The organism is Pelistega ratti (assembly GCF_009833965.1).
GTDB classification, from domain to species: Bacteria; Pseudomonadota; Gammaproteobacteria; order Burkholderiales; family Burkholderiaceae_B; genus Taylorella; species Taylorella ratti.
Genome location: NZ_CP047165.1, coordinates 2,249,192 through 2,306,862 on the forward strand (window position 1 = coordinate 2,249,192; position 57,671 = coordinate 2,306,862).

The following is a 57,671-nucleotide window of genomic DNA, read 5'->3' on the forward strand; positions in this document are numbered from 1 at the left end:
ATTTTGAAGGGAAGGCGTAAGTGCTGTGCCACCATTGCCCGGCGCTACAAAAACTGTTGATATACGGGGTGATTGTGATAAACGCCATGCAATGGCATGTTCACGACCACCGCTACCAACTACTAATACTTTCATAAAAATTCCTTTTGCTGATATTTGATTAAAGATGTACTTCTAGTGTTATGCCTCATTAGATTCATCAAATACAGCAGTGGTATGTACCTCTTGTACGTCATCTAATTCTTCTAGCATATCAAGGATTTTACGCATTTTAATCGCATCATCACCCTCAAGAAGTGTTTCATTTAGTGGTTTCATAATAATCGCTTCAGCCTCAGGAACAAGCCCTGCTGCGTGTAAAGCATCTTTTACCTGTGTGTAATCACTAGGGGCAGAGATGACCTCAATAACACCTTCTTCATCGGTAATAATATCTTCCGCCCCTGCTTCTAGTGCCACTTCCATGATTTTTTCTTCATCACTACCGGGCGCAAAAATAAATTGACCGCAATGCTTAAACATAAAGGTAACTGAACCATCTTGTCCGAGATTGCCACCAAATTTGCTGAGTGCATGACGTACATCAGAAACGGTTCGTGTGCGATTATCTGTCATACAATCAATGATGACAGCGGCACCTGCTGGACCGTAGCCCTCGTAGCGGATACTTTCATAATTTTCACCATCCGCACCACCAGAACCACGTTGAATAGCCCGCATAATATTGTCTTTGGGCATATTGGCAGCCATTGCCTTATCCCAAGCAAGGCGTAATGCTGGATTGGCATTAGGGTCAGGGCCTCCAGCACGAGCAGCAACTTGAATTTCACGAATGATTTTTGTCCAAATTTTTCCACGTTTAGCATCTTGGCGACCTTTGCGGTGCTGAATATTTGCCCATTTACTATGACCAGCCATAATTATCCTTACTGTAAGGTTACTGAAAAACCTCAATTGAAATGTTGAATAAAATAAATATTTAAGCCATAATTTTACCAATTCTTTAGTTTTTTTATTAGTATTGTGGTGTTATCGCTCGAATGAAGTGGTAAAAGCAGGCAAAAAAATTATTTTTAGGACGATAATCTATGGCAAATCCCATTCTTTTAGCAAAAAATGCTGAACATGATGTATTTTTACTACCAAAATACGCTAACCGTCATGGGTGTATTACAGGGGCAACAGGCACAGGTAAAACGGTTACATTACAGGTGATGGCACAGGCTTTTTCTCAATTAGGTGTCCCTGTCTTTATGGCAGATATTAAAGGAGACTTAACAGGGATTTCCCAAGCAGGGCAGAGTAGTCCTAAATTTGAAGAGCGTCTTCAAAAATATAATTTACCGATGCCTCAGTTTTCTGGCTGTCCAACGGTATTGTGGGATGTTTTTGGTGAGCAAGGTCATCCTGTGCGTGCAACCATTAGTGATATGGGGCCTTTATTACTCTCTCGTGTATTAGGGCTAAATGATACACAGACAGGTGTTTTAAATTTAGTCTTTAAAGTGGCTGATGATGAAGGTCAACTTATTTTAGATTTAAAAGATTTGCGTGCAATGTTAACGCATATTAGTGAAAGAGCTACAGAGTTACGTCAAACATACGGAAATGTATCACCCGCTTCTGTTGGGGCGATTCAACGGGCTTTATTAGAGATTGAAGCACAAGGGGCAAATTTATTTTTTGGTGAACCAATGTTAGATATTTTTGACCTTATCCGTACCAATAGTGATGGACAGGGGTATATCAATATTCTAGCAGCCGATAAGTTAATGCAATCCCCAAAACTTTATTCTGTTTTCTTATTATGGTTATTAGCAGAGCTGTATGAGGCACTTCCTGAAGTAGGTGATTTAGAAAAACCAAAATTTGTGTTCTTCTTTGATGAAGCACATTTACTCTTTAATGATGCACCCGCGGTATTAGTAGAACGTATTGAACAAATTGTCCGCCTAATTCGTTCAAAAGGAGTGGGAGTTTATTTTGTCACACAAAATCCACTTGATATTCCAGATACTGTATTAGGACAATTAGGTAATCGTGTACAACATGCCTTGCGTGCCTTCACACCACGTGATTTAAAAGCCGTCAAAATAGCGGCTGAAACAATGCGACAAAACCCGTCCTTAAATCTAACCACTGCAATTACAGAGCTAGGAGTTGGTGAGGCATTGATTTCTTGTTTAGATGAAAAGGGAACCCCCTCTGTTACACAACGAGCATGGGTTGTTCCACCTGCCAGTCGTATTGGCCCAGCCAGTGAAAGTGAACGTATGGCACTTCGCCAGCAATCGCCTTTTGGAGGGAAATATGATCGAGCATTTGATCGAGAATCTGCCTTTGAAGTATTGCAACGCCGTGCGGAACAAAAGGGTGCAGAGCAAGCAAAAAATAGTCAAACCGATAATGAGGGTATTTTAGGTGCTGTTAAAGATTTGATGTTAGGCAGTACAGGCCCTCGAGGTGGTAAAAAAGACGGCATTGTGCAACAAGTGATCAAAAGTCAAGCTCGGAGTATGACACGTCAATTAATTCGAGGGGTGCTAGGGTCATTAATTGGTGGTAAAAAATAATCGATTAATTAAGGTATGTCCTCAATTTACTTTTTCATCAATTCTTAGCTAAGAATTGATAGTATTTATTTAAAAATAAGTGATAATTTCTTATAAATACACCCTCCAACAAGCCTATTTTTAGTTGATGATAAGGAGTTCTATAAATTGAGGACATACTCTAGATTATCCTAATATAATGTATTATCAATGCCTTTTACTTTCTGGTGAGTAAAAGGCATTTTTATATTTTTCCAACTTAGGTGGTAGCGTTTTCTTGTTGTAAGCCCTCACAAAAAAATAATTATTTTTACAGGAAAATTATCTCTATTTTGTTAGACTGTAAAGTAATAAAGTGCTTTCTTGCTCACTCAAAAGTGATTCTTTTGGATGTGATGTTAACGACTAAGCCAATGAAGTTTTTTGTATGTAAAAGGAGTAAATACATGAAACAGAACGTTGTAGTGTCATTATTTAGTGTACCTAGTGAAGCCTATCAAGCATTTGCAGAGGCGAGTGTTTATACGCAAACAGAAAAAACACAGATTGCACAAATTGCACTTGTTAAGCGTGAAAATGGCTTGATTATCCCTGTACAGATAAGTGATTTAACGGCAAATGTTGCCAATGGTGCATTAACAGGTGGTTTAATTGGTGCGTTAATTGGTATTTGGGGTGGGCCTTTAGGCATGATTCTTGGTATGACAACGGGTTCTTTAATTGGTGGTGCTGATGGTTCAATAGAAACATTGGGTGAATCGGATTTATTAAGTAATGTTGCGCAAAAACTATCGGATGGGGATACGGCTATTGTCTTATTAGCACAAGAAACAGATGAAAGTGAGTTAGATCAGTTCTTTGCGCGTTTTAAAACAACAGTAGCCCGTTGGGATGCAGCGGTTGTTCAAAAAGATGTCGCTGCGGCGGTATTAGTACAGCAAGAGCAAGCGCGTCAGGTTAGAGAAGCACTACATAAACGCCGTAAAGAGGAAATCAAAGATAAAGTAGAAGAATTAAAAGCGAGTGTGAGTGCCAAAATTGATGCTTTTAAGGAAGATAGTAAAGCAAAATTTGAACGCTTAGCTGCAAAAATTAAAAAATAGATAAATAAACTATTGGCTACTCTTATAAAGATACGGTAAAAAAGCCGTATCTTTTTTCTTAGATGATTGGCATATAGGGTAGTTGATGTTTTTACCTAGACTCTTTTTGAGTATGATATTTCTCACTTATAGCATAGGCGAAAATATCCCAAAAACTTTATATAAAAATATTATATATTTCCATAATATTTTTTTAAAATATCGGTTAATTGATCAAAAATAAATAAGACATGAGGTGATGTAATCGTTTGATAGGGGCGGTATAAGTAAAGTTGCCACTTGTCAATTTTTATTTTTGGGAATATTTTGATTAATTCACCACTGTCAAGATAAGGTTTGCAAAGAAGTTCGCTGACAAAGGCAACAGAGTGTCCTTGTAAAGCAGCTTTAAGCTCACTTTCGGGATTGGTACTGTAAAAATTAATGTTTCTTGGTAAGAGTTTTTGGGTTTCATTGAGTTGGAGTTCCCATGCTCGCCCTGTTTCAATATTAATAGGAATAGAAAAAGGAAAGTTTTGCTGTAAATCATCAAGATTTTTAGGCTTCCCTAGGCGTTCTATGAGGTGAGGCGAGGCAACAATCCAATCTTGTACCTCTGCTATGTGTCGGATAATAAAATGAGGTCTTGGTACTTTACCAATACGTAAACCAATGTCAATACGATGCTTTACGGTATCTAGTTTTTCCATATCTTCTCGCCAGTCAATAATAAGCTGAGGATAGGGTTGAACTGCTTTCAGTAACTCAGTAAGAATAATATCGTTATGTTGCCAGTGAGGTAATGTGATTCTTACAATACCTGCCATTTCGTTATTTTTATATTTACCTGATTGAAAAAGACTATCGGTATCGGCAATGATTTGCTTGGCTTTAATCAGAAATTGTTCACCAAAGCTTGTTAGTTGAATGTGTCGTGTATTTCGTTTAAATAATTGTTCACCTAAGGTTTGTTCTAGTTCAGTAATCACACGCGTCATCACAGAGGGTGAAATAGAAAGCTGTATAGCAGCTTCTCGAAAATTTAATGTTTCACTGGCGATACAAAAATAATGAAGTGCGTTTAGTTTATTCATTTAATTATTCTCTTTTTAGCAATAGATAATTCCATTTTTATTGATTGTAATGTAATAGTTATCTGATTACAATAACCTCATTAGTACAGGAGATAAAAAATGAAAGTTAATATGTCATTCAAAACACTTACGTCCGCCTTATTTCTTGGTATGACCTTATTTTCAGGAGTTTCTATGGCAAATACAATATCAGCTACCGTTATTGACGTCCCTGCACAACGCATTCAATTAACACAAGAATGGGATAAAGTTTTTCTACAAAGTAATAAAGTAGAGCATCGTAAAGTTACTTTTCAAAATCGCTATGGATTAGTATTAGCAGGTGATTTATATATTCCTAAAAATATAAAAGGTCAATTACCTGCTATTGCCGTGAGTGGTCCATTTGGTGCTGTTAAGGAACAAGTATCAGGTTTATACGCACAAACATTAGCAGAGCGTGGTTTTATAACACTTGCCTTTGATGGTTCTTTTACAGGTGAAAGTTCAGGTTTACCGCGGAATATGCCATCACCTGAAATTAATACGGAAGATTTCTCAGCTGCGGTGGATTTTTTAGGTTCGTTAGAGAATGTTAATGCAGAAGAAATCGGTATTCTTGGTATTTGTGGTTGGGGTGGTTTTGCTTTAAATGCAGCTATTAGTGATACGAGGATTAAAGCGGTTGCTGCAAGTACTATGTATGATATGACACGTGTTTCAGCAAAAGGTTATAACGATAGTATTGATGCTAAAGCGCGTTATGAAATGAAGCAAAATATCAATAATGCACGTTGGCAAGCCGCTAAAAATGGTTATGCCGATTTATTACCAGCAAATAATTTACGCAGTGAGCAATTTACCTCTGATACACCACTGTTTGTAAAAGAATACTCAGATTATTACACCACTAAAAGAGGATTTCATCCTCGTTCAGTCAATTCTAATCCCGAGGGTTCTTGGGCGACAACAGGGGCATTAGCACTTATCAATATGCCAATTTTACAATATACAGCAGAAATGAAAACCCCAGCACTTGTTGTGCATGGTGAAAAAGCGCATTCTCGTTATTTTTCAGAAGATGCTTTTAAAGCGCTGGGTAGTCAAGATAAAGAGTTATATATTGTACCGAATGCAACACACGTGGATTTATATGATAATTTAGATAAAATCCCCTTTGATAAGTTTGAGCAGTTTTTTAAGGCAAATTTAAAATAATATAAGATAAGGAGTAGGGTTTTATGAAAAAGATAAAACCCTATTCTATTGGTTTATGTTACCTTTAAAATATCCACAAATGCCTTAAATAAAGGAGAATGTTGACGGCGACTGGGGTAGTAGAGATGATAACCATCATAATGAATAGCCTGATTGGCTAACAGTTCTACCACTTTTCCAGTTGCTAATTCATTTATCATTCTATCTTTTGGCATCAGTGCTAAACCTAGATGAGAGAGACAAGCCTGCTTTGCTAAAAAGTTATTGTTCACAGTTAGTCTGCCTGATGGCATAAATTTAATGACTTCTTTTGTTTCGGTATTCAGAAATTCCCATAAAAAAATACCCTCAGAGGTCGGCATTCTGACACAAATACATTCATGTTGGGTTAATTCATTAATAGATTGAGGAATACCATGCTGTTCCAGATAATGGGGAGTTGCCATTAATGCCATTTGCATATCATCGGAAATCCGCACAGCAATCATATCCTGATCCACTTCTTTACCTAAGCGAATACCCGCATCAAACCGTCCTGCCACAATATCAGTAAACTTCATATCGCTTGTGAGTTCTAGTTTCACTTCAGGATATTTTTGCATAAAGACGAGTAATTTATCCCAAATAGCATACATAAACGCATGGTCTGCCCCATTAATGCGTAATGTACCGTTCAAGGTATTCCGAAAAGTGCTTAAAGCATTGATATTATCTTCGATACTTTCAAATAAAGGAAAGAGCTGTTTAAAAAGTTGTTCACCTGCTTCTGTAGTGGAAACACTTCTGGTGGTGCGATTAAAGAGTTTGATTTTAAGCTGCTCTTCTAGCTTTCGCATGGAGTGGCTAAGTGCCGATGTTGAAACCCCTAATCTGGCGGCAGCTTTGGTAAAACTATTGGTTTGTGCCACGATAATAAAACTACGTAATTCATTCATATTATCAATCATTACTAACCTCATTAGACCGTGATATGGTGTTGAAATTAAATAGTTAATTATTGAATCCTACTCAAAAGTTTATCAAAAAAATACCTACTACGTAAAATAAAGTTTGTGTTCTATTAAAAAGTAGGATTAAAGTGGAAATAAGTGAAGGGTAAATAGAGATTTTGGGAGTGGAAAAAATCTTGTATATGATGGGGATAATAGTGGAAATGGGTAAGAGTGTAAGTTTGAGAAAACGTTAAATTGGAAGTTGGTTTCCAATTTATCAAGTTTTCTCATAAACAGGAAATTAACTTCTAATTTTATATATTATCAATTCATTGAATATAAATTAATTAGAAGTTGAGGGAATACCAATCATTACTAACCTCATTAGACTGTGATATGGTGTTGAAATTAAATAGTTAATTATTGAATCCTACTCAAAAGCTTATCAAAAAAATACCTACTAATCAAAATAAGATTTGTTTCTTATAATAAAAATATTCAAACGAAATAGGAGTACAAAATGCAATTAACACAGTTAAATAACGGCATTGAAATGCCAATGGTTGGTTTTGGAGTATTTCAAGTCAGTGATGAAGAAACGGAAAAAGCCGTACTGAGTGCATTAAAAATAGGCTATCGTTTGTTAGATACGGCAGCGGTGTATGGCAATGAGGCAGGTGTCGGCCGTGCGATTAAGGCGAGCGGTATTCCTCGTGAAGAAATTTTTGTAACGACAAAACTTTGGATTCAACGTGAACACGGCTATGAAAATACCAAAAAATCTTTAGCCGATTCCCTTGAACGTTTAGGCTTGGATTATGTGGATTTATACCTAATGCACCAACCTTTTGGTGATGTGCATGAACAATGGCGTGCGATGGAAGATTTATACAAAGCCGGTAAAACCCGTGCTATTGGGGTGAGTAATTTCCATATGGATCGATTAATGGATTTAATCACTTGCCATAATATCGTGCCTGCCGTGAATCAGATTGAAACCCACCCATTCTATCAACGTGAAGCGGAGATTGCTTTTCATAAAGAATTAGGGGTAGTACAACAGGCGTGGGGGCCTTTGGCAGAAGGGAAGTTTGGTATTTTTGATAATCCGATCTTAACGGCGATTGCGCAAAAACATGGTAAATCAGTCGCACAAGTTGTATTACGTTGGTTAAATCAACATGGTGTGGCGATTATTCCAAAATCTGTGAAAGAATCGCGAATGATCGAAAATCGAGATATTTTTAGTTTTACCCTTGATGAGCAAGATTTAGCCCAAATTGCCACACTGAATTGTGATGAGATTATCTTTAATCATCGTGATCCTAATATGGTGAAATGGTTAGCGGAACACCGCGGTTAATCTGTAATCGGTCGGTTTTTGTAAAACATGGCGAAAACCGACCGCACTTTGATGATCAAGGAGAAAATAATGAAATCCATTAAATCTCAATTTTTCCCTCTTTTATTGCTTTCTGCTTCAATCTCAATGGCAACCCTATCTTATGCCGCAGACAGTGGTGTTCAAGCCGGTAATCATATTGCAGTGGTACAAACCCAAGCAGGTAAGGTACAGGGGTATATACAAAACGGTATCGTTACTTATAAAGGTATTCCCTATGCGACTGCCGAGCGTTTTATGCCTCCGCAAAAAGTCGCTAATTGGCAAGACGAAAAATTAGCACTGACTTACGGTGATGCGTGCCCACAAGTACCGATGGGCGGACGTTCATTCTTTTTTACCGGCCCTGAAATGACGGAAAGCGAACAATGCCAGAGCTTGAATGTTTGGTCGCCTTCCATTTCAGATGGAAAAAAACGTGCCGTGATGGTGTGGATTCATGGCGGAGGGTTTCAATCCGGCGCTTCTAATGATTTAGACAGTTATGATGGGACAAACTTGGCTCGCACGGGGGATGTGGTGGTTGTTTCCGTCAATCATCGTTTAAATGCTATGGGCTTTTTAGACTTATCCGCTTATGGCGAACCCTATGAACAGTCGGCGAATGTCGGTATGCAGGATTTAGTTGCGGCATTAGAATGGGTGAAAGAGAATATTGCTCAATTTGGAGGCGATCCCGATAATGTAACGATTTTTGGTGAAAGCGGTGGTGGAGCAAAAGTCCTTACGCTAATGGCAATGCCGAGTGCTAAAGGCTTATTCCATAAAGCGGTGGTACAAAGCGGTGCATTGGAAAAAATGGGCATGACCTTAACCTCTCAAGAGGCAAGTCGCCGAGTGGCAGAGCTAACCCTTGCCAATTTAGGGGTAAAACCGACCGCACTTGATACCCTAAAAAATTTCACCCCGGCGCAAATTAACGAAGCGGCAATCAATGCCAATTTACAAACGGCAAAAGAACTTGGTTTGACCGATTTATACAATCGGGATACCGCTTTATCATGGGCGCCAACATTAGACGGTCAAGTGATTCCACAACAGCCTGTGGGCGAAAAATACCCTGAGATAGCTAAAGATATTCCATTGTTGATTGGTTCAAATTTAACGGAATGGGACAGTTTTCCGCTACAAATGGACTTACAAAATTCACAAAAAAGCAATCGCTTTACGTGGACAGAAGCAGAAACCATGGAACGCTTAAAAGCGAAATATGGCGATAAAACCGATGCGATTGTTGCTGCGTTCCGTGAGGCGTATCCTCAACGTTTAATTGCCGATGCCTTGTATGTGGATAGTTTCTTGCGTACACCGGCATTGAAAACCGCGCGATTAAAAGCTGATCAAAATGGTGCGCCTGTTTATCAATACCTGTTCACATGGGATACGCCTGTCTTTAACGGTGTGCCAATGAGCTATCATACTTCCGAAATTGCCTTTGTTTTTAATAATACGGAACGAATGGCACAAGCCACCGGTGGCGGTAAAGAAGCAAAAGCCTTAGCCGAGAAAATGAGCCGTGCATGGACGAATTTTGCCAAAACCGGTAATCCAAATGCAGAGGGTTTACCACAATGGGATGCCTATACCCGTGAAAATGGCAAAGTAATGATTTTTGATAATCAACCTGAAGTGAAATCCCATCACGATGAGAAATTACAACATTTGTTAGCACCGAATTATCAGTTTTAAGGAATAATACCATGCTAAAAAAATCAATAAAATTATCACTATGGCTTACAGCCTGCGCATTTGCCGTGCAAAGTATCGCCGCACCGCTTTCTATTGAAGAACAGGGCAGTTTTGCCGTTGGCGGTTCGGTAAAAACATCAGAGGGTGTGTATGCTCCATTGCCTGATATGGTGAAAGGGAAGGAAAGTAATAACTTTGTCGATGTGTTTAATGCTTCTATCCAAGCAGGCGGACAAACCTTACACGGTGATCACGCAACCGTGTTTTATCAAATCCCGACAAATCCACGTCCTTATCCCTTGGTATTTTTACACGGTGCAGGGCAATCAATGCGGACTTGGCAAACCACGGCAGACGGTCGGGAGGGTTTCCAAAATATCTTTTTACGCTATAACTTCCCCGTTTATTTGATTGACCAACCACGTCGTGGACAATCAGGACGCAGTACCGTTGATGCAGAGGTAAAAGCGACACCGGACGATCAATTCTGGTTCGCCCAATTCCGTATCGGCACTTATCCAAATTTCAATCAAGACGTTGCGTTTCCGCAAGATAAGGCTTCATTAGACCAATTTTTCCGTCAGATGACCCCTAATGTTGGCGCATTTGATGCTGTGGTTATCAGCGACAGTATCGTGAAATTATTTGAGCGTACAGGTAACGGTGTTTTAGTTACCCATTCGCAAGGTGGTATTGTGGGCTGGCTGGTCGGCATGCAAAGCGATAAGGTGAAAGCCATTGCCTCTTTTGAACCGGGCAATTTCCCATTCCCTGAGGGAGAAGTACCACCAACCATTACCAGTAAATTCGGCGATATTAAACCGGCGGTAGCCAGTAAAGCGGACTTTGAAAAACTCACTAAAATGCCGATTGTGATTTATTTTGGTGATTTTATCGGTGATAAACCCTCTGATAACCAAGGTGAAGACCAATGGCGTATCCGCCTAAGCCTCGCCAAACAATGGGCGGATGTGGTGAACAAACACGGCGGTAACGTAAAAGTGGTGGAATTACCAAAAGTGGGGATTAAAGGCAATACGCATTTTATGATGTCTGATACTAATAATGTGGAAGTGGCAAAGCATTTGAGGGAGTGGTTGAAGGAGAATAAGCTGGATTAGAAATAAAATAGGAAAAGTCGCCAAAAATTTAGTGATGATTTTTGGCGACTTTTTTATTTACCCTTTAAAAGTTTCAACTATACTTAAAACTTTTTAAAATAATAACTAAAGTTTCAATTACACTTAAAACTTATCAAATTTATAAGCAAAATTCTAATTATAAAATAAACTCTATTAAAAATTTTACTATTCAATTTTCAAAATTTAGTGATTCTCAACCCCTAAATTTACTTTTAAAATCTATCAAAATAATTGCCCAATATCATTAATATCTTCCTTATGCTCCAAATATTCCCCCAAATTTTTACTATTTAGAAAGCATAAATTACATAAAAAGTCCCTACTATTTGAAATTGTAATTTAAAAAAATTACAAAAAATAATACTTGTATTTATAAAAAACTCATGTATAATAAAATTTATGTAATTTTTAAAAGACACATTTTATTATGTTATTGAGTGATATTGTAGAACTTCATAGTGGTCAGGCTCAGTTCCGTATAATGGAAATAAGTGATGTCAATGCACCTGTTTATACTTATTATTCTCAAGCTCATCTTGAACAAGATTTATGCTTATCGGATCATTCTATTTCATCTAAAGAAATAAGAACATTGGATAAGATTACTAGCTTGCTCTCAACGGGAGATATTGTTTTTAGTTTAATTTCAGGAAAAGCAGCCCAAGTGAGTGAACAACATCATCAGTTTTTATATACACAAAATTATGTCAAATTAATTCCCCTCCCTCAGATTGAACCCCGCTATTTGGTGTATTTATTGAATGAAAATCCAACTATTCACAAACAATTATCTTGTGGTTTACAAGGTTCTCAAGTACTGAAATATACAACCAAACAGCTTAAATCACTTCAATTACCTAAACTACCACCTTTATCAAGACAACGCCTTATAGGTGATATTTACCTTAAACAGCAAAGATTGACTTATTTAAAACAGCGTGTTGCTTATTTAGAGAAACAACTTGTATGGCAGCAATTACAAACAGTGAGTGTAAAATGACAAATACCCTATCTGAATTAAAATTTGAAAAAGCCCTTATTGAATATCTTTGTACAGGTACAGTGACAATACCTGAAAATACAATGTCTGAGCCTAATAGTACAGGCTATCATGTAGATGGTATTATTCGCACTCAGCTATGGCGTTATGAACCCCATATCAAAACAACTGAAGATTTATGGGCAAATTTTAAACAAATCTTGGAAAAACTGAATCAAAAAACCTTAGACCGTCCCTTAAGTACAACAGAATTTGCTCAGGTTAAGCGAACAATTTCTAACCTATCTACCCCTTATATGGCAGGACAATTTCTTTATGGTACGAATGGTATCTCACAGATTGAAATTGATTTAGATGATGACCGTCATGTTTTTTTAACTGTTTTTGATCAAAAACAAATTGGTGCAGGTGATACTGTCTATCAAATTGTTAATCAAATCAAACGTCCTGCTGTGATTGCAGGTAAAGAAAATCGCTGTTTTGATACTACCTTACTCATTAATGGTTTACCCATTATCCAAATTGAAGAAAAAAAAGAAACACGAGATATTAATGAAGCATTAAATCAAATGCATCAATATATCGTTGAAAATCAATATAGTGATATTTTTTCTACGTTACAAATCCTTGTAGCCATTACACCCAATAATGTGAAATATATGGCAAACACCACAGCAGATCGCTTTAATAAGGATTTTGCTTTTAGTTGGCAACGTCTATCAGATAATAAACCCGTATATAAATGGAAAGAATTTGCAGATGCTATGTTGAGTATTCCAATGGCTCATCAAATGGCAACCAATTATATGATTTTAGATGGTACGCCAAATAAACAGACTCTAAAAGTTATGCGTCCTTATCAAGTCTATGCTACACGTCGTGTAATGGATAAACTCAAGCAGGCTGATTTTGATCAGGCAATTAATAAGCTAGGTTATATTTGGCATACGACAGGTTCAGGTAAAACAATTACAAGTTTTAAAACAGCTTGGTTAGCCAGTCGTTCACCAAAGGTAGATAAAGTGGTGTTTTTAGTCGATCGTATTGCCTTAACCAACCAAACAAATGAAAATTATCGTGCTTATGACCCTGATGCGACAGAGGATAGTCTAGGGAGCGTATTGGATACTCATACGACTACGGATTTAAATCGCAAATTACATAGTAAAGGTAGTCAAATTATTATTACATCGGTACAAAAGCTAGATACCTTAGTAAAACGAGCCTCTTTCAAAGCCCCTGAGAAGAATATTGTATTTATTGTAGATGAGGCACATCGTTCTACGGGGAGTGATAATTTTAGCGATATTCAAAAGGCATTTAAACATTCTGCATGGATTGGTTATACCGGAACCCCTATGTTTGATAGTACAACAAAAGGATCTCGTACTGAAGATATTTTTGGGGAATTATTGCATGCCTATACCATTCGAGAAGCAATTGCAGATCGTAATGTGTTGGGTTTTAAAGTGGATTTTGAAACCACCATTAGTGAAGAAAGTATGAAAAAAGATTATCTTCCTAAATTCTATCGTCATAAATATCCTGATTGGACAGAAGAACAAATTGCTGAAAAAATTGCCAACTTAACTCAAGAGGATATGGATGATAGTATTGAATCTAGTTTTTATGATGAAAATGAGGATCATATCAAATTGGTGGTAGAGGATATTTTTAAACACTGGAAAAACCGTTCAAATTGGGATAATAAACGTAATGGTGGACGATACAATGCTTTATTGACGACCCATGTAGGGGGTGGTAAAGCGAGTACACCAATGGCAATGATGTATTTCCGTGAGTTCCAAAGAGTGAATAAAGAGCGGTTAGAAAAGGGGGAGTTTACACTTAAAGTTGCCGTTACCTTTAGCCAAAATACAAGTAATAATGATACGATGGTTGAAACGAATAAAGGCTTATCTGAAGCAATTGAGCATTATAACAATGAGTTTGGTACGAATTTTACGATGGCTGATGTCTCCGCTTATACCCAAGATGTCACGAGTCGTTTGAATCGTACGGCAGTAGATAAACAATTCTTAGATCTAGTGATTGTAGTGGATCAGTTACTGACAGGATTTGATGCACCAGAATTAAATACCCTTTATGTTGATCGTACCTTAAAAGGGGCTGGATTAATTCAAGCCTATTCAAGAACAAACCGTGTCGCAGATATGCGAGAAAAACCATGGGGACGTGTTATTAATTATCGCTGGCCTACCCATAATGAAAAATTAATGAATGAAGCACTCTCTATTTACGCAAATAAAGATTCAGCCAAATTATCGGATGAAGAGCGTAAAGTGAATAATATTAAAGATAATATTACTGCCCCTCAATTTGAGGAATTGCTCTCTGAAACAAAAGAGATAGTGAAACATCTTCGTAACATAACAGATGATTTTAGCCAGTTGCCACCATCCGAAGCAAAAAAATGGGAAATGTTCGAGCAATTACGTATCTATACGGCTAATATTGCCAAAATAAAGCAATATTCTGCTGAAGATGAAAATGGTGAGATCATTGGTTTTGACTATGAAAATCCCGATAAACTAATCCATGAACTTGGGATGACCAGTGAGGAAGAAAGTATGCTGACTAATACGCTGACGAATGAACTTAAGATTCATTTGGCAAAAAGTCGTAATGTGCCAGTCATGCAAATTGAGCTTAAAATGACCCATGTTAAAGATGTAGAGGTCAATTACGATTACTTGACTGAATTAATTTCTACATTATTAGAACAAGTTCGTGCAGGGGAGACTGAGCAAGCCAAAGAAACAGAAAAAGAATTGGAAAAATTTGCTAATGGCTTAGAAGACCGTAGTTTTGCACAACGTATTAACCGTGCGACTAAGGCTATTATAAAAGGGCTTTTTACCTTGGAAGATGTCGAGAAAAAAGACGGTGTGGCTATTGTTGAACAGGCGAATACAGCTAACCAAGAACAACAATTTTTGGATTTTCGTTTGCAATGGGGTTTAACAGAAGTTATTACAAATGCACAACTTCGTCAGCTCTTTATCAAACATCAGTATCAACAAAAAGATTTAGATGATGCGGATCAATTAACAGATTTGATTAAAGAAGCGGGTATTACTTATCCTTCACTTGCTCAAAATGATGAGATAAGAAAACTGACTAAAATGAAATATCGTAATCAGTTGCGTAGTGCGATTTATGAATTGGCTGATGAGTTTGTGGGGGAGTGATATGCTAAGACAAGATTTTAGTGATTTTATTGTGTATGTTGATGAAAGTGGGGATCATAGCTTGACCTCTATTGATGAATACTATCCTGTTTTTGTTCTTGCATTTTGTATTTTCTACAAAGAACATTATAGAACTAAAATTGTACCCGAAATCCAAAAACTAAAATTTGATTATTTTGGTCATGATTTGGCAATTTTACATGAGAGAGAAATCAGAAAAGAGTTAGGTGACTTTACTATATTTACGTCAAAAGAAGAAAAAGATGATTTTCTTCAGAGATTATCCGATATTATTGAGCAAAATAATTTTGTTCTTGCAGCTTGTGTTATTGAAAAACAAAAATTACATAATAAGCAAAAAGAAATTCATCCTTATCACTTTTCACTAACTCATTGTTTAGAAACCTTATATGAGTTTGTAAGTGAAAAAGAGCAAGAAGATAAACTGACATTTGTCGCTGTGGAAAGCTGTGGTGAAAAAGAAGATAAAGAGTTGGAAATTGAGTTTCGCCGTATTTGTGATGGAGAAAATAAATTTAAGAAGAATTTACCCTTTCTAATTAAGATTATAGCTAAAAGTACAAACTCAACAGGGTTACAATTAGCTGATTTGGTGGCAAGACCTATTGGGCAACATATTTTATTTCCAAAACAACTAAATCAAGCATTTGATTTGCTAAGAGAGAAATTTTATTGTGAAGGAGGGCGTGAGAATGTGGGAAATGGATTTGATCAGAAAGGGTTAAAACATTTTCCAGAAGCCGAAAAAGCGAAAAGCCTCGGTGCAACTCACCAAGGCTATGACGCCGACCGGGAACCCCCAGTCCACTTATGCAAACAAGTATAACATAGATTTTAAAAAAATTGGAATAGAGAGTTTCTTAGAAATTAATTATATTTTTAACCTTATTAAGGAAAAATAAATGAATAAAGTAAAAAAACTTGTACCGAAGTTACGTTTTCCTGAATTTACTGACGCTTGGGAACAGCGGAAGTTGGGGGATGTGGCTAATTCAATAAAATCATATCCATTATCAAGAAATGTAGAAACAGAAGAAAGAACAAATACTAAGTATATACATTATGGGGATATTCATCGTGGGATTGCTAATATTTTAGATGATATAAATATTTTGCCTAATATTATTGGTGAATATACAGAATTCTTAAACTTTGGGGATATTGTTGTTGCTGATGCTTCAGAAGATTATTATGGAGTTGCTTCTCCTTGTGTAGTTAATTGTTTTTCAAGGGAAAATATTGTAGCTGGTTTACATACTATTGCAATTCGTCCATATAAATCACATCATTTATTTCTATATTATTTGCTATATTCTTCAAGTTTCAAAGAATATTGTAAAAAAGTAGGAACAGGAACAAAAGTTTTTTCTATTACATCAAAAAACTTGTTAAGTTTTGAAAGTTTTTTTCCTCCTTATAAAGAACAACAAAAAATCGGCAACTTCTTCACCTTACTAGATCGCTACATCACCATTCATCAGCGTAAGTTAGAAAACGTGAAAAAATTGAAAAAATCGCTATTGCAAAAAATGTTTCCAAAAAGTAATCAAACATTTCCAGAGCTTCGTTTTCCTGAATTTACTGACGCTTGGGAACAGCGGAAGTTGGGAGAAATAGGTACTACCTTTACAGGATTATCAGGTAAAACAAAAGATGATTTTGGTCATGGAAATGCAAAATTTATTACTTATTTAAACGTATTCAATAATCCTATTTCAGATTTAAACGGTGTAGATAGTATAGAAATTGACACTAAACAAAATTCTGTAAAGTATGGGGATATATTATTTACAACTTCATCAGAAACACCAAATGAGGTAGGGATGTCTTCTGTATGGCTTGATAATGCTGAAAACATATACTTAAACAGTTTTTGCTTTGGCTATAGGCTGAAAGAAAAATTAGATCTATATTTCTTAGCTTTTTTACTTCGTAGTCCGATGATCCGCCAAAAATTCACATTATTGGCTCAGGGGATTTCTCGTTACAACATTTCAAAAACAAGAGTAATGGAAATGGATATTTCTTACCCCGAGTTAAAAGAACAACAAAAAATCGGCAACTTCTTCACCTTACTAGATCGCTACATCACCATTCATCAGCGTAAGGTGGAAAATTTACAAAATTTGAAAAAATCTCTCTTACAACAGATGTTTGTTTAGAGATAAATAGTTATAGTTTTTAAAGTTTTTAGATAAAAGGAATCAAAAATGAGCAATGTACAAACAATCACCAATAAACTTTGGGCAATGGCAAATGAGCTTCGTGGCACAATGGATGCGTCAGAATATAAAAATTATATTCTTGCCTTCATGTTTTATCGTTATTTATCAAAACATCAAGAACAATATTTACTTGATAATCATATTGTAGAGATTGAAGATGGACAAAGTATTAATGATGCTTATTTAGCGCAAGCGACAGGAGATGAGCTACAAGATTATTTAGAAGATATCTCAGCTAGCCTTGGCTATGCCATTAACCCTAAAGATACTTGGAATTCATTAATGCAGAAAATTCACAATGCTGAAGTGATGCCAAGTGATTATCAAGCCTTGTTTGACAATTTCAACCAAAATGCTAATTTAAATGAAGATGCAGTGGCGGATTTTCGCGGTGTTTTCAATGATGTCAATTTAGGAGATTCTCGCTTAGGCAATTCAACCAATGAAAGAGCAAAATCTTTAGGAAATATTGTCAAATTAGTGGATGATATTGAATATAAAGATGATGATGGACGGGATATTTTAGGTGAAATTTATGAATATTTGATCGGACAATTTGCAGCTAATGCCGGTAAAAAAGGCGGTGAGTTTTATACGCCTCACCAAGTTTCAAAGATTCTGGCAAAATTAGTTACTCTTGATGTGGCGGATAATCAAGATAACTTCCTTGTTTATGACCCTACAATGGGATCAGGCTCATTATTATTAACGGTTGGAAATGAATTACCCAAATCAAAACCGATTAAATACTACGGACAAGAACTTAATACTACTACTTATAACCTTGCACGTATGAATTTAATGATGCATGGTATCTCTTATAAAAATATGACCTTATCCAATGCTGATACCTTGGAAAGCGATTGGCCCGATGGTGTGGATGCAAAAGGGATTGATCAACCTTTGTGTAGTTTTGATGCGGTGGTAGCAAACCCTCCTTATTCTGCTAATTGGGATAACCATGAGCGTAAATTAAAAGATGCTCGTTTTCAACCGTTTGGTGCATTGGCCCCTGCTTCAAAAGCGGATTTCGCTTTTATCCTGCATAGTCTTTACCACTTAGGTGAACATGGCACAATGGCAATTGTTTTACCGCATGGGGTGTTATTCCGTGGTGCGGCAGAAGGAAAAATCCGTAAAGCATTAATTGGTGATAATACAAGCAATGCACAAGGTAATTATTTAGATGCGGTGATTGGTTTACCAGCGAATTTATTCTATGGTACAAGTATCCCTACAACTATTTTAGTCTTTAAAAAGAATCGTAAAAATAAGGATATTTTGTTTATTGATGCTAGTCAGAATTTTGAAAAGGGTAAAAATCAAAATCGTTTAACTGATGAGCAAGTTCAAAAAATTATTGATACCTATAAAGCCCGTCAAAATATTGAAAAATATGCTTATGTTGCTTCTATTGAAGAGATAATTGAAAATGACTATAACCTTAATATTCCTCGCTATGTCGATACCTTCGAGGAAGAAGAGGAAATTGATGTTAATGAAGTGCTAAAACAACTCAATCAAGATGAGCAAGAGATAAAACAATTGGAAAAAGAAATCAATGAACAGCTAAAACTGTTAGGAATTAAACTTCCATAATAAAACATAATCAAAAAGAGGCGAAAAGCCTCTTTTTTTATAGCAAAAACGGTGAAATTTTATTGTAATTTTGAAAAAAAGACTAATGCTTGGGAACAGCGGAAGTTGGGGGATGTTAAAGATGTTCGGGATGGAACTCATAGCTCCCCAAGTTATTATTCCCAAGGTTATCCATTAATAACATCCAAAAATCTATCTGAAAATGAATTGAATTTTGATAATGTTTCGTATATTTCGGAGAAAGATTATATAGAAATAAATAAGCGCTCACGAGTTGATATTGGAGATATTTTACTTGGTTTAATAGGAACAATAGGAAACCCTGTTTTAGTAAGACAAGATGGGTTTGCTATTAAAAATGTTGGATTAATTAAAAATAGTGGTAGTGTACAAAATAAGTTTTTATTACAACTCTTAAAAAATCCTCTATTTATGCAATATATTCAACAAAAAAATACGGGAAATACTCAAAAATTTTTAGGTTTAGCTGTATTAAGAAATTACTCCTTTTTTTGTCCGACTATTGAAGAACAACAAAAAATCGGCGACTTTTTCACTGCACTGGATCGCTACATCACCATTCATCAGCATAAGTGAAATATATTTTTATAGGAAATTCATTATGAATGAGATAACATCAAAGCAAGAACTATTCCATCAGTACTACTCAAATTGGATTCATATTTATAAAGAGGGAGCAATTAGAAAAGTCACGATGTCAAAATACTTACTCACATTAGCATGGCTTAAACGATTAATTCCTAAATTATTATTAAAAGATCTTAACCGTATTACTTATCAGAAGTTACTTAATGATTATGCGCGTTACCATGAACGACAAACTACAATGGATTTTCATCATCAGCTAAAAGGAGCAATTCTTGATGCTGTTGATGAAGGGCTTCTAAGTAGAGACCCTACTAGAAAAGCAATTATAAAAGGGAGACCGGCAAGGGTTAAAAAACCTAAATATTTAAACCAATTTGAATTACATACACTCATTAAGCAGTTAAATTTAACAAAAGAACTTAATTGGGATTGGTTTATTTTATTGATTGCAAAAACAGGAATGCGATTCTCTGAAGCATTAGCAATTACACCTAATGATTTTGATTTTTCACATCAAACCTTATCAATTAATAAAACATGGAATTATAAAGAGGGAGGGGGGTTTATGCCCACAAAGAATCGCTCTTCAGTCCGTAAAATTCCATTAGATTGGAAAACAATTATTCAATTTTCAGATTTGATTAAGGATAGCCCTGAAGATCAACCTATCTTTGTTAAACAAAAAATTTTTAACTCTACTGTTAATGATATTCTAACGCGTAGATGTAAGAAAGCAAATATTCCGATTATTTCATTGCATGGTTTACGCCATACTCATGCATCATTACTCTTATTTGCAGGTGTTTCTATTGCTAGTGTTGCCAGACGGTTAGGACATTCAAATATGACAACAACACAAAAAACATATTTGCATATTATTCAAGAGCTAGAAAATCGAGATATTGATCTTGTAATGCGATCATTATCGAATTTAATCTAATTTTACTTTATATCACTTATGCTGATGAATGGTGATGTAGCGATCTAGTGTAGTGAGAAATACCCCGATTTTTTGTTGTTCTTGGATTTGAGGGATACCAATTGGCATTTCAATAAAAAGAGAATCCTTGATAGCAAAACGATCTGCTCTTGCACCACTATCCCCATTTTCTTTCATAAATTTATGCCAAATTGAAGTTTCAAAGAAAATTTCTAAGAAATTCTGATCTACATTTATTACTCGGAAAACATAGTAAAGTGGCGACATTACTCCTGTTCTCCCCAATTTATTACGTTTTATTGGTCCTACAGGTGCTAAATTTGAAATACGCGGGTTGTATACAAAATCATCATTTTTAACAATGTAATAACTAGCTAAATTGGCTGAGTTTGAAATATCTTTATCAAAAAAATCTCGTTGATTAATAATGCCGAACTCAGCTGAGTTTGTTAAAGTTTCAGAATATTGATTATTACTATTTTTTTCAGTTACTTTTTTAGATATTTCTTTTAACTTCCGCTGTTCCCAAGCATTAGTCTTTTATAACAACATTTCAATCAAATCTATCGCGAACTGTTTATCAAAAGGCTCACAGCGTAAAATTCTGAGCCATAACGTACCATGAATACAGTTAATTAACAGTTTGATATTTAAGTGACTTTCTAATTCCCCCGAATTAATCCCATACCTAATAATTTGTGTCAAGATTTCAGAGCGAGGGACAATAAAACGCTCATTAAACCGTTGGTGTAGTGTTAAGTTTCGCTGTAAATCACAGACTAAATGGCGAAATGCCAATGGATTGGGTTCAACAACACTTATTGCATAATTTACATAATCAATAAGTTGTTGCTTTGCTGGAGTATCGGTTCTAGGTGTAATCTTGGGTGGACTGAATAGATGCAAACTATCAATCAATAAACTTTGCTTATTTTCCCAACGGCGATAGATAGCTTGACGTGATGTATGGCTTAATTCGGCTATTTTGACCATGGTAACAGCTTCATAACCTTGTTGAAAAAAGAGATCAGAGGCTGTTTTCAGAATAGTATTTGTTAAAGTTTCATCAAGTGGACGACCTAGAGTAATTGTGTTCATCATTATCCTTTTATATTTTCGCTACATCTGTTGCGTAATTAAATTTTTAGGTTAAAATAATATGTACTAGTTTGAATTTAAAGGAATTATACAAATGTTAAAGCATACTTTAAAAATGACTTTAATAGCACTTGGTCTAGTAAGTTCGGTTTCAGCATTTGCTCAATCGTCTGATCAGATGGTTTGGGTTATCAATACCTTTACGATGAATGAGGGTGAAAATCCAGAAACTGTTGCTAATTTACAGTTAGAGTTAGTGCAAAATGTCAAAATGAAATGGAATGGTTTTATTAGTCAGCAAACTTTAATCTCACAGGATAAAAAAACAGTGAGCACTATTGAAGTATATAACAATTTTGATACCTTAAAAGCTATTGCCTCTAATGAGAAACTAGTAGAGTATCGTCATAAAATTCAACAATATGCACAAATGAATCCTGTTGTGTATCAATTGGTAGGATCATCAATAAAGGAGCAAAAATAAAATGAAACTTGTTTTAATGACTTCTGCTTTATTGTTTTGTATGACCCAGATAGCTAGGGCAGATGATAGTATCGTAACTCATCGTAGTTTAGATGAAACAAAGAAAGAGGTTATATACCGAGCTGAAAAAAGTATTTATCCCTTATTAGCGATGAATAGTGAAGATGTAAAACAAGCCTTATCGAATATTCACTCGCTTAATCGGGATGAGTGGGCAACAGCCTTTATTAAAGAGGGTGATAAATATTTTCAGCAAGCAGAACAAAAGAAAGATGCACAACAGGCTGCTAAGGATTATAGTACCGCACAAAAATTGTATTATTTTGCACGCTGGCCAGCTCCATTAGATTCGACACAGCGTGCTATTGCTTATGAGAAGGAACGTAATGCAGCAATTCAAGCTAGTGAAACACGTGGTTACCATATTCAACAAATTAATGGTAACTATCAAGGTCAATCAGTTCCTGCTTTACTCGGTTTACCTAAAAATGTTAAAAATGTACCATTATTACTAATTGTTGGTGGTCTAGATGGTTGGAAAGAAGTACGATTTAGCCAGTTTTCAAGCTTAATCGATCAAGGGGTTGCCATACTGACAATGGATATGCCGGGAACAGGACAATCACCAGCAAAATTAGAAAAAGGTGCTGAGACATCCATTATTTCTGTATTGGAAAAAGCCTTAGAAAACCCACAAATTGATAAATCCCGTGTAGTGATGTATGGAGGTAGTTTTGGTGGTTATTGGGCGAATGTATTGGCAGCTAATTACCCTGATTATTTTACCGCTGTGGTTTCGCATTCAGGCCCATTTGATGTAACCTTTGAAAAAGAGCAATTTTCTGCTGTAATGGCAGGTGATGAGTATCTTTATGATGCTTATCCTGCTATGTTTGAATTACTGCGAGATGTAAAAAATGAACAACAGTTTTTTGAAGTATTTAAACAACAATCTTTGAAAGAGCAGGGTTATATGACAAAAGCGACAACGGATATGTTGGTCTTAGGAGGACAAAAAGATAGCATGATTCCAACACAAGATTTACTTGATGTATTAGCTATGCCGGGAGGGATAAAAGAAGCGTGGATTAACTCAAATGGTATTCATATGGGGCGTGATGTGAAAGCAGGTTTGCTAGATGCTGATATTAATCAACAAGTAGTTTTCCCTTATATTTTACGAAAACTAAATATGTCAGCCAAATAATATGATAAAAGATAGCCTAATGGGAAACAGATAGTGTAATACTACTCTTTAGCTATCGTTTCCTATATTGGTTATCTATAAATTTATACCTATTACGCTATGCCTGTATTAAAGTTTTAATTACGCTTTTTAATCGTGGCGCTATCTCAATATGTAATACTATTAGTGTATTCTGTCATGAATAATCAACACAAATCCCCCCTAAAACAATGAAACAATAGTTTAAAAAATCAAAAAATAGTTAATCATTAAAATAATTTTTAGTTGGTTTAAAAAAGAATAAAAATAATTATTTTTTAAGCGATAAATAAGGCTTTATCTTTATGTATGCTATATGGTTACCTACAAAAAGCAAATGATTAATTTTACAATCAGTTGTGTTTATTTTGATAAACTAACGTTTTAATACATTTCAAAAAAATTTATTTAATCTATTGATTTATATCATAAAAACCAAAAATCTAAAAAAATAATACCATTTTTATCGTCTTAGTTTGGTGCTACAATTATTTCACTTGTTTATTGATGTCAGTAAACATTTTTTTATATTTATTAATGCGAATAGTTTCTATTTTTAATCTCAAGGAGTTTCTATGCAAAAACGTTTTTCAGCCTTAGCCATTGCTACTATTCTTGGATTAACAGCAGGCTTTGCGCAGGCAGAACCCGTCAAAATTAAAGATATTTTAGATCGTGAAGTAACCGTAGATTTACCTGCTAAACGTGTTGTACTGGGTTTTTATTACCAAGATTATATGGCAGTAGGTGGTGAAAAAGCCCTAGATAATGTAGTGGGTTTTTCTAAAAAAGTCTGGTCTGTTTGGGCGCCTACTAGCTGGGAACTATTCAGTAAAGCAGTCCCAAAACTCAATCAATTGGAAGATATTGGTGAAGTGGAAGAGGGAACTTTCTCGGCTGAAAAAGTCCTTGCTTTAAAACCTGATTTATTGGTATTAGCAGATTGGCAATATGAAGCGCTAGGTTCAGATCTTGATGTGATTAATGAGGCAGGTATCCCTATTGTGGTATTAGATTACAATGCACAAACATTACCTAAACATCTGCGTTCAACAGAAATTATTGGTGAATTAACAGGTCAAAAAGAGCGTGCAGCCAAAATGGCAAAAGAATACCAAGATATTGTTGATCATATCCAAACAACCGTCAAAGTAGCGAAGGTAGAACGTAAACCTCGCCTATATGTTGAGTTTGGTCGTGGGGGGCCAGCAGAGCAAGGTATCACATTCTATTCAAGTATGTGGGGTTCAATGATTAGTCTGGTTGGAGCAGATAATGTTGCACCAGAAGAAGTGGGTAAATGGGGAGTGTTAGCCGCAGAGAAAGTCCTAGCCGCTAAACCTGATGCGATTATTATTACTGGTCGAGAAACTGAGTTAAAGAAAAATAAAGAAGGTATGGTGATGGGCTTTGGTATTGATAAAGCAGAGGCTCAGCGCCGTCTTGATGGGTTCAAGCAACGTGCAGGCTGGTCTGAATTACCTGCTGTGAAAGCTAACCATGTCTATGGTGCTTATCATGCAAATTCGCGTACCTTATCAGATAGTGCTTCTGTACAGTTTGTTGCTAAGGTAGCTTATCCTGAGTTGTTTAAGGATTTAGACCCCCAACAAACGTATGTAGATTTCTATAAAAACTATCTACCTGTTACACCAGAGGGGACAATTTACTTATTCCCTGAGGCAAAATAAGTGTTAAATAGAACATGGAAAACAATACTGTTATAGCAGATATTGTGGCAAACCAGCGCAAGCTTGAACGTAAACGCTGGTTTGTTATTTTATCTTTCTTAGTGATTAGTGTGATTAGCCTTGTTTTAGATGTAATGACAGGGCCTGCTATGCTGTCTGTCTCTGAGGTGGTGAATGCCTTATTGGGTACAGGAGAGGTAGATAATGTCACCAATACGATAGTTCATAATTTACGTTTACCAATGGCATTAATGGCTTTGGTGGTTGGTGCAACATTAGCTGTAGGTGGTGCAGAAATTCAGACACTCTTAAATAATCCTATGGCAAGTCCTTATACCTTAGGTTTAGCGGCGGCAGCTGGTTTTGGGGCATCACTGGTAATTGCTTTTGGTAGTTTTGGTTTACCTGTAGGGATAGCCGTGCCATTAGGGGCATTTGCAATGACAATGTTAGCGGCAGGTATTTTATTTTTATTTGCTTCTAAACGCCGATTTAATTCAGAGATGCTGGTACTTGTCGGGATTGCGTTATTATTTATTTTTCAATCATTACTCTCCTTAGTACAATTTATTTCTGCCCCTGAAATTTCTCAACAAATTCTTTTCTGGTTGTTCGGTAGTTTAAATAAAGCGAATTGGAACAGTCTATGGATTATTACGATTGTGACCAGTATTTGTGTGGCTTTATTATCGCGTGAGTTATGGAAACTAACGGCTTTACGTCTAGGTGAAGATCGTGCGGCAAGTTTAGGCATTAATTTACAAGTATTGCGTATTAAGGTTCTCGTATTAGTGGCAATGATGACAGCTACAGCCATTAGCTTTGTGGGGGTTATTGGTTTTATTGGGCTTGTTGCACCTCATGTCGCACGTATGTTATTAGGTGAAGATCAACGGTTCTTCTTGCCGGGATCTATGTTGGTAGGGGCTGCATTTTTATCTCTATCGTCAGTGTTGTCTAAAGTGATTATTCCGGGAGAGTTATTTCCTGTGGGTATTGTAACGTCTTTTATTGGTGTTCCATTCTTCTTTTGGATTATTCTCAATAATAAGCGAGGGCAATAATGTTAGTTTTGCAAAATCTGACGGTAAGACGAGGTGATCTGACGGTTGCTGAACATATTAATATTACTTTTGAGCAAGGTAAGGTTTATACCATATTGGGGCCAAATGGTACGGGTAAATCGTCATTATTAAAAACGATTTTTGGTGAATTACCTTTTGAGGGATCTATTCGTTACCATGATAAGCAATTGGAAAACAGCAAACTAACCACATGGCGTAAACCCATCGGTTATATGCCACAAGATAGTGGTGTTGATGCAAGTTTAACCGCACTAGAGGTTGTTTTGCTTGGTCGTATGGATGCTTTAACTATGCGAGTGAGTGATGCACTTTTAGCAGAAGCTGCTGGGATTATGGATCAACTGGGGATTGCATATCTTGCTCACCGTGATGTGTTAAACCTTAGCGGAGGGCAGCGACAAATGGTGATGTTTGCTCAAGTGCTTTTACGGCAGCCGCAAATTTTACTATTGGATGAACCTGTCAGTGCCTTGGATATGCACCATCAATTAAATCTTTTAGAAAAAGTCTGTGATTATACAAAACACCAACACCTTATTACCATTATGGTATTACATGATTTAAGCCTTGCGGCACAATTTTCAGATCAGTTAATTTTATTGGGAGAAGGTAAAGTACAAGGCTCTGGTATATCGCATCAGGTATTACAGGCGGAAACCATTAATCGTTTATATCGTGTCAATGTAGAAATTTTACAGTGTAGTCAAGGTTTACCCGTGGTGCGTCCACAGCGTAAATCGGCTAATAGATAAATAGGAGAAATAGGATGAAAAAATTAGTATTAATTGCTTTATTAGGTTTAACAAGTATGGCGAATGCCGCTCATCATGAGGTTAAAATGCTGAATGCCAATGATGAAGGTTCAATGGTATTTGAACCGGGGTTTTTAAAAGTACAACCCGGCGATACGGTAACATTTAAACCAACTAATCAAGGGCATTTTGTACAAAGTAGAACTGTACCAGAGGGGGCAGAAAAATTTATATCTGAAGAAGATGAAGAATTTACTATCACTTTAGATAAAGAGGGTATCTATGTCTATACTTGCCCACCACATCGTATGATGAATATGAACGGTATTATACAAGTAGGTGATAATATGACCAACCGTGAGCAAGCGGCTAAGATGGTTGAAGACTTGGAAAAGAGAGCACAAACCAATAAAGGTCGCTTAGAAAAGTATTTTTCTGAAGTGAAGTAAGGGTTTATATAGTATGACAGAGAGAATATACCGTTATTATTAAAATATAGGTATTGAATAAACTATCTATTATTCTCTCTTTGTCTCTACAACTTTTAGTATTATTTGAGTTATCACGATAGAACAATGCTTTATATTTCTACTTGTTTAACGTATCCAGATGCTCCGATTAGCTTATTACCTTTGGCTAAGCAACTAGATCAGCTGGGTATTGATGTTGTCTTTACACCTTGGCAACAATCCCCTCATAATGGTAAGATTTTGCCTCTAGCAGCATGGGATTATACAAAATTTTATCCGGAATTTTTACAATGGATTGAACAGCATACGACACAGTTTATAAATCCAGCGCCATTAATGCGATGGAATAGTCATAAAAGTTATTTATGTGATTTGCAAGATTGGGGGGTATCTGTTATCCCTACACAACGCTACTCATCTGAAATTTTACAGCAAACAAATTTATCTCTTTTAGGAAAAGAAGTGGTGCTTAAACCAGCTGTAGGGCAGAGTGGTCATGCCGTAACCAAAATAAAAGTAGGTGAACCTTTACCTGATTTAACTGTTTATGGTGATGATATTATTGTGCAACCCTTTATTGCTGAGGTAGCAAGTAATGGAGAAACAAGCTTAATCTTTTTTAAGGGTGAATTTAGTCATGCTATTCGCCGTCAGCCTGCTCCTAATGAATGGCGAGCTAATTCTCAGTATAAAGTAGAGATTTCTGTACGTGAGGTTGAGGATAAAATTATCCAGTATGCGCAATCGATACTACATAAACTACCACAAATGCCTGTTTATGCACGAGTCGATGGTACGATTATAGGGGATACATTTTTATTAAATGAATTAGAACTGATTGAACCTGCCTTGTATTTAGATAAGGTGGATGGTGCAGCAGAACGTTTTGCAAAGATAATAAAACAGCAATTATAAAAAGTTTATATCGTTAAAGGATATATTGAAAAAGTATCATATTGTATATCTTACTTTTTATTAAAATAGTGTACTTTTTATATTTAAACAAACTAAAAAACCTCGTGATAAGATGAGGTTTTTGTTTTTGAGAATAGGACAATATAGTTACTCAGAGATAAGTCTATGCGGTACTTCCATATGACTTATCTTTTTAGTATTATTTATTGAAATATAAACTAATTAGCCTTTTTGCATAAATCATTGATAGAGGCTTCTACTTCTTTGAGCGGTTTTATCTCATTTTTAGGGGTATCCCATAATGTTTTAACAAAATGCTCAAAAGAGGTAACGTCCTGATCAGGCATATTTTCGTTTTGTTGAATAATGGCTAATGCCATTTCTATATCACTATCATTCATACGTAATGTATAGAATTGCTCAATAAGTGTATAGACTTCTTGGCAACTTAACGTCTGACTAACTACAGTATCACTGGTTGTATTAGAAAAAGCTTCTTCCGCTGAAATACTTCGAGGGTCTTCCTGATGAGGTAGGCTCATAACAATAGGGGAATTGATAGTAACGGGATCATTTGAATTCATATCACTCTCCCCAAATAAGGTTAAGTCCACTACTTTCCAGATTCCTATTACGATAAAGCCCACAAAAAAAAGTAGTAATAGAATTTTACCAATTGATTTCATTATTTTTCCTTATTGATAGTACATCACTGTTATCTTTTATAGATGATCAGAAATGTATAAATATCCAGTGATTAACTAAATATCCCACCTACTAAGTTTACCCTGTAAAAGGAAATCTAGCTAGTCCATTCACATAAAATAGAGATTTAAATTTTTCAAATGCGTACAGTACGTTAGAAAGAATGATGATACTTTTCTAGTGTGAGTAGCGCCTCTTTTTTACCTATCCCAGCACTATACCCTACAAGATGACCATTCTTCCCAATAACACGATGGCAGGGGATTAAGATCAGAATATGGTTGCGTGCATTTCCCATAGCGACTGCTCGAATGGCTTTAGGATTTTGTAGGGATTCAGCCAGTGCTTGATAGTAAGTGGTTTGCCCATAAGGTACTTGTAAAAGAGCTTGCCATACTTGCTGTTGAAAAGGTGTCCCTACAAATAAAAGAGGGGTAGTAAACTGTTGCAACTGCCCGTTAAAATAATCTTGTAGCTCTTGTTGTAAATGTAAGAGGTGGGAGTGGTTACAGTACTGAATAGAGGTTTTTAAATATTGTTCTATTATTTGTATTTCTCTGTTGAGTAAAGGATTATCTGTAAAGTTTAATAAACAAATTCCCTTATCGTGAGAGACGGCTAACATCTCTCCTAGAGGAGTTGATATATAACTGCCATATAAACTCATCTGCTTTTCTCCTTAACTGCTTTGTCTCTTGATTATGTAATATATCCTTATTTTAACCTAGATTATGTATAAAAATACGGTGTTTATTTGATTAAATGAATATTATTAATGATAACTAGATTAATGATAAATAGTGAAGGAAGATATAAGTTTCTCGTTTGGTAAGCGATGATCATTTACTATAGTTATTCTCCATGGCTATTTTAGGCTTAATGGTGGTTAAAACAGTATTATTTACGGTACTTTAGGGTATGATTATTACAACCTAAGGACAGTGATTTATCCTATTGGTATAGATATTTATACACTATCTTGGTTTAACCAGGGTGGTGAGCAGTTGATAACTTTTTGATATTGAGGACAATCAGGTGTATGAGCGCCTTCTAAATAGCCTGTACTCATCAAAAACTCATTCACAATTTCACCTCCTACAAATTTGAAATGTTTTTTAAATAATTTCACCCATTCTGGTAGCTGTAGAGGATGATGAGTATCTAACCATGCTTTAAATGAGCCAAATTCTTTTTGTAAAAGAAGAATTTGTTGAGCATTAAAAATAGCAGCCTGAATTTTTAACCGATTACGGATAATCCCAGTATCATTTAATAAACGATTAATATCTTCTTGAGAAAAATTAGCTACTTTTTTTATATCATATTCAGCATAAGCGTGGAAAAATGCTTTTTCTTTTTTGAGAATAGTTGTCCAGCTTAACCCAGCTTGATTAATTTCTAATAATAAACGTCCAAATAGAGCATTATCATTTTCTACTGGAAAACCGTATAGATGGTCATGATAGTGTTTATTAGGATTGTCGGTATCATCAGGTAGGGCATTGGCAAAATCACAATAGCTCATGATAAAAATAGTATATAAAAAATAGGGAAAGTGATAATGATTTATCGTGTGTAGAATAATAAACTATCTTACCAAATAGCCTTTTTTACAACAATAAAAATCGCTTTTTATGCTAAAAAACTAGCTAAAAATTGGAAATCATGTTATTATCTAACGCTTATCTAGTTGCATAAATTAGATAGTGGCGCGGTAGCAAAGCGGTTATGCAGCGGATTGCAAATCCGTCTAGAGCGGTTCGACTCCGCTCCGCGCCTCCAAGGATTTATAAGGCTCTTGAAGTAATTCAAGAGTCTTTTTTTATTAAGTAAATTCATTTTATTTTCTTCAATTTGTAAAATTAAATATATATTTATTAAAATCAACATTAAGGAGGAAAATAATGTTTGATGATACTTTACTAATAACCTATATTTTATCTATTGTATTGTTTTTGGGAACACCGGGTCCAGTGACTGTGCTGGTGGTAAGTGCTAGTATCAAAGATGGTTTTGGGGCAGGGCTGCGGACAGTTATAGGGACAAATACAGCTTCTTTAATATTAATCTTATTATCCTTTGCAATTATGCGAGGGGTTTTCTCTATTAATGAACAAGCCTTAACATGGTTAGCCTTTGTAGGGGCTTTTTATCTATTATACTTTTCTATTGGTGTGATTAAAGATAAGGTTAATCTCCAAGAAACCATTAAAGAAAATGAAAATAAGGTAACAAAAAAGCATTTTAGAGATGGTTTTCTTATAGGTATCTCTAATCCTAAAGATATTTTATTTTTTATTGCTTTTTTCCCAACCTTTTTAGATATTTATACGGCTAATCAGACGATATCCATGATAGTTCTTGTTGTCGTTTGGGTAGTTATGGATTATGCCATTCTTTTGGGATATTCTTTTTTCTTCTCAAAAATTAATAATGAAAGAATGGTAAATATAATCAGTAAATCATCAGGGATAATACTATTACTGGTTGCTTTGTATGCCATTTATAAGATGGGGCATGAGCTGTTCTTTTGATATTGACCCAAAATAGGTGAGTATTAGATGAGTAGTAAGGGGCTTTTACTAAGGGCTAATCTACTGTAGCCCTTATGTTCTATATAAAATAATCTAAAAAATACCTTATCAACATAATATTGATAAGGTATTTTTCTTTTTTAGAGGTTCTGTAAGCGTTCAAGACTAGGGGCAAAGTAATAGGCACCTGAAATGGCTTGCGAGAGGTGGGTGAGAAGTAAATCTACTTTGCCATCTGTCTCACCAAACATATTGAGTAATTGTGCTTCAATATTGTATAAACGGGCGCAGTAAGCGCAGAAGAGTAGCCCATGTTCACCAGAGGCTGTACCAAAAGGGAGACTTCGGCGAACAATTTTTAAACCTTTACCGTCTTCTTTAATATTGACACGACCAAGGTGTGAGCTAGGTAAACGAACTTCTTTGGCAAATTCGATATTCTCTTTTTTGCTACGTCCTACGCTTGCTTCTTGGTTTTGGATAGGAATATTATTCCATTTTTTGAGGTCATGTAGGTATTTTTGGATTAATACATAACTTCCGCCAGCATCTACTTGGTCTTGGTCGATAATACCTACTTGGGTGATTTTTTCTTCACCTTGTGGGTTTTCTGTCCCATCAATAAATCCGTCCAGTCCTCTTTCTTCTACCCAACGGAAACCATGTGTTTCATCAGCAACAGTAATGCGATCGCCAAAAATTTCAATGACATCAAGTGCTAGTGCAAAGCTAACATCTTGTCGCATAGATTGAATATGAATCAGTAAATCATGTTGTGTGGCAGGAGCTAAGCCATTTCCTAGTGGGCGGAAAGGTTTTAGTTCTTTCCCTTCTTCTGGATGGTTAAAGGCTTTCCATGCTTGATCACCAAAAGCAATCGTTAATCCTAGCACTGCTTCGGGATATTGTTGTTGTAAATCATGAAGCGCTTTTAGGCTTTGGATACAGGCTTGTTTAATAGTATCTAAGTCTTTTGTTTGAAAATCTGCTTCAATAAAGATACCTGATTTAGTATGATCAGGGATAATACCGCTTTGAGGAGTTGCCATGTATAAATTCCTTATTAAATAAAAGACGTATTTATAGTATAAATACTATGTATTACAAGATAAGATTGTATCCTATTCGTAGTGAATAGGGACACAATATATTTTATCGTAAGATAAATTTATAGAGATATCCCTATACGGTGTGCTGATTGAAAATGACTATGAGGCAATTACTAACCAACCATCATCAATCCAACGGTGTAGTAATTCAAAGGTGGCTTCATCGCTTTTTTTCGTTGCTTCTCCTGCTGTAATAACACGGTTATCAGCAAGTTTTTTAAGAAGTGGATTTAAAGGGATAGAAACCGCCTCACCATTAATAAATAATTGCTTCTGACGGTAGAGTAGGCGAGTTTTGCGATCGGTTTTAATCAGTGTGTTCTCTGGTAAGTCTTCAATATTGATTTCTTCTTCCGCAAATTCAAATTGGCTGAGTAGATTAGGCTCGGTTAACCAGCAACCTAGAAAGCGTGTTGCAAGTGCTTCATTGAGTTGTACTTTTTGTGCGGCTTGAAGCGCTTTGGTGATCATTTGTTCGGGAAGTTCTGCTGGGTGGCTAGTAGCAGGCGCTCCTTTATCATGATAGTAACCATTGATGTTAAATCCCTTAATGGCAGGTTCAGAATATACACCACTGCCTAAACCAGAGTTAATGCTGACTTGATCGGCAGCGGTTTCCAAAATACCTCTTACCATATTAGCCATTGATAAAGTTCTAAATCCAAACGAAATTGTCACACAATCAGGTGTTTCGGCAATCCCGTCATGCGCACAGTGTGGCGGTAGATAGAGCATATCACCTGGTTCAAGCACCCACTCTTGCTCAACTTGGAAATTTTCTAGGATACGGCAAGGAAGCCCCGGAATAAGGGTTTGGTCTTTTTGCTGACTAATCCGCCAACGGCGCTGACCATGACCTTGTAAAAGAAAGACATCATAGGTGTCAAAATGAGGCCCTACACCACCACCTTTTGCTGCAAGACTAATCATCACATCATCAAATCGGGCATCAGGGATAAAGCGAAATTGTTGTGCCATTTCAGATACGGTATCATGGTGAAGATCAACGCTTTGTACTAATAATGTCCAATCGTTTTGTTTCATACTAGGTGTTCGAGCAATAGGCCCTTTTTTAAGTTTCCATTCGCCCTCATAACGGGTGATAAAACGGGACTCAACATCTTCTCGTTTAGCAAGATTTTTTAAATCAGCAATAGAAATTGGTAAGGTAAAGTTTTTAATCGCTTGACGAATTAAGAGTGGCTTACGCTGCCAATACTCTTTCATAAACTTTTCGGGACTGATCTGACCTAATAAATCAATGGGTTGTTGTAAAGAAATACTCATAGTAACTCCGTTATGTATTGTTTCCAAAAAGATTACGTAATTTGTATAAGGCATCAAGTGCATCTCTGGGACTCATATTATCAGGGTCAAGTTCATTGATTGCCTGCTTAATATATTGTAGTTCTTGATAGTTATCGTTTTCTTCTTGGTCTTGTTGATGGGTTTGGGCAAATAAGTCTAATTGAGGTGAAATATCTGCCCCTTTTTCTAAGCGTTCTAACTCTTTTTTCGCCTGTCGAATAACTGCCATAGGGATACCAGCCTTTTGGGCGACTTGGATACCATAACTACGGCTAGCAGGGCCTTCTTGTACTTCATGTAGAAAAGCTATCCCTGTACTGGTTTCAGTAGCGGCTAAATGGACGTTATAGACCCCCTCTAATTGAGTTGGTAGGCGAGTAATTTCAAAATAATGGGTAGCAAAAAGTGTTAATGCTTTATTATGGGTGAGTAAACGGCAAGCAATTGCCCATGCTAAGGCAAGTCCATCATAGGTAGATGTACCTCGTCCAATCTCATCCATAAGGACTAGGCTATGAGAAGAGCTATTAGTCAGAATATTAGCTGCTTCAATCATTTCCATCATAAAGGTAGAACGACCTCCTGCTAAATCGTCAGCCGCACCAATGCGGGTAAAAATACGGTCAATTGTTCCAATAATAGCGTGTTGTGCAGGAACAAAGCTACCCATTCTTGCGAGTAAGACAATCAGTGCGACTTGACGCATATAGGTTGATTTACCACCCATATTAGGCCCTGTAATAAGTAGCATACGTTTATGTTCGTCCATGAAGCAACTATTAGGGGTAAACCGTTCGATACTATGTTCAACAACAGGGTGTCGTCCCTGTTCGATATGGATAGTAGCAGTTTCCACTAATTGGGGTTGTACCCATTCATTGACTTGTGCATGGTGTGCTAGGCTAGCATAAACATCAATATGAGCCAGTGTTTTGGCGAGATTTTGTAGGGGGATAACCCATTGTTGCAAGTGCTGTAAAAGGGTATCGTAAAGTAGTTTTTCTCGAGAAAGTGAGCGTTCTTGTGCGGATAAAACCTTATCTTCCCATGTTTTAAGCTCTGGGGTAATATACCGTTCGGTATTTTTAAGGGTTTGGCGGCGGCGGTAATGCTCAGGGACTTTATCAATATGTGTTTTGGTCACTTCAATGTAGAAACCATGTACACGATTATATTCCACACGTAAACTTGGAATCCCTGTTGCTTCTTTTTCTCGGGCTTCTAGTGTCATTAAAAAAGCACCATTATCAGAAGCAAGTGTTCGTAATTCGTCCAGTTCTTCATCAAAGCCTTGTGCAATGACTCCACCATCTCTTACGCTAGTTGCAGGCTCTGTCATTAAGGTTTGGGAGAGTAGTGGATAAATAGCTTCTTGTTGATACAGTGCCGTAATTAAAGGGTCTTCTGCTGAAAGATTGAGGTTATCCGTTAGATAATTTGCTAAAGTTGGCAAAAAATGAAGTGCATCACGTAAGCTAGCTAATTCACGCGGTTTGACAGAGAGTAGGGCAATGCGTGTACTAATCCTTTCAATATCAGGAAAGATAGTGAGTTGTTGTCGGACAGTATCTAAAGCTGTTTTAGCATTGAGCTGTATTGGACTTAAAAAAGTTTGTACATAATGGTGGCGCTGCTGGACTTCTTTATTATCGCGTAAAGGGTGATGAAGCCATTTTCTTAGCAAACGGCTTCCCATTGGTGTTTGGCAATGGTCTAAGAGTGAAAATAAAGTAGGGGAGCTTTCACCGCTTAATGTTTCGGTAATTTCTAAATTCTTACGGCTAACGGGATCTAAAATAATATATTCATTACTATGATCTTGGACAATGTGTTGAATATGGGTAAGTGACTGATTTTGGGTGCGTTGTACATAGCGTAATAAAGCACCAGCCGCACAAATAGCATTAGGGAGTTCTTCAATACCAAAAGCGGCTAATGAGTCTATCTGGAAAAACTGACAGAGTTGATGTTGAGCATCTTTAAAATCAAAATGCCAGTCTGCTGTTTTACTCATGGCTGCCGTTGAGGTGGTTTCAAATGGATAAGAGTCACCTGTAATAATTTCGGCAGGAGAAATACGGAATATCTCTGATTCAATATTCTGATCATCGGTTTCACATACCCTAAATTCACCACTGGCTAAATTTAACCATGCTAATCCATATTTTAGATGCCGCCCCTTGATAGGTTTATAAACGGCTAATAGTAATTTATCTGAACGGGAGGGGAGCAGATTATCATCGGTCAGCGTGCCGGGAGAGACAATACGTACAATTTTACGCTCAACAGGCCCTTTGCTTGTGGCTGGATCACCTATTTGCTCACCAATGGCAACAGATTTACCCAATGCTACTAAGCGTGCTAAATATTGCTCCATTGCATGCGCAGGGACTCCTGCCATCGGAATAGGTTCGCCGTTTGTTGTTCCTCGTTTTGTGAGGGTTAGATTTAACAATCGTGCTGCTTCTACCGCATCATCAAAGAACATTTCATAAAAATCACCCATGCGATAAAAGAGTAAAATATGTCCCACTTCTGCTTTAAGGCGTAGGTACTGTTGCATCATGGGCGTATGACCCGCGTAAGGGTTGTTATCTTGTTCAGACATAAGCCGTCTTGCTTCTCCAGAAAAACGTATTAGTAATGGATAACGTTCATTTTACCCCAGATTAATCGGTGACTTTTCTTTAAACTATATTTTGTTGGGTATTTACGATGAGAAAGCAGAAAATAAGCTGATGTTGGGTGCTAAGCTAGCTGTTATGTAGAAAAATGGATAAAAGGGCTATAAATTTCTTCGGTCTGTTTTTAGCTAAATCAGCGGAGATAAATTATTAAAGCTATTTCTCATTTTTTTGGTATTTTTATGATAATGGTATTGATGATGACTGTTGATAGATGCATCAATAAGATAAATACAATTTTTCTAAGGGATTATGTGGGATAAATGATTAGGCATAAGGTGTTTGTAGGATAAATGTTATGATGTTAATCATTTATCTGGATAAGATGATGAATGACAGTGTTTTAAACAATAAAATTATTCAGATAAACGTATAAATAGATTTATTTTTGGAGTTTTTATGGATTGGACTGTTTTTTGGACAAAGTATTCCTCATTATTAATAGATTTTACGATTAATTTTGTTTCAGCTCTATTTGTGCTAATGATAGGATGGTTTATTGCCAATATGTTGGGTAAATCTATCCGTGTGATGGCATCACGCTCTTCAAAAATTGATCCTACCGCTATTCCCATGTTTGTGGCTATTGTGGTGTGGGTTATTCGTGTCTTAGTGATTCTGGTTGTATTAAGTCAATTTGGTATTAAAACGACTTCCTTAATTGCAGCATTAGGTGCGGCAGGTGTAGCAATTGGTTTGGCATTACAAGGAACACTACAAAATATAGCGACAGGCATTATGCTTATTGCCCTACGCCCTATCCGAGCAGGTGATAGCGTAACGATTAGTGGTATAACGGGTAATGTAGCGGAGATTGGTTTATTTTTGACAACGATTATTCAAAATGATGGCATAACAGTGACTATGCCGAATAGTACAGTATGGGGAAGTACGATTACGAATTTTAGTCGTAATGCAACACGTCGTTTGGATGTTCTTGTTCCCGTGAGTTATGGTGATGATTTGAATAAGGCGATTGCGGTATTAGAGCAAATGGTTATGGAACACGCTTCTGTGAATAAAACACCAGAACCGAGTGTGTATGTGAGTGAGTATCGAGATTCTGTCGTTGTAATTACGGTGCGTGTATGGACACAAAGTAATCTATATTCAAGCTTACAGGCGGATTTAATGAAACAAGCTCGATTATGCTTAGAATCACATCAATTCCGCCTACCACTTCCTCAGCAGATAGCAAAGTCTGAGGCTAAATAAATCAAGCGTAATAATGTGATAGAAGACGGGCTTTATGCCCGTTTTTTATGGGTGTAGTAGGGGGTAGGTATTATTTTTAAATAGGTGTAGTTGGTTTTTAACGTAAAAATAAGTATCATCACTTGATATTTTAAACTAAGTTTACTAAACTAAGTTTAGTAAATAGAAAGGAGAAAAAATGCAAGTAATTAATATTCATGATGCTAAAACACATCTTTCTCGATTGGTGGCAGCGGCTACAGAAGGAGAGTCATTTGTTATTGCAAAATCAGGCAAACCTTTAGTTAAAGTCGTTCCTTATACTGAAAAAAAGAAACCTATAAACCGCATTGGTTTTATGCCTTTAATAGCCATTCCTGATAATTTTGATGAACTGTTTGAGGAGGATATTCATCAACTATTTGAGGGAAAAGAGAAATGAAATATTTATTAGATACCCATATTCTTTTATGGGCAGCAACAAATAGTCCAAAACTAAGTCAAGTTGCTCGAGATATTATTAATGATGATACCAATGACCTTTATTTTAGTGCGGTGAGTATTTGGGAAATTGCTATTAAAACAAGCCTAGGTAAACCAGAGTTTAATGTGAATTCAGCATTACTACGTCGATTATTACTCGATAATGGATATCATGAATTAATAATCAATAGTCATCATGCGACAGCAACAGAAACTTTATTGGATATTCATAAAGATCCATTCGATCGTATGCTAATCGCACAATCACAAACTGAAGGGATTACGTTATTGAGTGCTGATGAGAAAGTGATTGCTTATGGACATACAGTAATGCGTGTTTAGATTGTCGTAAAGTTAATATAAGCATTGAGTATTGATAAGGTTTTATTATAGGATTTATTAGCTTATCTCAAAAATTTGTAGTCTATATAAACTCAATACACAATAAAAAATCCGCTCTTAAAGCGGACTAGATAATAAGTGGGGTGAACGATGGGGCTCGAACCCACGACAACCGGAATCACAATCCGGGACTCTACCAACTGAGCTACGTTCACCACAGAAAGATAGAATTATAGATAGTATTTCTAACTTAATCAAGTGTTTTTGATAAATAGTGTATAAAAACAACAAAAATAATCATTTAATCGCTTATCCTTTCCCTTATATAGTGACTTAGTTATATGCGTATTTTCTTATAACAATCTTTCCTAATCGTTTGTATAAAGTGGTATAAGCACTTTACTACATAATTGATTGATAAGCACTTATTTTAGGATGATGACATTTTTCTGTGATATATCTTATTGTTAGAGATGGTTAAGTGTGAGCAATTAAAAAATATTATCAAATATATGAACCATACTACTCTACAAAAATAGGTTCAGGCTCAAGATGCACATCATATTTTGTATAGACATCTTGCTGAATAGTTTTGGCAAGTGTTTTTATATCATCAGCTGTTGCACCACCGTAATTAACAAGTACAAGGGCTTGGCGATCATGCACACCTACTTTACCTAATGATTTGCCTTTCCAGCCGCATTGATCGATTAACCAACCTGCTGCTAATTTGAAAGAACCGTCCGTTTGTGGGTAGGCAATCAATTGAGGAAATTGATGTATTAAAGTCTGATATTTTTCTGCCGATACAATAGGATTTTTAAAAAAACTACCTGCATTCCCCATTTGTTTGGGATTGGGTAATTTTGCTTGACGAATAGCAATCACTGCATCAAATATCTCTTTAGCAGAGCTTTGTTCATTTAACCCTTCATAACGAGACAAATCTGCATAATTAAGCATAGGTTGCCATTTTTTAGAAAATTTAAAGGTAACACTTAAAATAAGATAATGTTGAGCTGATTGCTTAAAAATACTATCGCGATAGGCAAAACAACAGTCTTCTTTGGAGAAATGTTGAATATTTCCTGTGTGTAGATTGATCGCTTCTACACAGTGGATATAGTCTTTGGCTTCTTTACCATAAGCACCAATATTTTGTACAGGACTTGCGCCTACTGTACCGGGAATAAAAGCAAGATTTTCTAGTCCATACCAACCCTGCTGAATACAATAGCCCACAAAATCATGCCAAATTTCACCTGAAGCAGCTTTAATTAGGGTGCTATCATCATTTTCATCTTCTTTATAGATACCTTTTAGCCGATTATGGATAACTAATGTCTTTAAATGTTGATTTAATACAACATTACTTCCTCCACCCAAAATGAAATATTGAGTGTGTTGTGAAATAAGTGCTAACAAGGAAGGTAATTGGTTTTCTTCTGTTAAATCAAAGAAATAATCCGTATAAGAAGAAAGCCCAAAGGTATTTAAAGCCGTAAGAGAATACATATCTATATAAGAGAAAAATAAGATGTTAATTTTGACATATTAACGTAATTAATGCTATTATTTGCCTCTCTTTGGGGCAGGTATTGCCGAATATACAGTAGAAAATATTTTTAATGTTGTCATTTTTTAACTGTAGGTATAAAAATACTTGACAAAGAAAAGGGTAGCAGATAAAATGCTAATCTTTAATGCGGGAATAGCTCAGTTGGTAGAGCGCAACCTTGCCAAGGTTGAGGTCGCGAGTTCGAGACTCGTTTCCCGCTCCATAAAGTTTCTCCTAATAAATGCGGGAATAGCTCAGTTGGTAGAGCGCAACCTTGCCAAGGTTGAGGTCGCGAGTTCGAGACTCGTTTCCCGCTCCAAAATTTTCAAGCCAAGTCAATGTACTTGGCTTTTTTGTTATGTAAGCATCATAAAAAATCGCTAAATCTTGTCTAGCTAAAACCTTATAATCCCTACGAATTCCCATCATCTTTTATATGACGACACCACCGTGTAGGTGATTTTATTATAATCTACCCATCAAGATGGTAGTGATAGTAGAAAAGAGCAGTAGGGTCTTAATATTTAATATCAATATTTGATACCATGTTTTTTCTTGTTTTTTTGTATTATTCTGCCTAATAATAGGATGATATTGTTTTAATAGTTGTATATCGTAGTGCTATTTAACAATAAGTTTATGATTATTTTTTTACTTGAATGATATTAAAAATATGAGTACTAAACATGAGAAACTTGCGTTCCGTTTGGTTTGCATTTTAGAGCGTCTTAATTTAGGGCAGCGTTTGAATGTACAAGAATTGGCAGATGAATTTAAAACAGATAAACGTACCATACAGCGAGACTTAAATGAACGGTTAGGTTTTTTGGATTGGCATGAAAAAGGGACATATTATTCACTTAATAAAATGCGATTAGGTCATTTAGATAAGAAAGATATAGAACAATTTGCTCGGTTTTGTAGTATTCAAGATTTATTACCTGAAATTGACCGTAAGTTTTATCAACAGCAACTCATACAGAGTGTACAAGTCAAGGGGCTTGCGTATGAAGATATTAAACATAAGTTGGATGATTTTAATCTGATTAACCAAGCGATAGAAACACGACATCTTATTGAATTTAATTATCGTAAGGTAGGGCAAAAAGAAGGGAAGTATTACACTCTAGAACCGTATATCTTGTTAAACCGTAATGGTATTTGGTATGTTATTGGTATTGATCGTGAAGAAAATAAACAAAAAACATTTTGTTTTACCCAAATGGTAGCGATTTCATGCCTAGCTATAACGTTTGAACATAATCCAGAGTTGCTAAAAAACATACAGGCAAATGATAGTATTTATCATGGTAATCAATTGTCAGAAATTCTGATTAAAATTAATGCGAATGTTGCCCCTTATTTTTTAAGACGTGATTTGTTACCTAACCAAGAAATAGTAGATGAAATGGAAAGTGGAGAGTTATTACTTAAATGCCGTCATGTCAATGAGATGGAAATTGTACCAATTGTACAATATTGGATTCCTCACGCAACGATTGTATCCCCAGTTGAGTTGCAGCAAAAAATGGAGCAAAAATTACGAGAATATCTGAATCGCTAAGATAACTATTGGTGGGAGAAGCGTAAATGCTAAAAGTAATTATATTTTTCTTTGCCGTATTAATACTTTATATGATGATAAGTAAAGTGTTGGAGGTTGTCGCTCAATTAGGTGGGTGGATAAGTAATCGACTGTCTGATTGGATGCGGGTAAGAGAGGAAAAGAGGCGATTTAATGAATTATTAAAAAATAAATCGACGATGGCTGAATTATGTATTACCAAGAATAATAGTATGTTATCTAGGGATAAATCCGCTTCTATAAGCAGAGAAAAACAGCGATTGGAGGATTTATCGAAAGAAGAGTTAGTGGCGATTATTAGAAAAATAGTGTGATATTTGTTGGTAATTTTAATTTGAATAGTTGTATTTTTATCACAACCTCTATTATTTGCTTGACAGTATTAACTATTCTCTATAGAATTACATCTTTACTCTTGAAGGCTCTTTAGCTCAGTCGGTTAGAGCGACGGAATCATAATCCGCAGGTCCCCCGTTCGAATCGGGGAAGAGCCACCAAAAATCTCCTTTAGAGTTAAGCACTTAGCAAAATTGTTAAGTGCTTTTTTTGTTTTTTATTTACTTATTTTTAATAAAAGCTATCTAAGTAGGTTGCAAAAAATTTCTTTTATCTATTCAATATACGTTAATCTGTATATTGTTTTTTCTATCTTTAAAACGTATAGCAGAAGAATGTTATTTTTTGACAAAATATTATCTATATAAGAAAGTGCTTTTTAGGTATTGGATTAGATTTTCCCTAAGTTTTATACTATTTTTATGAATTCTAATTTGTAAAATTAAATTAAGTAGTTCTAATACGTTTAGGAGTATAGGGATTCGAGTGAAACCCAATAGAAAATGTAATAAAGTAGCTAAATAAGGTAAATTGGTAATTATATAATAACGCTGACTCAATATTTTTGTAGAATAAATTATTTAATAGAAATAGATAGCTAGATTACTACTTGTATTATAAGTTGTTTAATGTATCTTTTATGTTGGTAATTTTGGGGTGAGAAATGGTAAATGATGTGATAGTTGTACAAGAGGCAAAAATACGGGTAATAGAAAAAAATGGTGAGGATTATATCAATCTTACTGATATGCTTAAAGCAAAAGATGGTGAATTCTTTATTAGTGATTGGTTAAGAAATCGTAATACACTTGAATATATCGGTATTTGGGAAGAAATTAATAATCCTAATTTTAATTATGGCGAATTCGCCATAATTAAAAATCAATCAGGATTAAATCGTTTTAAAATTAGTGTTAAAGAGTTTGTTGCTCAAACAAATGCCATTGGCTTACAAGCAAAAGCTGGGCGTTATGGTGGTACTTATGCTCATAAAGATATTGCATTAGAATTTGCAATGTGGATAAGCCCTGAGTTTAAACTTTATCTTATTAAAGAATTCCAACGCTTAAAACAAAAAGAAGCTAAAGAGAATAAGGTAGAATGGGATGTCAAACGTATTCTTAGTAAAGCTAACTACCGCATACATACTGATGCTATTAAAGATCATCTTATCCCTAAATTATTAAATATAAAACAACATCAATTTATTCCTGTCTTCGTCATTGGGTCACCCTAAAAATATTTTTGACAAATAGCCAACAATTCTTGTTGTTCTTTATCCATTTCTAAAAGGATTTTTTGCTTTTGTTTTAAATCAGGAAGCATAATATCAACCTGATACATAGTTTGTGTGATTTCACTTGCCCGTTTTAACGAGAGTGTAGAGTGTTCCTTTTTTAAAACCGTTTCCAATGTTTTACTGATACTATAGGCAGCAAATACTAAAGCAATATGAGCACGAATTCGATGTTCTAAACGGTGGTAAATAGGATGTATCCGTAAATCTGTTTTTGAAATACGGAAGGCTCGTTCTATTTGCCATAACTGTCCATAATGGGCGAGTAATTCTTTAGGGGGTAATGTTGTATTCGTTATATAACCTTTTAATCCATCCCATCTTTTATCTTGTATAAATTTTTCATAATCAATCTCTATACTGAGCTCTCCTTGCAAGCGTAAGTATTTATTGTATCCTCTCTTATTAAGATGTCCCTTTGTCAATTGTCCTGTTCGGATACGTTTCTCTAAGCGTTCAAGCCCCTTTCGGCGATTATCTGCATCACGATAGGCTCTCTCATGGCTGTAATGCACTATTAAACGCTTTCCCTCTTTATCTAATTCAATGATTTGATTATCATTATAGGGATAGTAAGCAAGCATAGCCTGTTTCAGTTGTTCATTCTCTGATTTAATTCTTGCACCAATAATATATGGATAGCCAAGGGTTTCTAAGTGGATAAGATTGTGTTTGGATAGTAAACCACTATCAGCAACCACTACTGGCTTATGCAGATTAAATTTCTGACGTATTCGCTCAATAAAAGGAATTAACGTATTGCCCTCATAGCTTTTACCCTCATAAATATCATAGGCAATAGGATAACCCTGCTGACCCACCAACAACCCCAGATAAATCTGAGGATGTGTATGTTTGCCTACCTTAGAGAACCCTGTACGACGTAAATCATCCTCATCTTCCGTTTCAAAGTGTAATGTTGTCATATCATAGAACACAATATGAATTTGATTATCTAACATACGTTTTGTATGCATAAAAGAAATTTGCTCTAACTGCTCTTTATATTTGTCTTCTAATTGATCTAAAAAACGATAGATAGCACTAATTTCTAATTGAACCCCTTGGTAACGTTCAAGATAACTGACGGTTTTCAGTTTACTTAAAGGAAAGGTTAGGCGAGCTAAGACAAGATGACGAAATAGGTCATTTTTGATTTGATTAAAACCAATCCAATCATAGATACGTCCAAAAATAAGCTCTGGACCAGCCATACTGACATCACTATTACTGAGTGTTTGAATCATTTTTACAATCTGTTCATCTTGCTCTGTCATCAGTAAGGAGGGTTGGTGTTTGAGTTCATCCATGTAGTGTTGGGCTTGTAATTTTAGGGCTTCTATTTCTGGACGCTTTGTGGCGGAACCCATTGTTTTAAGTAAAACATTACGTCCATTTTCTTTGCTAAGTATTTGAATACTAACACTTCCTGATTTATTTTTCTTCTCTCGAATAAACATGGAATATATCTTGGGTCACCCTAAATCACCCTCTATTTTAACCTAACCTATTGATTTTAAACAAAACTCAATGGGTGACCCGAAAAAAGTGACGAAAACAGGAGAATAAGGTAGAATGGGATGTCAAACGTATTCTTAGTAAAGCTAACTACCGCATACATACTGATGCTATTAAAGATCATCTTATCCCTAAATTATTAAATATAAAACAACATCAATTTATTTATGCTTCTGAAGCAGATATTCTTAATCAAGCACTCTTTGGACAAACAGCAAAACAATGGAAAGATGAAAACCCAGATTTAAAGGGGAATATGCGAGAATATGCTACTATAGAGCAGCTTACTGTCCTTGCAGGATTAGAAAGTCAAAATGCCCTACTTATACAACAGGAAATTTCTCAAGAAGAACGTTTAGCTATTCTAAATCGTCTTGCTATTCAGCAGATGAATTCATTACTTAAAACAGCTGCTTTAGAACAATTGAAAGAGAAATCATTGCTAAAAGAATAAATGTATTAAAGTATATTTATAGGGTATTACTTGCTAAAAAATTTTGCTAATAAAAGAGTAAAGTTGAATTACAAGGCTATATAGCTACTGACCAATAATTGAAAATATTATATTGCTATTTTAAGTTTAAGAAGTATTTCGGACTATTTGTTGAATAATCCTAATTCCTACGCTATCCAATAAAAAAGCCCTGTGTCATAAACAACAGGGCAAAGTTATTGGAATCTATTTAAAAGATGAAACTATTCACCTTTTTGTACATTATAAGCTTCTAATGCGCGTAATGAGTAAGTATAAGCAGCACCAGCATTAAGTGCAATAGCCGTTGCTAAGGCAGCGGATACTTCTGCTTCAGTAGCACCTGCTTTAACCGCTTCTTCTGCATGTACACCAATGCAACTTTCACAGCGAGTAGTAACAGCAACAGCAAGTGCGATTAATTCGCGAGTTTTAGCATCTAGTACATTACCTTCGGCGGCAGCAGCACCAAGTGCACCATAAGCCTGTAGCATTTTAGGATATTTTTTACCTAAATTACCAAAAGATTTTTTAACATGGGCAACATCATTTTTCCAATCTGCAAACATTATTTTCTCCTAAATCAAGTGAAGTAGAAATAATTGATGATAAGTGTATTATATAAGCTTATTTCGCTGTTATAATTGTCAAATCGTCTCAACTTATAGGGTTAAAATCTCATGTTTGACTATTTGGATAAATTAATTACTCTTGCACAAATTCATGGTGAGGTTAATATTCAATGTGAGTTTCAAGGGAGTTGGCAGATTCAGCCACAAATAGATAAGCATAAAGGACTATTTCACTTAATTGAACAAGGGGAGTGTTGGCTAACCTTAGGAGATAAGTCATTTCATTTAAAAGCAGGGGATATTTTCTTTTTACCTCAACATCTTTTTCATACGATGGCAAGCCAGTCCAAAATACCCTCGCTAAGCCAAGTTGATTTTTCACAAAAGGGCATATTTGAGTTACATAAAATTGGGCAAGGGACACCAAATCTAAAAATGTTTTGTGGTACATTTTACTATCAAAAACCTTCATTGCTGATAGATGCTTTACCTGCTTACTTGCATTTATCGCTTAATGATTCACCTTTACAACCCTTATTACAGTTATTTTTGAATGAGGCACAGCAAGTGCAAATAGGGTCAAAATCGGTTATTGATGCCTTGGCTAATGTCTTGTTTATCCAAATTTTACGTCATGCCTTACAACTAGGGTTATTAAATCAGGGGTTATTAGCATCCTTACAAGATAAAAGATTGTATCCTGTATTATGGCAGATGCTAAATGCTCCACAAGAAGATTGGAATATGCAAAAACTGGCTGCATTAGCAACAATGTCAAGAGCTAATTTTATCCGTGTATTTCACCAAAAAATAGGGATACCACCGGGTAAATTTCTAAGCCAAATTCGTTTACAACAAGCGGCATTACTCTTAAAGACAACCCAAAAGAATATCCTGCAAATTGCTTTAGAGGTGGGGTATCAATCAGAGGCACACTTTAGTAAGGCATTTAAACGTTATTTTGGGATATTGGCAAGTGAGTTTCGTAAGCAGGAATAGGTAATTTATCGTTTTTTGAGAAGTAAATCTACTTATAGTCAATGCGAAATATAGTACCTTTTATACGATCAAGTGATTATCTAAAGTATTCTACTTTAAATATAAAGGCTTAAAAACTACAAATTTGCATTAATTATCCATAGAATAATATTGTGGTAATATAATTTAGCTATTCTAGTGGATAGTATAAAAATAGATATAGTACGATAAGGAGTATTGATTATGGCATTTCCACCCCCTAAACCGTATAAATTAGTCTGTCCTAAGTGTAAATGGTCTTCCCAAATCATTACATCAGATGTGATTCCCATTGAGCATAGTGAAGGGACGGATACTTTTTATAATGGTACACAATGCCCTAAATGCTATACACCGCTTAATCAGAAAGAAGTGGGCGTGATGGATTCGGTTAAATCATTTTTTGGATTATAAATAAGCAAATATATAGTCTTACACAGAAAATAATGACTACTCGAGGTGTAAGGCTTATTTGCGTTCTACCATAGAAACTAGCTGCTCTATTACCTCCATCAATTTTATTCTATCCACATCTTCAAGACGATTTAGTAAGCCTTCTATCTGGAGGGCTAAATCACGAGGGCGGTGACTTGCTTCCTCTAATAATTCTGCTGAATCACACCTAAAAATCTCTGCTAATTCTAATAACCGTGCTACTGATAGGCTGATATTGCCTCGCTCAAGACGTGACATTGCATCTAAACTTAAATCTAAACGCTCTGCTAACTCAGATTGTGTCATTCCAATTGCTTTTCGATGTTTAGCGATAGATTGACCAATCTTTTTACTGATTTCCTGTTTTGTTGCCTTCGTCATATTCAGTTCCAAAACAGACAATATCCCCTATATTTTATTTCTAAAGAACGGCTTTTTATTCTTATAAAAGAATAATTTACTAAAAAAGAATAAATTTTATTTATAATTCTTACTTGAGAATAATATTCTTATTTTTTGATAAAAATATTTATCGCAAAAAAGCGACAAAAATTCATTTTTATGCGTAAGTCGTTAATTTGAGCGACACAACCATGTCAGTGTGATGTTTATACTGCCAATATACCTATCAATAGGGAGAGGAAAATGCGTTATACATTAGTAGTTAAGTTAAAGATTGAAATAAATAGTGAGAAATATAAATAATTTTAGTATCACTAAAACGGTAAAAAGAAGATTAGGACTTAAAGGGATAATGGTTTATGGAGATAGGTAGCCATCTTATTAGTTCACGGGGACTTTATACACATCATGGTATTTACATAGGAAATGGACAAGTTATTCATTACTCTGGTTTAGCAGATGGTGTTCATCAACAAAAGGGGAGTGTTTGCCAAGTGAGCTTAGAAGAATTTGAACAAGGGAATAAAAGTTATATTCAGAATCATACTGGAGCGATGTCCCCCGATATGATTGTACAACGTGCTAAGAGTCGTTTAGGGGAGAAAAATTATCATGTTGTTTTTAATAATTGTGAACATTTTGTGAATTGGTGTATTGAGGGAGAACATAAAAGCGAACAAGTGATAGGTGCTATACGAAATAGTGTAAAAGTAGGAATGGCACTTATTAATGCTGTTAAAAAAATCTGAGTAAAACAGAAATCGTAGTATTAGGTTTGATAAACCTAATGGTGATATAAGCGTAGTAAATTTTATAGAGAGTATTATCTTATGGAAAATGAAGATTCAATTTATGACGATCTACAACAAAAGATTAATTTAGTAATTAATAAATTATCAGAAAACTATGATGAAGAAATTCAAGAACAAATCAAAGGTACGATAGGTAATTTACGTAAACTCAATGATAAAATTCAGGCAGAATATGATGAATTAAAAAGGTTACGTGAGAGTAAGCGTTTTACTATTGCTTTTTATGGTGAAACTAATGCGGGTAAATCAACGTTAATTGAGGCTTTACGTTTATTCTTTCGTGAAAAAACGATTGTAGAAGCACAAAAGAAATTTAAAGCCTATGCTGAAGAAAATGGTCTAACACAAGAAGATTTTAATAAGGTTAGGGCTATTATTATGGATAGTGAAAAGGAGATTACGCAAGTCCAAGCAGCATTACAGCAAATAGACCTTGAATATGTGGATGATATTAAAGCAGCGGAGAGGGAAATTCATCATTTACGCGAATTATTGGGTCAACTAAAAGCACAACAAAACCTTTGGCAACGTATTATGTCATGGTTTTCACCTCCAAAAGAAATAAAAGCATTAGCTGTTGCTGAACAATCTTTAAGTCATATTCAGGCAGAAAAAGAGAAGGCTGTAGTAAATTATGAGCAGCAGATAAAGTCATTACATAATAAAAAACAAGAAGCTGAGCATAATCATAAAATACTATCAGCTCGGGCTAAAAAGCTAGAGCAATATGCAGATGGTCAACTGATTGGTGATGGACGATCTGATTTTACAAGAGAAAATACCTCTTTTGATTTCTCATATAATGATAAAGATTTTAAGTTAATTGATGTTCCTGGGATTGAGGGGGCAGAGGCAGAAGTTAGTCAGCAAATAGAAGAAGCGGTAAAAAAAGCTCATGCGGTATTCTATGTCAGAAGAGATCCCCGTCCTACACAAACAGGTGAGGGTGAAAAGGCTCGTCAAAAGGGAACATTAGAAAAAATTAAAGAACATCTAGGCGATCAGACAGAAGTATGGACAATTTATAACCACTCTATTACTAATGTTCGTAAGTTAACAAATCCCTTAATTGGAAAGGGAGAAGAAGAAGGTTTACGAGCATTAGATAATCAACTTAAGACAGCACTAGGGGATAAATATCGTGATAGCCTTGTATTGAGTGCTAAACCAGCTTACTTAAGTCAGAGTGAATGTATTGTTCCAGGTAGTAGAAAAATGGAAGAGAAAATACACTTTCTTGAAAAATTCTCTGCAGAAGAAATCTTAAAGCTAAGTGGTTTTTCTAACTTCGTAGAGCAATTATCTTCTACTATTATTGGAGATTATCGTCAAAAAATTAAAAAATCCAATGCAACTAAAGCAAATAATGTTTTAGAAAGAGGTATTGAAGAGCTATCCAAAACAAAGCAACACTTTAAGGAAATACAGAAGCAAGTAGAGAGTGAGGTTTCTAATACTCAAAAGACTATTCGTGCACAATTTGATGAATTCTTATTTAATCTGAATAATATTAATCATAAACTTTGTCGTCAGTTTGAACAAAAATTTAGTGAGTCTATGCGTATTGAAATTAATAATGCAGATTTAGATAAAGATGCGCTTAAAGCTTTATTAGAGCGTGAGCTAGAAAAACGAGTAGAAGAGGTTTCTCAGCAATTAAATAAAGGTATTGTACAGAGTACGCAGAATTTTCAAGAAAGTCTTACTAAGACCGTCAAACGAAGTAATGAATATTTAAATAATATTATTCAAATGCAGAATCACTTATCTTTAGAGATAGGTGGTTTTAATTTTGAATTACCTCGAGATAATAGTAATCTTTTAGGTTTTGCTTTAAGTGGTGTCGGTGGTGTACTAGCTATTATTGCTGTATTGTCTAATCCTGTCGGATGGACTTTTGGTTTTATTGGTGGTGTAGCAGCATTATTAGCATCTGGAATGGGGCTTTTGAAAAATATTAGAGCTATCTTTGATTCTTCTGTGAAAAAAAATCAACAAAAAATACTAGCAGATAAATATATTAAGCGTGTAAGAGAACAGCTTAAAGATAAAGTAGATGAAACTCAGTATCAAATTAAGGCAGAAATGGAAAAGCAGATAAAAGTTATTTTGGATAACTTAGGTATCTCACTTAGATACATTAAATCTTCTTTACAAGTTATACAGTCTGCTGAGCAAGATTTGCAAAAATTATCAACAAAATTCAAAACTGATTTATTAATGAAATAATTAAGGAGAATATTATGTCTTTGACCTTAAAAACTTTAGATACTTTTAAAGAGAAACAAGAAAAAGCACAAAAAATGCTGGAAAAATTAAACTTGTTTATTAAAGAAGGAGAAGGGTTTGGTTTAATACCAGATAAAGGTTTACTTGAAAAACTTCAAACGGCTGTACATTCTGTTGAAGGTGGGATATTAAAAGTGGCTTTAATTGGAGGATTTTCAGAAGGTAAAACTTCTATTGCTGCAGCATGGTTAGGGCGACTGGATCAAAGCATGAATATTAGTCAACAAGAATCTTCAAATGAAGTGAAAGTTTATACGGTTGATCACGATATTGAGCTTATAGATACCCCAGGATTATTTGGTTTTAAAGAACAACAGAATAGTGAGGGAGCAATTGAAAAATATAAAGAAATAACTAAAAAATATGTTAGTGAAGCACATTTAGTTTTATATGTGATGAATTCGGTTAACCCTATTAAGGAAAGCCATAAGGAAGATTTATACTGGTTGTTTAGAGAATTAAATTTACTCCCTAGAACTGTATTTGTATTAAGTAAGTTTGATGAGGTTGCTAATATAGAAAGTGATTGGGATTATCGAGAACATCTTAATATTAAGAAAAAGAATGTTCTAGATCGCTTAAAGAGTATGATTCATCTGAGTGATAAAGAAGAGACACAAATTAAGATTGTTGGTGTTTCAGCCAATCCATTTGGTGAAGATATAGCGTATTGGTTAGAGAATCCTGATGAGTTTAGGAAACTATCTAAAATTAGTACCTTGCAAGAAGCAACAAACGAAACCATTCAACAAAATGGTGGTATTACACCTATGATATTTGAAGCTCAAAAAAGTATGATTCAAGATATTTTAGGTAAACAGTTACCACTTGTTAAGGCGACACAGGAAGCTTTTGATATAGAGCTTAATAAATTAGTTGATGTTACTGAACAGTTAAATATTGAGTTAGAATCAATGAAAACACGTATGACTCAAGTCCGTATTTCTCTAATAGAATTTGTCAGTGGACATTTTAAAGATTTAATTCGACGAGTTAACGAATTAGATATGTATTCTTTTAATGCTTTTTATGAGGATAAAATTGGTAAAGATGGTATTGAATTAAATACAGTAATAGAAACAGAATTTATGCGACAATGCCAAGGTATAAGTAATTCTTTAGTTAATATTAATCATAAGTTTAATTATGAAATAGAGCGTTTTGAAAACTCTGTAGGATTAGAGTTAATGACTAAAGGTTTAAATTTTTTAAACCAACAGCAATTTACTGGAAAACAAATTATAGCCGCCAGAAATGGTATTGTGGCTAGTGGTAAAATGGTTGGCTTTGATTTAGCCAAATACTTGAAATTTAAACCATGGGGGGCAATTAATTTAGCTAATAAGATAAATGCTTTTTTAGGAATTGCTTCCTTATTTATGGAAGTGGTGGATACAGTGAAAAAAGCACAGCAAGAACAAGATTTTAAGAATCTAGTGAGTGAAATATTAAAGGTATTAGAGAAGCAACGTGAAATGTTGTTAGGAGACCTTAAAAATGATGATAAGTTTATTAGCTCATTTCCTCAATATATAGCACTACAAGAGCAATTTAAAGTTATTCAAGAGAGTAATGATGACAAAGCAGAACGTAAACTTGCTTTTGAAAAATGGCAAAAAGAAGGGGAAATTATTGAAGCAGAGTATCGTCTTTTAGGATAATAAGTAAATAGAAAAGAAGCTAATTTATAAATTAATAAATTAGCTTTCTTTTTAGTTTTTATGTTTATAAAAGAATAAAAATTATCAATATAACTAATAGTTATATAAAATAAAAATTTATTTATTTTTATCTTTATTGATAAATCGGTATGATGACTGCTATTTATACAGTATATAAAAGGAGTTTATGATGTCAACATTCCCTATTCATACCATTGAATCTGCACCAGAGGCAGCTAAGCCTGTATTACAAGCCGTTCAGTCTGCCAATGGTTTTATCCCTAATCTTATCGGTGTATTGGCGAATGCTCCAACAGCATTAGAAACCTATCGTACAGTAGGGGAAATCAATGGACGTAATAGTCTGACTGCAGAAGAAAGAGAAGTGGTACAAATTATAGCTGCTGTTGTGAATGGTTGTGGTTTTTGTGTAGCAGGACATACTAAAATTGCCCTTAAATTACTTAAAATGCCACAAGAATTAGTGGATCAAATCCGTAATACGGCTAGGATTGAAAGCGATTCTAAACTGGATACTTTGGCACGTTTTACATTAACGGTGATTTTACAGAAAGCAAAATTAAATCCAAGCCAATTACAACAATTTTTTGATGCTGGCTATACACAACAAAATGCGATTGATGTGATTTTAGGGGTGAGTTTGGCAACACTCTGTAATTATGTGAATAATATTGCTGAAACACCGATTAATCCCGAATTACAGCCATTTGCATAAGTGATTAGTGCTTTTTTATAAAAAGAGAATACCTAATTATTAATATAGTTATTATATAGCTAGGTATTTTAAGGGTAAAGAAAGCAGAAATAGAAAAAGCCTCCTTATTGGAGGCTTCATCATTTAAAATATTCTGGCGGAAACGGAGGGATTCGAACCCTCGATACAGGTTTAAGCCCGTATGCTTCCTTAGCAGGGAAGTGCCTTCAGCCTCTCGGCCACGTTTCCGTTGAAAAAGTGATTATAGCAAAAGCCTTTTATTTATACAAGACCTTTTTAATTGTTTAGAGAATTATAAGCATTAAGTTTACTAGAAAACAACATCATCATTAATCTTTACTTATTCTCTATAAACGTCTCTACCTCAAATAACCCACCATAAAAATAGGGGCTGTATTAGATTAGCCCTAAATTTTACACCATTTTCTCAGCATTTTTAACTGCTCTTTTGGTGTTCCAAAGTTAAACCGAAACTCACATTCTTTCAGGAATAAAGCAAAGTATTTTCGGTCTATTCCATTATACTTACGAAGCACTCTTTTTGCTTGACTCCAGAAGTTTTCTATACCATTAATATGGTTTTGTCTTATAGCAAACTGCTTAGTATGATTAATCCGTTGATGATGAAATCCATTCACATCAAGGGTATTATAACTGGGGTATGTATCGGTATAAACCCAGCTATCTGGTTTGATTTTCCTTTTAATAACAGGTAGTAAGGTCTTACTTTTCGTGTCCTGTACGATAAGCGTAAAAACCTTACCTTGCCTTTTCAATATCCCAAATACCGCTACTTTACCTGCTGCCCCTCGCCCTCGTTTCCCCTTTCGTTTACCACCAAAATAACTCTCATCAAGTTCTATTGCACCTTCAAAAATTTCATCCGCTTCTAAGGTTAAATAATAATTAATGACCTCTCTAATTTTACGATAAAAGAGTGCAGCTGAATTAGGATTAATACCTAGTATATCGGCTGCTGATCGAGCAGTTACTTCTAGTACAAAAAACTCAAGTAATTTTCTTTGTACAGATTTCTTTAATTTACAATGACTTATCTTCATTTTTATAGACTAACACAACTGCTAATCTAATACAGCCCCTAAAAATATATCAATAGACCGCTTATTTTACTCTACACTCACACTGAATAATTTCCAATAAAACAAGATAAAGTTATCCAAAAAATCATGGGATAAGTATTTGAATTACAGTTTTATGACAGATTAAAATACTTTTAAATCAATATATTAAATAAGTTGAGAAGTTTCTGCTCGTTACTAAATTATGTTATCCCAAAAATAATGGGATAACTATTTGGATTAGGGGTGTATGGTTTATAAAAATACTTATAAATCAATTAGCTAAATTTACTGTTAAAAATTTGAGCGATAGTTATCTTTATACTTAAAATGATTTATCCCCAAAATAATTGAATAAGTTTTTGAATTAAGCGTGTATGATATATAAAAAAGCTTATAAATCAATTTGCTAACGATATCCTTAAAAGGGTGAGTGATTTTTACACACCATACATAGAATAACTTATCCAAAAAATCATGGGATAAGTTATTGAATTACAGTTTTATGACATCAAAAAGTACATAAAAATCAATTGTTTATTATTTTTGATAATTTATAACGCATAAGAAAATACAACCTTATTTATTTTCTATTTTTATACGGTTAAGGCATATATTCATATTGCTTGTCAATAGGAAATACCATCTCATAGCATCTTTTTAATTACCCCTTATAAATTGCAGAGTATTTCTAAGTATTGGTATAATTTGGGTGGCGAGTTATACACTCATGCTGTACCAGTTTATAGCGATTAAAGGTATGACTAGCATCAGACTGATGCGTACTGTAGAGAAAGGAGAGATTTATGCATAGCACACATGATGATGTAGAGCGTGATAAATTAGAACGATTAAAAGAAATGCAGGCAGCGCAAGAGCGAATACAAGAGGCAGAATATGAGTTAGAACAAGCCCATGAACAATTACAGCAGGCAGTTGAACAATTTACCGAAGAACATGGTTCAGAAGAGCTAGACTGTATTATTGATCAAGAGGGTGAACGCTTAGGCGGTGATCTTGATTCTATTTTTATCACAGAGGAAGATAAAGAAAATACACGTGATGAAAGGATGACCCAACAATCAATGTCTTCATCCGCTGTATCAGGGGTTATGCCGAGTTCTGGTTTAATTGCTTCTGTAGAGTATGTTCATGGTAAAAAGCGAGAATCTATACCTTTAAATAGATTATCAGGCTATAAAAGGGATTCTGCGCGTCTATTATGGGTAGGGCTTAAAGATCCAAGTGATGAAGAACTTATCAAAGTGTGTAAGGACTTATCGATTGGTGAAGGGGCAGCTTTAGAAGAAATTCTGATGTCACACAAAAAGCCAAAAGTGATTGATTATGGTAATTATATTCAGCTTGTTGCCGTAACGATTACAAAGCAAAATAAAAAATTAGTATTTGGTGAAATGCAGATGATTTTTGGCGTAGGATTTGTACTCACTGTTCGCCGTGGCGGTGCAATGACAAATTCTTCCTTACGAGAACGGCTAGAATCAAGCCCAGAGCTGATTGCTAGGGGGTCTGACTTTGTGGTAGCTGAAATACTAGATGTATTTGTGGATAGTTTCTCCGCCTTAGCATCACGTTTAGAAACAGAGGTTAATCAAGTTGAACAAAAGATGATGTTAAGGGGGTTTAGAGAAACGGATATTCGTAAACTTTATAAACAAAGAAGGGATCTATTACGCATCCGTACGTCAATTACTCCTATGGTAGAAATTTGTCGTAAAATTGCGGTAATGAAAAGTACGATTATTGAGCCAGATTCACGGTCTTACTTTACGATTGTGTCAGATCGTATTGCTCGTATTGATGAGCAAATTCATTCTTTGCATGAGGCATTGGCTTTTGCGTTTGAAGCAAGTTTAATGATTGGTCAGTCTCAACAAACCGATATTACCAAAAAGCTCGCGGCGTGGGCAGCGATTTTAGCCGTTCCAACAGCGATAGCAGGTATTTATGGTATGAACTTTGAGCATATGCCTGAATTAAAATGGGTCTTTGGTTATCCCTTATCACTGGGGGTAATGGCAGGGATTTGTGGTTTCCTTTATTGGAAATTCAAAAAATCAGGATGGTTATAATTGAATAAAGACATGATTTTGTCAGGAAAGGGTAGCCCTACTTGATAAAAGGCAATAAAGCATAATGGGATTAAAAGTATTTAATTTGGTCTGTGAACATCAGCATACGTTTGAAGGGTGGTTTCCTTCGGTAGAAGCCTTAGAGCAACAAGCTAAAAACGGTTTAATTGATTGTCCTTTTTGTGGTACAACACAGGTACAAAAGGCATTATCAGCCCCTTATGTAAATAAAAGTGGTGCAGCTACCGTATCTACTCAAAAAACAGTTAGCCCAGAGCAAATAAAAACCTTTATTATGCAAGAACTAAAGAAAGTTATTGGACAGGCTGAAGATGTTGGGGGTAAGTTTGCAGAAGAAGCCTTAAAAATGCACAAAGGTGAAGCTGAACAGCGTTCTATCCGAGGACAAGTAACACACGATGAAAGAGAACAGTTATTAGATGAGGGAGTGGATATTTTACCTATCCCTGATGAATTAAATCCAGATAAAAAGGTGCATTGAGATAGGATGGCTGGTGTCTAACATACGATGAGAGTATTTGTTAATACTATTAATAGCTTGTCTTTGAATAGAAACTATAGTAGAAGTTTTTTAGGATTTTTTTATTTTTCCTTCAATAATTAATTTAGTTTTTCAATTTGGATTTTTTCAGGCAATATACTTGTTGGCACATCATTTGGATTTTGCGGAATAAATTTGCGCTGGACTGCTAATTGTAAAATGGTGCTTTTTAATAGCTGTGTTTTCATTTTAATTCTTCCAAATACCGCTTTTGTTGCTCAATTTCCTGTATTAATTCTTCTTCTGTTGGTAAATAATGCACATATTTACTAGTGAAAAGTTGTGGGTTATCTCGTAACACAGAATATTTTGCGACGACGGAATCCGTTTCTGTACAGAGTAATAAACCAATCGTTGGGTTGTCATTAGGTAGCTTTTTCAAGTCGTCATACATACGAACGTACATGTCCAGTTGCCCAATATCTTGATGTGTTAATTTTTCTGTTTTGAGTTCAACAATTACAAAGCATTT

General features: G+C 35.2%; 55 protein-coding genes and 6 tRNA genes (2 of these 61 running past the window's edge). 40 read left to right on the forward strand and 21 right to left on the reverse strand.

Going from position 1 to position 57,671, the window contains the following annotated elements; genetic code table 11:
* Nucleotides 1-135, reverse strand: partial view of a phosphoribosylamine--glycine ligase gene (purD, locus tag F9B76_RS09825; RefSeq protein ID WP_159991948.1) — the start only. 1,155 nt of this gene lie to the left of the window's left edge; the window shows 135 of its 1,290 coding nt (coding positions 1-135); its start codon is at nucleotides 133-135; its stop codon lies off the left edge, out of view.
* Between the two features lie 45 nt (nucleotides 136-180).
* Complete coding sequence (locus F9B76_RS09830; protein WP_159991949.1) at nucleotides 181-918, reverse strand: YebC/PmpR family DNA-binding transcriptional regulator; 738 nt, start codon at nucleotides 916-918, stop codon at nucleotides 181-183.
* 170 nt (nucleotides 919-1,088) lie between these two features.
* Here F9B76_RS09830 and F9B76_RS09835 point away from each other — a divergent pair, with 170 nt between their 5' ends.
* Together F9B76_RS09835 and F9B76_RS09840 are read left to right on the forward strand one after the other, a co-directional pair.
* Nucleotides 1,089-2,573 carry a helicase HerA-like C-terminal domain-containing protein gene (locus tag F9B76_RS09835; protein WP_159991950.1) on the forward strand — a complete coding sequence of 495 codons (1,485 nt, stop codon included), beginning with the start codon at nucleotides 1,089-1,091 and terminating at the stop codon, nucleotides 2,571-2,573.
* Nucleotides 2,574-2,998: 425 nt separating this feature from the next.
* Nucleotides 2,999-3,655, forward strand: coding sequence for a DUF1269 domain-containing protein (locus F9B76_RS09840; protein WP_159991951.1), 657 nt, complete (start codon nucleotides 2,999-3,001; stop codon nucleotides 3,653-3,655).
* A 170-nt stretch (nucleotides 3,656-3,825) separates the two neighbouring features.
* On the opposite strand, the gene F9B76_RS09845 is transcribed toward F9B76_RS09840, so the two are convergent.
* Entirely contained in the window at nucleotides 3,826-4,728 is a 903-nt protein-coding gene (locus F9B76_RS09845; RefSeq protein WP_159991952.1) for a LysR family transcriptional regulator, read from the reverse strand.
* Between the two features lie 99 nt (nucleotides 4,729-4,827).
* Here F9B76_RS09845 and F9B76_RS09850 point away from each other — a divergent pair, with 99 nt between their 5' ends.
* On the forward strand, nucleotides 4,828-5,925 hold the full coding sequence (locus F9B76_RS09850) for an alpha/beta hydrolase (protein ID WP_243140644.1): 1,098 nt from the start codon (nucleotides 4,828-4,830) through the stop codon (nucleotides 5,923-5,925).
* A gap of 53 nt (nucleotides 5,926-5,978) precedes the next feature.
* Here F9B76_RS09850 and F9B76_RS09855 read toward each other — a convergent pair whose 3' ends face one another.
* The gene (locus F9B76_RS09855; RefSeq protein WP_159991953.1) at nucleotides 5,979-6,872 is read right to left on the reverse strand and encodes a LysR family transcriptional regulator; all 894 of its coding nucleotides are present in this window, start codon (nucleotides 6,870-6,872) and stop codon (nucleotides 5,979-5,981) included.
* A 505-nt stretch (nucleotides 6,873-7,377) separates the two neighbouring features.
* Between F9B76_RS09855 and F9B76_RS09860 the strand changes: the two genes are divergently transcribed.
* The 10 genes from F9B76_RS09860 (at nucleotide 7,378) to F9B76_RS09905 (ending at nucleotide 20,696) form a co-directional block, all read left to right on the forward strand.
* Complete coding sequence (locus F9B76_RS09860) at nucleotides 7,378-8,220, forward strand: aldo/keto reductase (protein WP_159991954.1); 843 nt, start codon at nucleotides 7,378-7,380, stop codon at nucleotides 8,218-8,220.
* Between the two features lie 69 nt (nucleotides 8,221-8,289).
* On the forward strand, nucleotides 8,290-9,948 hold the full coding sequence (locus F9B76_RS09865; RefSeq protein ID WP_159991955.1) for a carboxylesterase/lipase family protein: 1,659 nt from the start codon (nucleotides 8,290-8,292) through the stop codon (nucleotides 9,946-9,948).
* An 11-nt stretch (nucleotides 9,949-9,959) separates the two neighbouring features.
* Nucleotides 9,960-11,069, forward strand: a complete 1,110-nt coding sequence (locus tag F9B76_RS09870) for an alpha/beta hydrolase (RefSeq protein ID WP_159991956.1) — start codon at nucleotides 9,960-9,962, stop codon at nucleotides 11,067-11,069.
* 448 nt (nucleotides 11,070-11,517) lie between these two features.
* Entirely contained in the window at nucleotides 11,518-12,090 is a 573-nt protein-coding gene (locus F9B76_RS09875) for a restriction endonuclease subunit S (RefSeq protein ID WP_159991957.1), read from the forward strand.
* Nucleotides 12,057-15,302, forward strand: coding sequence for a type I restriction endonuclease subunit R (locus F9B76_RS09880; protein WP_201289308.1), 3,246 nt, complete (start codon nucleotides 12,057-12,059; stop codon nucleotides 15,300-15,302). The genes F9B76_RS09875 and F9B76_RS09880 overlap by 34 nt, the downstream gene beginning before the upstream one ends.
* Before the next feature lies 1 nt (nucleotide 15,303).
* The gene (locus F9B76_RS09885) at nucleotides 15,304-16,149 is read left to right on the forward strand and encodes a DUF3800 domain-containing protein (protein WP_159991958.1); all 846 of its coding nucleotides are present in this window, start codon (nucleotides 15,304-15,306) and stop codon (nucleotides 16,147-16,149) included.
* A gap of 76 nt (nucleotides 16,150-16,225) precedes the next feature.
* Nucleotides 16,226-17,485: a restriction endonuclease subunit S gene (locus F9B76_RS09890; protein ID WP_159991959.1), complete on the forward strand. Its 1,260-nt coding sequence runs from the start codon at nucleotides 16,226-16,228 to the stop codon at nucleotides 17,483-17,485.
* Between the two features lie 48 nt (nucleotides 17,486-17,533).
* Nucleotides 17,534-19,147 carry a type I restriction-modification system subunit M gene (locus F9B76_RS09895; protein ID WP_159991960.1) on the forward strand — a complete coding sequence of 538 codons (1,614 nt, stop codon included), beginning with the start codon at nucleotides 17,534-17,536 and terminating at the stop codon, nucleotides 19,145-19,147.
* A 51-nt stretch (nucleotides 19,148-19,198) separates the two neighbouring features.
* On the forward strand, nucleotides 19,199-19,744 hold the full coding sequence (locus F9B76_RS09900) for a restriction endonuclease subunit S (protein ID WP_201289309.1): 546 nt from the start codon (nucleotides 19,199-19,201) through the stop codon (nucleotides 19,742-19,744).
* Between the two features lie 25 nt (nucleotides 19,745-19,769).
* On the forward strand, nucleotides 19,770-20,696 hold the full coding sequence (locus tag F9B76_RS09905) for a site-specific integrase (RefSeq protein ID WP_159991961.1): 927 nt from the start codon (nucleotides 19,770-19,772) through the stop codon (nucleotides 20,694-20,696).
* 12 nt (nucleotides 20,697-20,708) lie between these two features.
* On the opposite strand, the gene F9B76_RS09910 is transcribed toward F9B76_RS09905, so the two are convergent.
* Complete coding sequence (locus F9B76_RS09910) at nucleotides 20,709-21,200, reverse strand: restriction endonuclease subunit S (RefSeq protein ID WP_159992198.1); 492 nt, start codon at nucleotides 21,198-21,200, stop codon at nucleotides 20,709-20,711.
* 36 nt (nucleotides 21,201-21,236) lie between these two features.
* Nucleotides 21,237-21,797, reverse strand: coding sequence for a TetR/AcrR family transcriptional regulator (locus F9B76_RS09915; RefSeq protein WP_159991962.1), 561 nt, complete (start codon nucleotides 21,795-21,797; stop codon nucleotides 21,237-21,239).
* Between the two features lie 91 nt (nucleotides 21,798-21,888).
* Between F9B76_RS09915 and F9B76_RS09920 the strand changes: the two genes are divergently transcribed.
* The 7 genes from F9B76_RS09920 to F9B76_RS09950 all read left to right on the forward strand — a co-directional run bounded on the left by F9B76_RS09920 (nucleotide 21,889) and on the right by F9B76_RS09950 (nucleotide 28,416).
* On the forward strand, nucleotides 21,889-22,278 hold the full coding sequence (locus tag F9B76_RS09920; protein ID WP_159991963.1) for a hypothetical protein: 390 nt from the start codon (nucleotides 21,889-21,891) through the stop codon (nucleotides 22,276-22,278).
* A gap of 1 nt (nucleotide 22,279) precedes the next feature.
* Entirely contained in the window at nucleotides 22,280-23,485 is a 1,206-nt protein-coding gene (locus F9B76_RS09925; protein ID WP_159991964.1) for an alpha/beta hydrolase family protein, read from the forward strand.
* A gap of 593 nt (nucleotides 23,486-24,078) precedes the next feature.
* Nucleotides 24,079-25,194, forward strand: coding sequence for an ABC transporter substrate-binding protein (locus F9B76_RS09930; RefSeq protein ID WP_159991965.1), 1,116 nt, complete (start codon nucleotides 24,079-24,081; stop codon nucleotides 25,192-25,194).
* A 44-nt stretch (nucleotides 25,195-25,238) separates the two neighbouring features.
* Nucleotides 25,239-26,258, forward strand: a complete 1,020-nt coding sequence (locus F9B76_RS09935) for a FecCD family ABC transporter permease (protein ID WP_243140645.1) — start codon at nucleotides 25,239-25,241, stop codon at nucleotides 26,256-26,258.
* A complete protein-coding gene (locus F9B76_RS09940; protein ID WP_159991967.1) occupies nucleotides 26,258-27,031 on the forward strand; it encodes an ABC transporter ATP-binding protein in 774 nt (257 codons plus the stop codon). Before F9B76_RS09935 ends, F9B76_RS09940 begins: the two co-directional genes overlap by 1 nt.
* Before the next feature lie 14 nt (nucleotides 27,032-27,045).
* Nucleotides 27,046-27,480, forward strand: a complete 435-nt coding sequence (locus F9B76_RS09945; protein WP_159991968.1) for a pseudoazurin — start codon at nucleotides 27,046-27,048, stop codon at nucleotides 27,478-27,480.
* A gap of 126 nt (nucleotides 27,481-27,606) precedes the next feature.
* Entirely contained in the window at nucleotides 27,607-28,416 is an 810-nt protein-coding gene (locus F9B76_RS09950) for an ATP-grasp domain-containing protein (protein WP_159991969.1), read from the forward strand.
* Between the two features lie 218 nt (nucleotides 28,417-28,634).
* Here the strand turns inward: F9B76_RS09950 and F9B76_RS09955 are convergent, their stop codons facing one another.
* The 3 genes from F9B76_RS09955 to F9B76_RS09965 form a co-directional block, all read right to left on the reverse strand.
* Nucleotides 28,635-29,102 carry a hypothetical protein gene (locus tag F9B76_RS09955; RefSeq protein WP_159991970.1) on the reverse strand — a complete coding sequence of 156 codons (468 nt, stop codon included), beginning with the start codon at nucleotides 29,100-29,102 and terminating at the stop codon, nucleotides 28,635-28,637.
* Nucleotides 29,103-29,275: 173 nt separating this feature from the next.
* On the reverse strand, nucleotides 29,276-29,788 hold the full coding sequence (locus F9B76_RS09960) for a methylated-DNA--[protein]-cysteine S-methyltransferase (protein WP_159991971.1): 513 nt from the start codon (nucleotides 29,786-29,788) through the stop codon (nucleotides 29,276-29,278).
* A gap of 300 nt (nucleotides 29,789-30,088) precedes the next feature.
* Nucleotides 30,089-30,646: a DNA-3-methyladenine glycosylase I gene (locus F9B76_RS09965; protein WP_159991972.1), complete on the reverse strand. Its 558-nt coding sequence runs from the start codon at nucleotides 30,644-30,646 to the stop codon at nucleotides 30,089-30,091.
* Between the two features lie 183 nt (nucleotides 30,647-30,829).
* Between F9B76_RS09965 and F9B76_RS09970 the strand changes: the two genes are divergently transcribed.
* Nucleotides 30,830-30,903, forward strand: a tRNA-Cys gene (locus tag F9B76_RS09970).
* Nucleotides 30,904-31,025: 122 nt separating this feature from the next.
* On the forward strand, nucleotides 31,026-31,655 hold the full coding sequence (locus F9B76_RS09975) for a LysE family translocator (RefSeq protein ID WP_159991973.1): 630 nt from the start codon (nucleotides 31,026-31,028) through the stop codon (nucleotides 31,653-31,655).
* A gap of 140 nt (nucleotides 31,656-31,795) precedes the next feature.
* Here the strand turns inward: F9B76_RS09975 and F9B76_RS09980 are convergent, their stop codons facing one another.
* The 3 genes from F9B76_RS09980 to mutS all read right to left on the reverse strand — a co-directional run bounded on the left by F9B76_RS09980 (nucleotide 31,796) and on the right by mutS (nucleotide 36,680).
* A complete protein-coding gene (locus F9B76_RS09980; protein ID WP_159991974.1) occupies nucleotides 31,796-32,704 on the reverse strand; it encodes a Dyp-type peroxidase in 909 nt (302 codons plus the stop codon).
* A gap of 159 nt (nucleotides 32,705-32,863) precedes the next feature.
* Entirely contained in the window at nucleotides 32,864-34,051 is a 1,188-nt protein-coding gene (locus F9B76_RS09985; protein WP_159991975.1) for a JmjC domain-containing protein, read from the reverse strand.
* Between the two features lie 10 nt (nucleotides 34,052-34,061).
* Nucleotides 34,062-36,680 (reverse strand): DNA mismatch repair protein MutS, encoded by a 2,619-nt coding sequence (mutS, locus tag F9B76_RS09990; protein WP_159991976.1) that lies wholly within the window; start codon nucleotides 36,678-36,680, stop codon nucleotides 34,062-34,064.
* 475 nt (nucleotides 36,681-37,155) lie between these two features.
* Here mutS and F9B76_RS09995 point away from each other — a divergent pair, with 475 nt between their 5' ends.
* The 3 genes from F9B76_RS09995 (at nucleotide 37,156) to F9B76_RS10005 (ending at nucleotide 38,775) form a co-directional block, all read left to right on the forward strand.
* Nucleotides 37,156-37,971 (forward strand): mechanosensitive ion channel family protein, encoded by an 816-nt coding sequence (locus tag F9B76_RS09995; RefSeq protein WP_159991977.1) that lies wholly within the window; start codon nucleotides 37,156-37,158, stop codon nucleotides 37,969-37,971.
* Nucleotides 37,972-38,149: 178 nt separating this feature from the next.
* Nucleotides 38,150-38,392 carry a type II toxin-antitoxin system Phd/YefM family antitoxin gene (locus F9B76_RS10000; protein WP_159991978.1) on the forward strand — a complete coding sequence of 81 codons (243 nt, stop codon included), beginning with the start codon at nucleotides 38,150-38,152 and terminating at the stop codon, nucleotides 38,390-38,392.
* Nucleotides 38,389-38,775 carry a type II toxin-antitoxin system VapC family toxin gene (locus F9B76_RS10005; RefSeq protein ID WP_159991979.1) on the forward strand — a complete coding sequence of 129 codons (387 nt, stop codon included), beginning with the start codon at nucleotides 38,389-38,391 and terminating at the stop codon, nucleotides 38,773-38,775. Before F9B76_RS10000 ends, F9B76_RS10005 begins: the two co-directional genes overlap by 4 nt.
* Before the next feature lie 139 nt (nucleotides 38,776-38,914).
* Here F9B76_RS10005 and F9B76_RS10010 read toward each other — a convergent pair.
* Nucleotides 38,915-38,990 (reverse strand) — tRNA-His (locus F9B76_RS10010).
* A gap of 307 nt (nucleotides 38,991-39,297) precedes the next feature.
* Nucleotides 39,298-40,290 carry a UDP-N-acetylmuramate dehydrogenase gene (gene murB, locus F9B76_RS10015; RefSeq protein WP_159991980.1) on the reverse strand — a complete coding sequence of 331 codons (993 nt, stop codon included), beginning with the start codon at nucleotides 40,288-40,290 and terminating at the stop codon, nucleotides 39,298-39,300.
* A gap of 190 nt (nucleotides 40,291-40,480) precedes the next feature.
* On the opposite strand from murB, the gene F9B76_RS10020 reads away from it, so the two are divergent.
* The 6 genes from F9B76_RS10020 (at nucleotide 40,481) to F9B76_RS10045 (ending at nucleotide 43,491) form a co-directional block, all read left to right on the forward strand.
* A tRNA-Gly gene (locus F9B76_RS10020) sits at nucleotides 40,481-40,556 on the forward strand.
* Nucleotides 40,557-40,576: 20 nt separating this feature from the next.
* Nucleotides 40,577-40,652 (forward strand) — tRNA-Gly (locus F9B76_RS10025).
* Nucleotides 40,653-41,006: 354 nt separating this feature from the next.
* Nucleotides 41,007-41,897, forward strand: a complete 891-nt coding sequence (locus F9B76_RS10030) for a helix-turn-helix transcriptional regulator (RefSeq protein ID WP_159991981.1) — start codon at nucleotides 41,007-41,009, stop codon at nucleotides 41,895-41,897.
* A 26-nt stretch (nucleotides 41,898-41,923) separates the two neighbouring features.
* Nucleotides 41,924-42,232, forward strand: coding sequence for a hypothetical protein (locus F9B76_RS10035; protein WP_159991982.1), 309 nt, complete (start codon nucleotides 41,924-41,926; stop codon nucleotides 42,230-42,232).
* Between the two features lie 106 nt (nucleotides 42,233-42,338).
* Nucleotides 42,339-42,415, forward strand: a tRNA-Met gene (locus tag F9B76_RS10040).
* 503 nt (nucleotides 42,416-42,918) lie between these two features.
* A complete protein-coding gene (locus F9B76_RS10045; protein WP_201289310.1) occupies nucleotides 42,919-43,491 on the forward strand; it encodes a KilA-N domain-containing protein in 573 nt (190 codons plus the stop codon).
* Here the strand turns inward: F9B76_RS10045 and F9B76_RS10050 are convergent.
* On the reverse strand, nucleotides 43,488-45,011 hold the full coding sequence (locus tag F9B76_RS10050) for an IS1634 family transposase (RefSeq protein WP_159991057.1): 1,524 nt from the start codon (nucleotides 45,009-45,011) through the stop codon (nucleotides 43,488-43,490). The genes F9B76_RS10045 and F9B76_RS10050 overlap by 4 nt on opposite strands.
* 314 nt (nucleotides 45,012-45,325) lie before the next feature.
* Between F9B76_RS10050 and F9B76_RS10290 the strand changes: the two genes are divergently transcribed.
* Nucleotides 45,326-45,523: a hypothetical protein gene (locus F9B76_RS10290; RefSeq protein ID WP_201289311.1), complete on the forward strand. Its 198-nt coding sequence runs from the start codon at nucleotides 45,326-45,328 to the stop codon at nucleotides 45,521-45,523.
* 242 nt (nucleotides 45,524-45,765) lie between these two features.
* Here the strand turns inward: F9B76_RS10290 and F9B76_RS10060 are convergent, their stop codons facing one another.
* Entirely contained in the window at nucleotides 45,766-46,110 is a 345-nt protein-coding gene (locus F9B76_RS10060; protein WP_159991983.1) for a carboxymuconolactone decarboxylase family protein, read from the reverse strand.
* Between the two features lie 111 nt (nucleotides 46,111-46,221).
* Between F9B76_RS10060 and F9B76_RS10065 the strand changes: the two genes are divergently transcribed.
* Nucleotides 46,222-47,112 carry a cupin domain-containing protein gene (locus F9B76_RS10065; RefSeq protein ID WP_159991984.1) on the forward strand — a complete coding sequence of 297 codons (891 nt, stop codon included), beginning with the start codon at nucleotides 46,222-46,224 and terminating at the stop codon, nucleotides 47,110-47,112.
* Nucleotides 47,113-47,334: 222 nt separating this feature from the next.
* Nucleotides 47,335-47,544, forward strand: coding sequence for a hypothetical protein (locus tag F9B76_RS10070; RefSeq protein WP_159991985.1), 210 nt, complete (start codon nucleotides 47,335-47,337; stop codon nucleotides 47,542-47,544).
* Nucleotides 47,545-47,598: 54 nt separating this feature from the next.
* Here the strand turns inward: F9B76_RS10070 and F9B76_RS10075 are convergent, their stop codons facing one another.
* On the reverse strand, nucleotides 47,599-47,946 hold the full coding sequence (locus tag F9B76_RS10075; RefSeq protein ID WP_159991986.1) for a helix-turn-helix domain-containing protein: 348 nt from the start codon (nucleotides 47,944-47,946) through the stop codon (nucleotides 47,599-47,601).
* A gap of 380 nt (nucleotides 47,947-48,326) precedes the next feature.
* Between F9B76_RS10075 and F9B76_RS10080 the strand changes: the two genes are divergently transcribed.
* From F9B76_RS10080 to F9B76_RS10095, 4 genes are all read left to right on the forward strand, one after another.
* Nucleotides 48,327-48,716, forward strand: coding sequence for a lecithin retinol acyltransferase family protein (locus F9B76_RS10080; protein ID WP_159991987.1), 390 nt, complete (start codon nucleotides 48,327-48,329; stop codon nucleotides 48,714-48,716).
* Between the two features lie 81 nt (nucleotides 48,717-48,797).
* Entirely contained in the window at nucleotides 48,798-51,008 is a 2,211-nt protein-coding gene (locus F9B76_RS10085) for a hypothetical protein (RefSeq protein WP_159991988.1), read from the forward strand.
* Nucleotides 51,009-51,022: 14 nt separating this feature from the next.
* Nucleotides 51,023-52,729, forward strand: a complete 1,707-nt coding sequence (locus F9B76_RS10090) for a LeoA/HP0731 family dynamin-like GTPase (RefSeq protein WP_159991989.1) — start codon at nucleotides 51,023-51,025, stop codon at nucleotides 52,727-52,729.
* Between the two features lie 187 nt (nucleotides 52,730-52,916).
* Nucleotides 52,917-53,465, forward strand: a complete 549-nt coding sequence (locus F9B76_RS10095) for a carboxymuconolactone decarboxylase family protein (protein WP_341477963.1) — start codon at nucleotides 52,917-52,919, stop codon at nucleotides 53,463-53,465.
* A gap of 134 nt (nucleotides 53,466-53,599) precedes the next feature.
* On the opposite strand, the gene F9B76_RS10100 is transcribed toward F9B76_RS10095, so the two are convergent.
* Together F9B76_RS10100 and F9B76_RS10105 are read right to left on the reverse strand one after the other, a co-directional pair.
* Nucleotides 53,600-53,693: transfer RNA gene (locus F9B76_RS10100), tRNA-Ser, on the reverse strand.
* A 179-nt stretch (nucleotides 53,694-53,872) separates the two neighbouring features.
* Complete coding sequence (locus F9B76_RS10105) at nucleotides 53,873-54,526, reverse strand: IS1595 family transposase (protein ID WP_159990869.1); 654 nt, start codon at nucleotides 54,524-54,526, stop codon at nucleotides 53,873-53,875.
* An 824-nt stretch (nucleotides 54,527-55,350) separates the two neighbouring features.
* Here F9B76_RS10105 and F9B76_RS10110 point away from each other — a divergent pair.
* On the forward strand, nucleotides 55,351-56,637 hold the full coding sequence (locus F9B76_RS10110; RefSeq protein ID WP_341477964.1) for a magnesium and cobalt transport protein CorA: 1,287 nt from the start codon (nucleotides 55,351-55,353) through the stop codon (nucleotides 56,635-56,637).
* 64 nt (nucleotides 56,638-56,701) lie between these two features.
* Nucleotides 56,702-57,139 (forward strand): DUF1178 family protein, encoded by a 438-nt coding sequence (locus F9B76_RS10115; RefSeq protein WP_159991990.1) that lies wholly within the window; start codon nucleotides 56,702-56,704, stop codon nucleotides 57,137-57,139.
* Between the two features lie 119 nt (nucleotides 57,140-57,258).
* Here F9B76_RS10115 and F9B76_RS10450 read toward each other — a convergent pair whose 3' ends face one another.
* Both F9B76_RS10450 and F9B76_RS10125 read right to left on the reverse strand, forming a co-directional pair.
* A complete protein-coding gene (locus F9B76_RS10450) occupies nucleotides 57,259-57,387 on the reverse strand; it encodes a restriction endonuclease subunit S (protein ID WP_159991991.1) in 129 nt (42 codons plus the stop codon).
* Nucleotides 57,384-57,671, reverse strand: partial view of a PDDEXK nuclease domain-containing protein gene (locus F9B76_RS10125; RefSeq protein WP_159991992.1) — the 3' portion only. It continues 729 nt past the right edge of the window; the window shows 288 of its 1,017 coding nt (coding positions 730-1,017); its start codon lies off the right edge, out of view; its stop codon occupies nucleotides 57,384-57,386. Before F9B76_RS10125 ends, F9B76_RS10450 begins: the two co-directional genes overlap by 4 nt.

What these genes read in the sequence shown, in the direction of transcription:
- F9B76_RS09830 (WP_159991949.1), bottom strand. Translation starts at nt 918, where the DNA reads ATGGCTGGTCATAGTAAATGGGCAAATATTCAGCACCGCAAAGGTCGC.
- F9B76_RS09835 (WP_159991950.1), top strand. Translation starts at nt 1,089, where the DNA reads ATGGCAAATCCCATTCTTTTAGCAAAAAATGCTGAACATGATGTATTT.
- F9B76_RS09840 (WP_159991951.1), top strand. Translation starts at nt 2,999, where the DNA reads ATGAAACAGAACGTTGTAGTGTCATTATTTAGTGTACCTAGTGAAGCC.
- F9B76_RS09845 (WP_159991952.1), bottom strand. Translation starts at nt 4,728, where the DNA reads ATGAATAAACTAAACGCACTTCATTATTTTTGTATCGCCAGTGAAACA.
- F9B76_RS09850 (WP_243140644.1), top strand. Translation starts at nt 4,828, where the DNA reads ATGAAAGTTAATATGTCATTCAAAACACTTACGTCCGCCTTATTTCTT.
- F9B76_RS09855 (WP_159991953.1), bottom strand. Translation starts at nt 6,872, where the DNA reads ATGATTGATAATATGAATGAATTACGTAGTTTTATTATCGTGGCACAA.
- F9B76_RS09860 (WP_159991954.1), top strand. Translation starts at nt 7,378, where the DNA reads ATGCAATTAACACAGTTAAATAACGGCATTGAAATGCCAATGGTTGGT.
- F9B76_RS09865 (WP_159991955.1), top strand. Translation starts at nt 8,290, where the DNA reads ATGAAATCCATTAAATCTCAATTTTTCCCTCTTTTATTGCTTTCTGCT.
- F9B76_RS09870 (WP_159991956.1), top strand. Translation starts at nt 9,960, where the DNA reads ATGCTAAAAAAATCAATAAAATTATCACTATGGCTTACAGCCTGCGCA.
- F9B76_RS09875 (WP_159991957.1), top strand. Translation starts at nt 11,518, where the DNA reads ATGTTATTGAGTGATATTGTAGAACTTCATAGTGGTCAGGCTCAGTTC.
- F9B76_RS09880 (WP_201289308.1), top strand. Translation starts at nt 12,057, where the DNA reads ATGGCAGCAATTACAAACAGTGAGTGTAAAATGACAAATACCCTATCT.
- F9B76_RS09885 (WP_159991958.1), top strand. Translation starts at nt 15,304, where the DNA reads ATGCTAAGACAAGATTTTAGTGATTTTATTGTGTATGTTGATGAAAGT.
- F9B76_RS09890 (WP_159991959.1), top strand. Translation starts at nt 16,226, where the DNA reads ATGAATAAAGTAAAAAAACTTGTACCGAAGTTACGTTTTCCTGAATTT.
- F9B76_RS09895 (WP_159991960.1), top strand. Translation starts at nt 17,534, where the DNA reads ATGAGCAATGTACAAACAATCACCAATAAACTTTGGGCAATGGCAAAT.
- F9B76_RS09905 (WP_159991961.1), top strand. Translation starts at nt 19,770, where the DNA reads ATGAATGAGATAACATCAAAGCAAGAACTATTCCATCAGTACTACTCA.
- F9B76_RS09915 (WP_159991962.1), bottom strand. Translation starts at nt 21,797, where the DNA reads ATGATGAACACAATTACTCTAGGTCGTCCACTTGATGAAACTTTAACA.
- F9B76_RS09920 (WP_159991963.1), top strand. Translation starts at nt 21,889, where the DNA reads ATGTTAAAGCATACTTTAAAAATGACTTTAATAGCACTTGGTCTAGTA.
- F9B76_RS09925 (WP_159991964.1), top strand. Translation starts at nt 22,280, where the DNA reads ATGAAACTTGTTTTAATGACTTCTGCTTTATTGTTTTGTATGACCCAG.
- F9B76_RS09930 (WP_159991965.1), top strand. Translation starts at nt 24,079, where the DNA reads ATGCAAAAACGTTTTTCAGCCTTAGCCATTGCTACTATTCTTGGATTA.
- F9B76_RS09940 (WP_159991967.1), top strand. Translation starts at nt 26,258, where the DNA reads ATGTTAGTTTTGCAAAATCTGACGGTAAGACGAGGTGATCTGACGGTT.
- F9B76_RS09945 (WP_159991968.1), top strand. Translation starts at nt 27,046, where the DNA reads ATGAAAAAATTAGTATTAATTGCTTTATTAGGTTTAACAAGTATGGCG.
- F9B76_RS09950 (WP_159991969.1), top strand. Translation starts at nt 27,607, where the DNA reads ATGCTTTATATTTCTACTTGTTTAACGTATCCAGATGCTCCGATTAGC.
- F9B76_RS09955 (WP_159991970.1), bottom strand. Translation starts at nt 29,102, where the DNA reads ATGAAATCAATTGGTAAAATTCTATTACTACTTTTTTTTGTGGGCTTT.
- F9B76_RS09960 (WP_159991971.1), bottom strand. Translation starts at nt 29,788, where the DNA reads ATGAGTTTATATGGCAGTTATATATCAACTCCTCTAGGAGAGATGTTA.
- F9B76_RS09965 (WP_159991972.1), bottom strand. Translation starts at nt 30,646, where the DNA reads ATGAGCTATTGTGATTTTGCCAATGCCCTACCTGATGATACCGACAAT.
- F9B76_RS09975 (WP_159991973.1), top strand. Translation starts at nt 31,026, where the DNA reads ATGTTTGATGATACTTTACTAATAACCTATATTTTATCTATTGTATTG.
- F9B76_RS09980 (WP_159991974.1), bottom strand. Translation starts at nt 32,704, where the DNA reads ATGGCAACTCCTCAAAGCGGTATTATCCCTGATCATACTAAATCAGGT.
- F9B76_RS09985 (WP_159991975.1), bottom strand. Translation starts at nt 34,051, where the DNA reads ATGAGTATTTCTTTACAACAACCCATTGATTTATTAGGTCAGATCAGT.
- mutS (WP_159991976.1), bottom strand. Translation starts at nt 36,680, where the DNA reads ATGTCTGAACAAGATAACAACCCTTACGCGGGTCATACGCCCATGATG.
- F9B76_RS09995 (WP_159991977.1), top strand. Translation starts at nt 37,156, where the DNA reads ATGGATTGGACTGTTTTTTGGACAAAGTATTCCTCATTATTAATAGAT.
- F9B76_RS10000 (WP_159991978.1), top strand. Translation starts at nt 38,150, where the DNA reads ATGCAAGTAATTAATATTCATGATGCTAAAACACATCTTTCTCGATTG.
- F9B76_RS10005 (WP_159991979.1), top strand. Translation starts at nt 38,389, where the DNA reads ATGAAATATTTATTAGATACCCATATTCTTTTATGGGCAGCAACAAAT.
- murB (WP_159991980.1), bottom strand. Translation starts at nt 40,290, where the DNA reads ATGTATTCTCTTACGGCTTTAAATACCTTTGGGCTTTCTTCTTATACG.
- F9B76_RS10030 (WP_159991981.1), top strand. Translation starts at nt 41,007, where the DNA reads ATGAGTACTAAACATGAGAAACTTGCGTTCCGTTTGGTTTGCATTTTA.
- F9B76_RS10035 (WP_159991982.1), top strand. Translation starts at nt 41,924, where the DNA reads ATGCTAAAAGTAATTATATTTTTCTTTGCCGTATTAATACTTTATATG.
- F9B76_RS10045 (WP_201289310.1), top strand. Translation starts at nt 42,919, where the DNA reads ATGGTAAATGATGTGATAGTTGTACAAGAGGCAAAAATACGGGTAATA.
- F9B76_RS10050 (WP_159991057.1), bottom strand. Translation starts at nt 45,011, where the DNA reads ATGTTTATTCGAGAGAAGAAAAATAAATCAGGAAGTGTTAGTATTCAA.
- F9B76_RS10290 (WP_201289311.1), top strand. Translation starts at nt 45,326, where the DNA reads ATGCGAGAATATGCTACTATAGAGCAGCTTACTGTCCTTGCAGGATTA.
- F9B76_RS10060 (WP_159991983.1), bottom strand. Translation starts at nt 46,110, where the DNA reads ATGTTTGCAGATTGGAAAAATGATGTTGCCCATGTTAAAAAATCTTTT.
- F9B76_RS10065 (WP_159991984.1), top strand. Translation starts at nt 46,222, where the DNA reads ATGTTTGACTATTTGGATAAATTAATTACTCTTGCACAAATTCATGGT.
- F9B76_RS10070 (WP_159991985.1), top strand. Translation starts at nt 47,335, where the DNA reads ATGGCATTTCCACCCCCTAAACCGTATAAATTAGTCTGTCCTAAGTGT.
- F9B76_RS10075 (WP_159991986.1), bottom strand. Translation starts at nt 47,946, where the DNA reads ATGACGAAGGCAACAAAACAGGAAATCAGTAAAAAGATTGGTCAATCT.
- F9B76_RS10080 (WP_159991987.1), top strand. Translation starts at nt 48,327, where the DNA reads ATGGAGATAGGTAGCCATCTTATTAGTTCACGGGGACTTTATACACAT.
- F9B76_RS10085 (WP_159991988.1), top strand. Translation starts at nt 48,798, where the DNA reads ATGGAAAATGAAGATTCAATTTATGACGATCTACAACAAAAGATTAAT.
- F9B76_RS10090 (WP_159991989.1), top strand. Translation starts at nt 51,023, where the DNA reads ATGTCTTTGACCTTAAAAACTTTAGATACTTTTAAAGAGAAACAAGAA.
- F9B76_RS10095 (WP_341477963.1), top strand. Translation starts at nt 52,917, where the DNA reads ATGATGTCAACATTCCCTATTCATACCATTGAATCTGCACCAGAGGCA.
- F9B76_RS10105 (WP_159990869.1), bottom strand. Translation starts at nt 54,526, where the DNA reads ATGAAGATAAGTCATTGTAAATTAAAGAAATCTGTACAAAGAAAATTA.
- F9B76_RS10110 (WP_341477964.1), top strand. Translation starts at nt 55,351, where the DNA reads ATGCATAGCACACATGATGATGTAGAGCGTGATAAATTAGAACGATTA.
- F9B76_RS10115 (WP_159991990.1), top strand. Translation starts at nt 56,702, where the DNA reads ATGGGATTAAAAGTATTTAATTTGGTCTGTGAACATCAGCATACGTTT.
- F9B76_RS10450 (WP_159991991.1), bottom strand. Translation starts at nt 57,387, where the DNA reads ATGAAAACACAGCTATTAAAAAGCACCATTTTACAATTAGCAGTCCAG.